Here is a 57671-nt window from a genome sequence, read left to right as displayed (position 1 = left end):
TCATTCGTGATGACGTTTTGGGATGTATACGGTAAAGCGACTGCCACATTCACCGGCGGGTTCTAGCGTAATTGTGCCATCCAGTTTTAGTAGTAGTGTGCGGACGAGGTGCAACCCGTAACCGTGTCCTTCTCCTTGTTTGCTAGATACGCCCTTGTTGAATATGTTTTCTTGTTGGTCTTCGGGGATACCAAGTCCTTCATCTTCAATCTCGAAAATCAAATCGTTTCCTAAGTCAGTCATTGAAAGACGGACTTCTTTTTGCCGGTTATTCAGCGTGGCTTCAAACGCATTGTCGATGAGGTTACCTATGATGCTGACAAGGTCTTCCCGTTGAATATTATCGGGAATCGCTTTCATGCTGCTTTCGGTATCTATTTCTAGCCTAAGTCCTAACTCTTTGGCGCGATTGTATTTACCGAGCAAGCACCCCGCGAGGATTGGGTCAGGAACGGCATCGACTAATAGCTGTATCAACGCTTGATGGCTTTGCGTTTCTTGTCCAATGAGTGTGAGGGCCTCTTCACTGGCCCCAATTTCAATTAAGCCGGCGATGGTGTGGAGTTTGTTTGAGTATTCATGAGACTGACTCCTGAGGGTATCGGCGTACTGCTGAATTTGCGTTAACTGCTTACTGATTGAATCAAGCTCGTCTTTACGACGAAAGCTGGAAACAACGCCAGTGATCTCGTTGTCTTGCCGCATCGGAAGGCGGTTGACGATGATATTTCTGTCTTGCAGCCAAATTTCCTTGTCGAACTGAGGATTACCTGTTTGCAAAACCTCCATCAATCGACTGTCAGGAAGTACTTCTTCAATGGGCTTTCCGGTTAACTGGGTGTTGGCGTCAAGCCCGAGCGTTTCAATGGCTGCACGATTAAATGTGGTGATGTTCCCTTCACCGTTTACGGCAATGATCCCTTCTCGAACAGACTCCAGCGTTGCATTTCTCTCTTGGAAAAGTCGGCCAATTTGTTCTGGTTCGAGACCAAAAATGGCTTTTTTGAAGTGGTTGGCGAACCACATTCCCGTAAATACGCTAAGCCCGAAACTCAACAAGATGACGATATAAAGCGTTGTCTTATAACGCTCTATAATGCCTTCTACCGAGGAGAGCATGAATCCGACACTAACGATGCCCACAACTTGTTCATTATTGCGGCCAAAAATAGGGGCTTTACCGCGGACAGATGCCCCCAAACTGCCAATGGCCTTTTGAATGTAGGGTTTGCCATAAAGCAACGCAGGTTCGTTGTAATCCCCTTCGTCATCGTACATCGGCTTACCAACTCGTTCCCATGAAGGGTGCGCAAGCCGAATCCCATTCCGGTCACCAATAACCACAAACCTCGCGTCATTCACGGAAGCAAGGTCCAGCGTTAACGGTTGAAGATATTCGCTGTCGCGGTTTTCCACTGCCTCTATGAGTTGAGGCATGGAAGCAATGGTTTTTGCAACGTGCAGAGCACGCTGGCCAATCTGTTCATCCAACGAGTGGCTGAGATAGGCGAGTGTGAAAAAACCGATTAACCCAGTTTGCAGTAAAGCCATCATGCCGAGAATCAGCATCATGCGGGTTTTCAGTTTGAATGATCGTAGAGAAAGCATTGTGAGATCTTAGCGTTACCTTCTGCCTACATCTCGTTGTCGAGTCACAATACGTCGTCTTCTGCTTGCGATAAAAAGTGAATATATGCGGTGCATCACGCAGATGAACAATATGAACAAAAAGGTTTTTAAGGTTTAAAAAAACAATAAAAACACAATCTTTCCAACGGTTAACTCTGCAAATAGGGTTGAAAGGGTAGGTCAACAACAAATACATCTCGTCCATGGGACGGAACGACACGAGGATATACCTATGATTTCAGCTCTTTTCGCAAAGAAACGCTCGCTTGTCGCCGCTTTGGCACTTTCGTCAGTGCTTGGCGCTGGCGTGGCGAGTGCGGCAGTAGAAGAAGTACACTTTCTGATCCCAGGTGGTGCTGGTGGTGGTTGGGACGGCACTGCTCGCGGTACTGGTGAAGCACTCTCAAAATCAGGTCTGGTTGATACCGTTTCTTACGAAAACATGTCTGGTGGTGGCGGTGGTAAAGCAATCGCCCATTTGATTGAAGTATCCGACCAAGCTGATAACACCCTAATGGTGAACTCTACGCCTATTGTCATTCGCTCTCTTTCTAAAGTGTTCCCACAGTCTTTTCGCGATTTGACGCCAATTGCAGCAACAATTGGTGATTATGCGGCCTTTGTTGTTCCAACAAACTCTAAATACACATCGTTTAGTGAAGTGGTCGAAGACTACAAAGCTAACCCGCGTTCTGTCTCTGTTGCTGGTGGTTCGTCACGCGGCGGTATGGACCATCTTGTCGCTGCAATGGCGTTCAAGGCGGCTGGCGGTGACCCGAAACGCGTGAAGTACGTGGCGTACGATGCGGGTGGTAAAGCGATGGCAGGCATGCTGTCGGGTGAAACCCAAGTCCTTTCTACGGGGTTCTCTGAAGCACTGGCTCTGAAAAATGCTGGCGAAGTTCGCATTCTCGCAATGACTGGCCCAGAGCGTTCAGCGGCGGCTCCAGATGTGCCAACACTGAAAGAGTTGGGTTATGACGCAGAGTTTACAAACTGGCGTGGATTCTTTGGTGCTCCGGGGTTGTCTGATGCGCAGGCCGATGAATACGCCGCAGTGCTCGAAAAGATGTACGGGACTGATGCATGGGTAGAAGTACGTGACCGCAATGGTTGGACTGAAATCTTCAAGCCACGCGCTGAGTTTGTGACCTTCCTTGAAGGTCAGGAACAAGAAGTTGGCGGGCTAATGAAAGAGCTTGGCTTCCTGCGCTAATCAATCCTCATCTAAATCTGCCGGGCTGAAGGAAAAAGCCCGGCTCTTATCAAAACAAGATGGGCCTCTCCATCTGCCGTTGTATTCAAGGAGCGTCTGATGATTGTCACTAAAGACCATATCGGTGGTCTCGTATTTCTCTGTCTTTCAGTGGCATACGGGTACTACGCCCGCACCATACCCATGTTTCCCGGTGATGAGTACGAACCATTTAATGCACAAACATTACCCATCGCGTTGTCTTGGATGGGCGGCATTCTCGCCGTCATGATGCTAGCAACCGCAAGGAAGGACGCAGGAAGTAAACTTTCGGTTTCAGGCTTAGATTTTGTACTTGTGGCTAAGCTTCTCGCGCTAATCGTGGCATTTGCGTTTGCACTTGAATGGGTTGGCTTCACCTTATCCACCATCTTTTTCTTGATTGTTGGTTACTGGGTCTTAGGTGAACGCAGGCCTAAGACGCTTTTGATTGCGTCTGTTCCTTTTGCGGTAGGTATTTGGTTTGTTCTTGCGAAATTGCTCGATATCTATCTTGCCCCTGGACGTTTCTTCACGCAGATTTTAGGAGGTTAAGGCCATGTGGGACGGAATAGCTACTGGATTAAGCACAGCGATCATGCCCTTCAACATTATGATGGTCGTTGTAGGGTGCTTTGCGGGCACATTTATCGGCATGTTGCCGGGCTTGGGGCCCATTTCTGCTGTCGCGCTTATGATCCCTATTACTTACGGGTTGGATCCAGCATCAGGCATTATTTTGATGGCGGGTGTTTACTATGGTGCGGTATTTGGCGGTTCAACCTCTTCGATTTTGATCAATGCTCCGGGTTGTGCGAGTACGGTTGTTACAGCGTTTGATGGCTATCCGATGGCGCAAAACCGTCAAGCGGGTAAGGCGTTGGCGTTGGCTGCCTATTCATCGTTCACGGGCGGCACCATTGGTGCGATCATCCTTCTGTTTGCGGCTCCTGCGCTGGCGTCGGTTTCACTCAGCTTCCAATCTTCTGACTACTTTGCGCTGATGATCCTTGGGCTGACGGCTGTTTCTGCGTTTGCAGGCAAAGGGCAAGTGCTCAAAGCCATGGCAATGACCGTTTTTGGTTTGATGATCGCCACTATCGGTACCGATGCAATCACTGGCGCACCACGCTTTACGTTTAACAATATCGATTTGGTCGATGGTATCAGTTTCCTCTTGCTGGCAATGGCAACGTTTGCGTTGGCTGAAGTTGTCACGACCGTGATGAAAGGTCAGCACAAAGAAAAAGAAGCGGACATGGACATGGCCGCGCTGGGCAGTATGAAATTGTCCAAGGATGAAGTAAAAGAAGTGGCACCGACCGTGGCTCGCTCTTCGCTGTTTGGCTTTATCGTAGGCGTATTGCCGGGTGCAGGGGCGACAATTGCATCTTTCCTTGCCTATGGTTTGGAGCGCAACATCGCGCCAAAACGTTTGAAAGAGAAGTTCGGTAAAGGTGCGTTGCGTGGTTTGGCTGCACCAGAGTCGGCGAATAACGCTGCGTCTACAGGTTCATTCGTGCCATTGTTAACCTTGGGTATACCGGGTTCAGGTACCACGGCAATCATGCTGGGTGCGTTGATTGCCTATGGCATCCAACCGGGACCACGTTTGTTCGTCGATAACCCTGATGTATTTTGGTCGGTCATCATCTCAATGTACTTCGGGAATATGGTTCTGCTTATCCTTAACTTGCCGCTGATCCCATACATTTCGCGCTTGTTGGCGATACCACGACCGATACTGATTCCGTTGATTCTGTTCTTCTCTATCACAGGTGTGTATCTGGTGAGTTTCAACACCTTTGATATCAACATGATGGTGATCATCACGATTGTCGCAATATTCCTGAGGCTGTTGGATTTCCCGATGGCACCCATGCTTCTCGGCTTCATTCTTGGTGGCATCATGGAAAACAACCTGAGTCGAGCATTGATCATTTCTGATGGCAGCCTGAGTTTCTTGTGGGAACGCCCACTGACACTAACCATCATGTCAATTTCTCTGTTTGTTCTTTTCCTCCCACTGATTCGACGAGGGCTGGACAAGCTGGGCATTCGCACCAGTATTCAGACATCAAGCGCGCAGGTAGACCGTGGTGATGGCTAAGGTGAAAATGGAGAGCAATAGCTTCATTTAAAGCTCTTAAACTGGAAATCTGTTGTCAGACTCATTTGTCTAAGACTAATTGATACACTTTGTTGCGAATGAAATTCGTATTGGCGTCCCCGGCAAACGGGGACGTTGCGCATTTGCTAAATGCAGCTTTCGCTTAAAGTAGAATTGCATTAATAGCGCATGTTTAGCCTAAACGTCTGTAATCATCCCATCACTGCTTTTCGAAAACTTAAGCCAGACCTATGTCGAAAAATCCACCAGATCTATTGGCGAATTAGGTATCGAAGTGACCATATTCCTACTTATTATGTCTATAATTGAACGGCGTTTTATTGAGGGTTGGCAGCGAATACCTTTACGGGTTAGCATGAGAGTTATAGAAGCTGACCAACGGTGAATGACGCGTTGAAACACTTCTTCACAATGTGTCGCCAAATTCGTTGCTACAGTGAAAGCGATCGTCGCAACACAAGGGAACCCCGTTGAGAAATGTGAGGACAGTCAGATGAAGAAATTCGTAATTTTATTGAGTGCGTTCCTAGCTATGCCTGTTTTAGCCAGCACTGAGAAAAGTGAAGATCCCAGCAGTTGGGACAAGGCCAAAGAAAGTGCCACTGAAGCATGGGATAAAGCTAAAGAGGCAGGTAACAATGCTTGGGACGCAACGAAAGAGAAAAGCGACAAGTTGTTAAAAGATGCCGAAGAAAACAGTGGCGACCTTTGGGACAGTGCCAAAGAAAAAGGTGCTGAACTGTGGGATAAAGGGAAAGAAAAGGGCTCAGAATTGCTCGATGAAGCTGAGAAGAAAGCGGAAGAGTATACTAAGCCAAAGGATGCGGAACCGGCTCCTGTTACCCCACTAGAGCCAGAACCGAGTACTGACAATCAGTTTAATCAGTCCGCTTAACATCCATCACTGTTTTCTTTATTGCGTTGATTTTAATCAAGGCGCACCACGCTTCGTAAAGCATTGCTTCTGACTGTGATTGCGATTTCCTTTATGGTCGGTTTAGCGCATGTCATGGTGCTTGATTTACCTATTGGGCTACTACAAGAAGCGGCTGACCTTCCTTGCCCTCTTGGCTGACTCTCATTGCCTATCGCTCCAAAATTGGGGCGGTAGACCTCTCTTCTTTCTTTTTCAATGACGCTGGATCTCGCTTTAAAAAGTGAGGTGCCTCGGTGCCGTTTGTTATAAAGACGAAAGCTGACGAGCGAAACGATATAGTGAGATGGAAAAGGGAGGGTGAACTTATGATTAAAACTGTGGGTAACACGCCGATATTGGAAAAGCACCGTTTAACCTGTCACTGTGGCGGTGTCGAAATTCAACTGAGTTTGCCAAATGGCATCGAAAAACCGCGTCGATGTGATTGTTCAATCTGCCGAAGAAAAGGGGCGGTAGTCGCTTCGGTGAAATTGGATGGAATCTCTATCCTTAAAGGTGCTGAACTGCTCAAGCTTTACCAATTTAATACGCAAACCGCTAAGCACTACTTTTGTTCTGAGTGTGGTATCTACACGCATCACCAAAGACGTTCAGACCCTACTGAGTATGGTTATAATGTAGGGTGTTTAGAGGGTGTAAACCCCTTTGATATCGATAATGTTGTAACCAATGATGGTGTTAACCATCCAGCAGACAGGAAATAACGAGCGGGGGATAAGGGATGCGAATTGCGCTGTTGTCAGACATTCACAGTAACGTTTATGCGCTTGACGCTGTGTTACATGACGTTTTCAAAGAAAACGTTGATGTGATCGTAAATCTAGGAGACATCCTTTATGGTCCCATCGAACCGCGTGCTACATTCAACCTGTTGATGGAAAATGAGATTGTTACGATTTGTGGCAATCAAGACAGGCAGATTTACGAAGCAACGCGGGAAGAGGTTGCCTCTAATCCTACTATGCAGTTTATCCTCGGTGATTTAGGCGATGAGCCTCTTGCGTGGATGAAAGGCTTGCTGCCTGTCCTGCAATACAATGACGATGTCTTTTTCTGTCACGGTACGCCTGACAATGATTTGGTTTATCTCTTAGAGGACGCATCAAGCGGAAAGCCTGAATTGCGTGCGGATGCTGAGATAATCAACCTGTTGTCAGGAAACCAGAGTCACCTTATTTGTTGTGGTCATACCCATTTAGCACGTTCAGTTTTGACCAGCAGCAATCAGTTAATTGTGAATCCGGGTAGCGTTGGCCTTCCAGCGTATCAAGATGATGAACCATGGATTCATGCGATGGAAAGTTATAGCTACCACGCCTCTTACGCCATTGTGGAAGGACAGGGCGATAAGTGGAACGTGAGTTTCAAGCGTGTAGATTATAACAAGCGTAAAGCGATTGATGCTGCGTTGAAGCGTAACAGAACCGATTGGGCAGAGTTCCTGAATACAGGACGTGCTGTTGTCTGAATGGTTTACCGTTATTTTTCAACCAATAAGGGACGTTATGGCCAGAAAATTTCAGTTTTTTACCTATCCAGATGGAAACCGTGAGAAATTCACCTTCCTAGACATGGCTTCGCCGATATACCACGCTGAAAAAGCAACCTTGTTGTCGCAAGGGTTGGTGGTGACAGATGACGTAATCTACGCGGAAAATGAAAAAGAGGCCGTTGAGAAATTTAAGTCTCACTTCATCTATGTCATGGAAGAATACAACTCATCGACCAATCCGTTCTACAGCATTCAATTCGCGCTCCAATGGTTGTGGCGAAAGGTAAAAAGAAGCTAATCCAGTAGAAGAGAAAAGAGCACCCTAAGGTGCTCTTTTTCGTTATGCGTTTTTGCCTGTACTTGGCGGCAATTGACCAGACTCCATATGTAAATGAACATCTTGTTGAGGGAAGGGAATGGAAATGCCTTCTTTATCAAAGCGCATTTTCACTTCACGTGTGATATCCCAGTAAACATCCCAATAATCGTCGGTTTTTACCCAAGGGCGAACAATGAAATCGACGGAAGAGCTGTTCAGCACATGCAGTTTGATCATGGTTTCTGGCGCGCGAAGTACCGCAGGGTGGCTTGAGACAATATCGTTCAATACGTTCTCAACGTGTTTAATGTCATCGCTATAGCTAACGCCAAAGACCATATCGACACGGCGTACACGCTCATGGGTTACGTTTTTAATTACATCTCCCCAAATTTTGCTGTTAGGTACGATGATGATTTGGTTATCAAACGTTTTGATGGTGGTGTTGACCAAGCTCATGTGACTAACTTTGCCCTCCACGCCACCAGCAGCCACAAAATCACCCACGTCGAAGGGACGGTAGATAAGCAGCATCATACCCGCAGCGAAGTTTGAGAGCGTATCTTGCAGTGCAAAACCCACGATAACACCGGCAATACCGAAACCGGTGAGGATTGGCGTTAGATTCAACCCAATTTGAGAGAGCGCGATGAGAATACCGATACACCAAACGGCTTTGCCTGACATCGAAATAAAGAACTCTTGCATGAGTTGCGAAAATTTCAGGTTTTTCGATGCGACCGCGCGTTTAACCACTTTGCGGGTAATGTTAGCGATCTGACGTGCAATCAATAAAATGATCAGAAAAACAAAGAATTGGAAGATATGCTGTGGCGCGTTTTCTGCTAACCAATCCCAAAGCTGGGTCGACCAGTTTTTAATGATGGATAGAATAACATCGGAGCTCAGTAAGTCCTGTGTCACACTGCCAGTGACTTCAAAGTAAAGCCTCTTGTATTCCGCGGTTTCAATGCCTTCATTGTCTGCAATATCAATCATCACTTTGAGGCTTGTCGTTGCGATTGCCATACGCCGTTGAGTGATCAACTGACTCAGCTGGATAGTCGCTTTTTCTGATTCAGGTGCAACTTTGATTTGCGCATCCATCACGCTGAGTTGCTGGCGCATGTATTCAACATTGGCGGCCAACTGTTCAGTTCGGCGGGTGATTTCTTGTTTGATTGTGTTCTCTGCTTGAGGGCTTAACGCATTGAGTTTTTTCAACCAACCTGCATTCTGAGCCTGCTCTTCATACATGCTGTCCAAGTATTTACGAGATTCTTCAAAGTCGCTAAGAATGGCAAATTTTTCGTCGTTCTTCGCAGCACTTAGTTCCTCGGAAAGCTTGGTGGCGCGCTGAGTCAGGTATTTAATACCCTGATCCGAATAGGTATTCTGCTGTTTGATTTGTTTAATGAGAAATGATGAATCTGCAGCATCACTTTTAACCAATGAACCGATGAGAGAGCGTAACTGCTGATTTTTGTGGAACATCTGCAATTGCATTGCCAACTTGTCTTCACCAGATGACTGTTTCTGCATCGTTACGAGTTGGGTCAACTCCTCATTCAACTGACGAATCTGGTCTTCGGGATTAGTGGATGAAGTAACCTGTTCAGTGGACGCAGTAGGCTCGGACTCAGCAAAAGAATTTGGTGAAAAGGTGAGTAGTAAGAGAGAAAAAATAATAGGTACTGTGGCAGGCAATCGCCAGTGAGTTTTCATCGAAACGTCTCCTTCATTTCACTATGGCGGATAACTCAATCTGTATACGGTGAAGTTACCGAAATAAAGTGCAAGTATGGCATCTTGGTTAGCGAACCCCAAGCAGCAAGACACGATACCCCTTGTCTTTTTCTGTAAATACTATGTGTCTCGGTGATTTATGTTTTTTGTTCTCGAGCGGGATGCATTATCTGTAAAGATGGTGTTGTAGATTGGTTCTAAATTTTTACGTTACTTTACATTCACATTGTTGTACGAAAACTGTTCAGGGAGCAGAATTACCACAAAATAATAAGGTTAAAAGGAAGTAAATTATTATGAGTAACGTGTCGCCCCTTTCAAAGCAAACCATCTTTCTCCACTGGCTTGTGGCTATCTCGTTTATTGCTGTTTTGGCTTTTGGTCTTTATGTGGAAGATCTTCCAAAAGGGCCGGAGAAAGGAGAAATGATCGGCTTGCACAAATCGTTTGGTTTTATCATTCTTGTGCTCGCCTCTTCGCGTATTTTGTGGCGCGTTAAGGAAGGTCCAATATCCAGCATTCCTGGTTCTCCCTCTTGGCAGGAAAAAGCGGCCAAAGGCGTGCATCACCTTTTATTGCTTGCGACGGTATTGATGCCGATCTCAGGCATTATGATGTCTGTCGGTGGGGGAAGAGGGCTGGATGTGTTTGGAATGACCTTGATTGCAGCTGGAGAGAAAAAAGAGTGGCTCGGTGCCGTCGGTCATACGACTCATGAGGTGTTGGCCAACATTGTGATTGCAGCTATCGTGCTGCATGTATTGGGTGCACTTAAACACCATCTTGTAGATAAAGATGCAACGCTTAAACGTATGACGGGACGAGATTGAACGTATTGATACCTTCTGAATTCTCGCACCTTTAGGTAGTTTGAATATAAAAGCTCGCGTTCCATTCGCGAGCTTTTTCTTTATTAATCAATCGTGCTAATCGAGACACACCTTCATTTTTCATCTGTGTTTGCCTGATAACATTGAATGAGTTTGCACAGTTCGTGGTCGTGCTTTTTACTTTTAAGGGATGACGACAACATGCGCAGAATCATATTTAATCAAAAGGGTGGTGTGGGTAAATCGAGCATCACCGTTAATCTTGCGGCGTTGAGTGCAGCAAGTGGCTACAAAACACTAGTTATTGATCTCGATATTCAAGGAAACAGCAGCCATTACTTGGGTGTTGATATCAATGGGAAGAATGACAGGAGCGTGGCGGAGCTACTTGATCAAACCGTTTCTTGGTTCTCTGTTTCTACTCCTATCAAAGATTTCCCTCAGGCAACGGCTTATGAAAACCTCGATATTATTCCTTCCAGCCCGCGTTTAGCGGCACTCGAACCCGAGCTTGAACGCAGGTACAAGATTTACAAGTTGCGGGATGCGCTAGATGAGCTCGAAAAGGGATACGATCGTATCTATATCGACACGCCACCAAATCTTAACTTCTATTCAAAAGCCGGCCTTATTGCGGCTCATCGGCTGCTCATCCCATTCGATTGCGACAGCTTTTCCCATCAAGCACTCCTCACTTTGATGGATAACTTGGCAGAGCTTAGGGAGGATCACAATAAGGGGTTGTCACTGGAAGGTATTGTGGTGAATATGTTTAATGCCCAAGCTAAATTCCCAAGTCAAATCATCGAGAACGTGAGGGAGCTTGGACTTCCTTTACTGGAACCCTTCCTTAGTCATTCGGTGAAAATGAAAGAATCCCATTATCATCAAATGCCACTTCTGCATTACGCACCAACCCACAAATTGAGCAAGCAGTTTTCAGAGCTGTTCAACACGATAGACTTAGAAACGACCAAAGCTGTGAGTGATGCGTCCGCGTAACCTTTGACACTGTTACATAAATGCGTAACACTTAGATATGTTACATTTTAGTGTAACCTAAAAGTGTGCAGAGGTAGATATGCAGTTTGCTGGTGTTATAACAGGCGATATCGTGGGCTCTACGACAATGGATGAAACGTCACGACGTGCGGCATTGGCCGTACTGGAAGATGTGTTTTCGTTGTTTGAAGAGAGTATCACTGGTGATATCTATCGGGGAGATGCGTTTCAAGTTTATACCGAACAACCGGAATTGCTGCTGCATATTGCCTTGGCTGTACGCATTCGCCTTCTTAGTTTGGATATGCCGTCGGATGTAAGGCTATCTTTGTCTGTTGCGTCAGCTACACCACGAGAACTCCCTGTAAGGTTAGCGAATAACAGTGAAGCGTTTTTGTTGTCTGGACGCCACCTTGATGGCATGACAAATGAAAGGTTGGTTTTCAGCGCGGATGAAGCAACGCTGACTGAAGACGTAAACCTCGTCCTTACGTTGATAGATGGGTATATTTCATCGTTGACGAGTAAAATGGCGTTAGCGTTGAGAGTGTGGCTTGAAAACCCAGGGCTATCTCATGCTGAACTTGCGGAAAAGCTCGGGATCAGCCGTAGTGCGTTCACAAGAATCATTAATAGAGCAAATTATGTGCGGATCGATGAAACCTGTCGATGGTACGCTAATCGCGTTGCACGCTATATAAGCGAGCATTGATCGGGTAGCAGTGTGTCGCTGCCAATCACACGCGGGAGGTGTTTTTTGATGGTTCAATCGTTGGCGATCGCATTGATAGCTGTGTATGTGCTCTTCGAATTCTATCTTTTTCCTATTGAACGACGCTTTGCCAAGCAGCTTTTTACATTGCCCATACTTCAAAGTGCCGCATGGCTGGTCGTGTTCATTCTCTTTTCTACACCTCTCATTACTTCTTTGGTCGCCGCTCTCGTTCTTGCTGGTATTTCTGTGGCGGGAAATATGTGGTCACTCAAGAATAAAGATAATCTTCGTACCTTATTTGCAAAGCAGGGGCTTGTGGTATGTGTTTTAGGTAGTGCCGCTTACATAATTGCGCCAGCAGCCGAAAAGCACGTAGCGATAAACGCGCTGGAAACCGCAGATTGGTGGACATTGGCTAGTTGGACAATGGCTTTTTTGCTGGCGATGAAACCGTCCTCGTTAGCGATATCCCTTCTTCTGAAAAATTGGACGGATGAACTGTTTCGCTCAGACAGCACACCTCAACAAAAGCCGCTCAAAGATGCAGGCGCATTTATTGGCTATTTCGAACGCGCATTGATAGTCATATTTGTTATCTGGGGACAATTGCCGGGTGTTGCGATCGTGCTTGCTGCGAAATCCGTGTTTCGGTTTGGGGATTTAAAAGATCATGGCAGCCGAATGTATACCGAGTATGTGTTGTTGGGAACGTTTGCCAGTGTACTGTTTGGAATTGGAAGTGGTTTAATTGGCATGTATGTGAGTGAGCTTTAACTGATCAAATTAATGCAAAAAAGGCACCTTTCGGTGCCTTTTTGCTATCTAGTGTGAAACAGCTTTTTCTAACTGTTTCTGCTTCCAGATTGAAGCCAAAATACCCACTGCAAGTGAGGTGACAATAACGCCCAAAGAGACGGCTGTCGGGATCGCAAATGGTGTATCAATAAGCAGCATTTTAGTACCGATAAAGCACAGCATAAATGCAAGTGTATGGTGCAAGTAAGCGAACTTGTTCAGCATACCGCCAAGTACAAAGTACAGCGAACGAAGGCCAAGCAAGGCAAACACGTTAGCAGCCAACACCAAATAAGGTTCTTGGGTGACGGCAAAGATTGCAGGAATTGAATCCAGTGCAAACATAATGTCTGTCATCGCAATCACCATAACAACCACCAACATTGGCGTAGCTAGCAAGCCAACGGCATCGCGAACGACAAGTTTATTGCCATGGTAATCATCACTTACACGTAAGAATCGTTTCACCAGCCTGACTGCAAAGCTATCAGAGAATGACTCATCTTCTTCGCCGTGCTGTTTCCACATTTTATAGCCTGTCCAGATAAGGAAGAAGCCAAACACGTAAAGTACGATATGGAATTTCGCGATGAGCGGAGCACCGACTGCAATCATAATTGCGCGCAGTACAAGAGCACCTACAATGCCCAGCATCAATACACGAGGGACGTTGCTTTCAGGTACCTTAAATTGGCTGAAAATCAGTGCGAAGACAAAGAGGTTGTCGACACTCAGAGATTTCTCAAGCAAGTAACCGGTAATAAATGCCGTTGCAGCCTGACCACTCGAATAGTGGCTGTCTGGGGACATTTGAGGCCAGAAATAGTAAATAGCGGCAGCGAATGCGAAAGCAAGCGCAAACCAAAAAATGCTCCACATTACTGCGCTACGAAAAGAAATTTTTCCGCGAGTAATGAGAAGATCGATACCTAACATACATAATGTGAGGATAAGTAGGCCGTCATAACCTGAAAATAGTTCGCTGAGGAACATTTATACCTCCGTGTGCGGAGGAAAGGCGAGATTAAGAAGCCGTACCAACCGCACATCTATAAGCAAATAAAAGCGAATAACTGGCGTTGGTCTTGTCAAAACACCAAACAGGTTGGTGTTCTCGCGGGCCGGATGCAAATGCAACGTAATGACGACTTCGCGACGTAGTGACTACTCCCCAATACGCGGCAATTTTAGTGCTTTTCCACTAATTTTGAAACTACTTTTTAATAGTGGTGGTCTATAAAGCCAAACTGCCTGAATTCAACTATCTCGAGGTAGTTTGGGTATAGTTGATAGAGCTAAATATTCGAAAGCGAAGTGAGGGTTAAAGCTGCGATGAAACGACGGGTATTTATACAAAGTATCGGGCTGGTGGCGATATCGTTTCCAGTGTGGTCTTCGACTTGGAAAACACCAGAACAAGCAGAAGGGCCATTCTATCCACTTTCGAAGATTCCATTAAGACAGAGTCTGATTTTACGTCCAGATCAGGTGGTTGGAAGCCCTCTAATGCTGACGGGGGAGGTACGTGATGTCCAAGGAAATCCAGTTAGCGACGCTCGGATCGAGTTCTGGCAATGTGATGGGCAAGGGATCTACGACCATCCATTGCAATCGGACTATGAGCATTTTGATCCCGCCTTTTCGGGATCAGGTGCCGTTATCACTGATGAGAAGGGACGGTATGGTATTCAGGTGCTTTATCCCGTCCCCTATCCTGGTCGTCCACCGCATATTCATGCCAAGTTATGGAAGGGCAATCAACACATACTGACGACGCAGCTCTATTTGCGCGGGAACACGGGGAGTCACTGGGCAAGTAGGGAGCGAGAAAACCTACAGATTGATCCCGTTAAGACCAAGGAAGGGCTAGAAGCAGCGTTCGTTTTTGTTGTATAGAAAAGAGGTGGCTCATAGCCTAATGCGCCTAGATAATTTGCGTTAAAAAAGCCTGCTCGAAAGCAGGCTCTAAACATAAACGGTCAGCAACCAAAGGTACAGGTATGCTCAATACTAGTTCGTTGCTTTAAGCGTACTGTCGAGATCTGCCTCTGCACGTTCAGCCAAAAACTCTTGGTACATTGCATCGCGATCGTCAGGAGAGATATTTTGGCTCTCTTCAGTCAGTTCGTTAAAAATTTCTTTAGTTTCTTGGCTAGGCATTGTCATCAGAAGACATACTTGGTCTTTGCCAAAAATAGAGACAAGCGCAGAGTCTTCAATAAATGCACTTTTTAGTTTGCCATTCACAACGTTTTTCGCTGCATCTTCGAATTGAGCAGTGTTAACGACACCTGCTTCTTGTCTGCTTTGAGACTTAAGTGTTTTTTGCAGGTTACTTACACGCGATTCAAATGAACGCATCAGGCGGGTTCGACCTTCCATCTCTGCGTAATTGTAATCGGCATTATATGAACCTGAGTACTCAACACAGCTTGCTACTGCTACACCTTTGCTTGATAGCGGCTTGTGTATCCAAGAAGGTACGCCATTGTCTTGCGGTGCAGATGATGATGAAGAAGAGTTTGAAGCACAGCCAGCAACTGCCGTTACCGCGATTAAAGCAGCAAGGATATTTTTTTTCATTTTTGGTTTCTCAATTAGATTGATGAGTAAGTTTGGTAACTGTCGTATTGTTTGATTTTCGTCGTAACTTTTTTGAGGTAGTTACGCGTTTCCTCATAGGGCAGCGAGGTCACTAAACGTTGATAAAACTCGTCTGGCGTCAGTTCATTGATCTTTGCGATTGCTTCTTTTACTGAACGTGTTCCCATCGCCTTTGCCACATTTCCGTGTCCCGTGTTGTAAGCGGCAATCACAGCATATGTCGCGCTAGTCGGGTTTTTTATTCCACGCAGGTAGCGATCACGAAGAATATCGATATACGCAACGCCCGTTTCAACGTTAATGCCTGGAATGAAAAGATCTTTTGCTTTCATTGGCTTGTTAAGCCCTCTAACCAGATTATTAACGTCATGACCCGCTGTCGTCGGGACAATTTGCATCAAGCCGTATGCAGGAACGTGCGATTTCGCTTTTGGGTTGAAATGAGATTCAGTGTGCATAATGGCGAGGATCAACGACACATCAATGTTGTGTTTTTGGCTCTCGCGATTAACGTACGTCATGTACGTTTGAGCGCGCTGCACGATGGCGTCTTTTGGAAGTACCATTTGATAGGCCGAAGAAGACGTTCTTGAAAAGGAAACGCCGTTAGTGAACGGTTTTGCTTCGGTTGGTTGAACCTGAGTGGCTTTAGCTACTTTGGCTTCTACTTCTGCCAGACGCGCTTTTTCCAATGCTCGGATCTTCGCTTTTTCCGCTTCCAGCAATTTTTCTTTCAGTGCAGCATTCTCAATAGGAGACGCCTCGACAAACTTATCTAGCTGGCTCATTTGTCGGTCAGTTTGCTCACGAATCTCTTGCTTTATTGAGGTTTCAATCTCAACAGGAGCAGGAGGGGCTACGGGAGCCAGCGTTTTGCCTTCAGCAAGGTTTGTTGATTCGTCGATGCCCAGTTCGCGAAACAACGCTCGGTTGCTTTCGACTGCATCGGTTACGTTCGCAAGCGCATCTTGACCATCTGTGACTTTTTGAGTGATGGTGACAACACCCGCTTCTAAGTCAATAACGGTGCGCGTTTGTGTCTTTTCATCATTAAGAACTATTTTGGAGCTAGACTCGACTTCACTGTCTCCCCATTGCTGGAGTGATGCGTCAGCTTCTTTGTCCCACTTTTTTAGGTACGCGAGTTGCCATTCATTGAACTCTGTTAATCGATTGGCATACCACAGTTCAAATTCTGCTTGGAGAGAATCATTAGAAACGCTGAGCTCAGCGTCTAATTCATCCAATAAGCTGTTTGCATTGGCTGGCAACGAAGTTGCGCCAAACGCAAGGAAGACAGCAAGGGTTAATGACGTTACTTTCATTTGTATTCACTAAGTGTGTAATGAGGTGATTAGTTTAAAAAGCTATTGAGGTCGAAAACGTCAGCACTGTTTTGTTCGGCCTGTATCAGTGCGACGGAATCTCGAATGTCGAGACACAATTTAGAATCGCAATCTGATGCCCACTCTACTGCGTCATCCAGCCTTTCTGCGTCATAGTGCCATTTCGCTAACATCTCTCTTATGGTCACGGAAGTCACCGTGCCAACGTCAACATATTTACGTTGGTAAGAGAGCGCATTGTCAGGTGACACATCAGCAAGCATTAACGTTGTCATTGCTGCTGCCTCATTAGCGACGCTTCTATCTTTCAACAGATGCGACAGCAATGGCTTGAGTGACGACCAGTCTTTTTGTGATGTATAAAGGCCGGCGTAGCGAAGAAGATTTTGAGACAGCAGTTCTGGTGACAGGGGGGCAGGCTCAATTTTTGCGCGGCACACAGCGTCGAGTGTTGAGACTTCTTCTAAACGGACTTGCTGACTTTTGAAATTCACGCTCGACAACGGCCAGTTATCATCATGCACTTTGGTGATAAAACCTTGGGTTATCAGTTCATTTTCAGCTTGTTGACGAAAGGGTAGACTCAGTGCAGCAATGCATTGATCGCCCACTACCTTTTTGTGTTGAGCGTGCTCGCGCTTTAGAACAACCTGCACTGCATCACCATCAGTGATGACGTTGTAGGTTGTTCCTGCAAATTGCCAGATTTGACCGGAAGCAGTGGCACTAAAAAGTGCCACTGCTAAGCCCAATCTCTTACAGATCGTTAGCATTACTCACCTGCCCAGAAGGGCCTCGGCCAGCATTGTCTTTGTCACTCAGACCATCAGAGCTGATCTTGTGTCGATTGCCTTGTGTTTGACCTTCGCGCACACGGATTTCATTTTCTTTTGCTGCGTCAGAGGCAGTTTTCTCAAGAGAAGGTGAGTAAACCGCAATCGCCATCATCCAGTTGCCATCTGCAGACGCAAAGTTTTTCACGTTTACACCTGGAGGAAGCTGGCCTGATGCCACTGACTTGTATGAATCAGACATTTTGAATTGATTCATAAAGGTGTGCTTGTTGTCTTCCAGCACGGTGACTTGGCTTGGGTCCAGTGTTTCTGGGTGGTAATCAAATTGCTGGTTCTTCTCAGTCTGGCTCTCGTCGAAGCCACCTTCCCAGTAAACTTTTTCACCTTGCATCACAGAGAGCAGTGCGTTTCGAGCCAGAGACTGAGATTGCTTCACTGATGCTTGTTTTAGTTTGCGCTCAACCGCTGGCGTTTTGTTTTTACGAATGATCGAAGAACCAAAACCAATGACATACGCTTCGCCGCTTTCCGGATTCGTCAGTACTTTCGCGCCGACCGGAGGCAGAATACCCTTGCTAAGGTCTTGAATGATGTGTTTGAAGATCGAGTTAGGATCCGTCGTTTGAGTCAGCGCACCTACTTGACGTTTGGTTTGTTCACGTGTTTTCGGTGTAGAGATAAGGCTCACGGTAACCATTTTTGACTCAGGATCATCGTACACATCGAAAGTTACGTAGCCTGCCAGCGCGCCACTTACAGACTCTTTACAGTTCTGCTCTAGATCTGCGGTCGTATTCGCAACACTTTCTGTGCCTGAATCGATGGCATCAATGGTTTCTGACGCAGCGGTAGTACACGCGTTCTGTACGCCTTCAAAGTTTTCTACAAGTTGTTTTTTCGCCACTTGGAACGCGCGAGTGTAAGCCCCACGTTTAGACAGCAAAGAGGCATTCGGATTGTCATAGTTGTTATATGACGCAGTACCGGTAGACAGGATGCCGATACCAGAACCAACCGCAATCATCTTCACACCGTCGCCAACTTCTTCAATCAAGCTTTGGTGTGCTGCAACGACCGCTGCTTTTGGGTCTTCGGCGATCACAACGCCATCGACTTCTTTCGTTGCTGAAGTATCAACAGTTGCCGCCGTGTCAGCCGTCGCAGGGACAAGGTCGTTCAAATCAAAATCCACTGCGTAGGCAGGAGACATTGCAGTAGCCAAGGTGATGGCTAGAAGGGTTTTCTTAAACATAAATAACCGATATTAATTCACAGTTAAGCGGAAGTCGTTTTCAATGACTACGCGAGACGTTTTGTTAGGGCGGTGAACCTTCATCGCTGAAGACAGCAAATGCGCGACATCACCAATAGGTGTGACAGAACGGAAAGTCACCAGAGTTTGCTTACCTTTTTTGGAAACCTGAACGTCAGACACGCTGTGCAAGCGACTGATGAGCATGTTTAGGTTCGCATGATCGCCAGCCGCGCTATTCGACATAAGAATTTCGCGAACTGGGCCGCCCATTTGAGCGAGAGCATTGGCGGAAGACTCAAGCATCGATTGGATGGCTTTCTGATTTTTCTTGCTACGCAGGGTTACTTTTGCCAGCGTGTCAGTTACACCGTCACGAGTGGGGAGTGCCATGAAAGAGGGGTCGTTTTCCCAACTTCCATAATGATTTCCTGCGAGGTCTCTAACGGAAATACTCATCTCTAAGCGACTTTCATTGTTGATTTCAAACGCTTTGGTGTTGATATCAAGCCATAACGCGGCGTTGCTTACACGAGATGTTGTGGTATAGCCGAGACCACGAAGTGCATCACTTAACTGGCGGACAATACTTGCGTTGTCGCCATCCACAAACACTTTTGGATTGCCGATCTGCGCCATCATTTGAGAGAACTTCTCTTGCGCTGTTGCTTTAGTCACATTGACATTAAGCGTGACGCTATGACGGCCGTTTGCGAGAGCCTGAGAGCTGATTTCACTCCAGCTATCTACGACACCGCTAGAGCTGATAGAAAGCGCAGAAATTGAAATGTCTTCGAATGAAGCCGAATCATTCGACTCGGTGGTCGAAGTGCGACTGCTGCTCGAGATACTCGTACCCGACTTAACACTAACGCCAAGCACTTGGCTAATAGCACGGCGGAACGCATCCATCTCGGCTGCTTGTCGAGCAGAAAGCCCCAACTTTTTATTTGCAACCCCTTCACCGGTCACAATGACCGATACGATAGGGGAGTCGTCCCAAGACACATCACCAAAGTCTTCTTCGGAAGAGACGTCTCCTGCAGCAAGCGTGGCGGTGACGCATGTATCATCACCCATTAGCATCGGTGAGCTATACGTCAGTGCTAATCTGCCCTGTGAGAGAGCTGTCGCGAGAACGGATTTGGATGAAGATGAAAAAGCGGTATCAACAAGCGTTTCATCGTATTTTTCTGAAGAGAATTGATATTCGCCATTCAAGAAAGTCTGAAGACTTTTCGCTGCTTCAGCTTTTGCAGATTCTACGGCAAGGCTTCCGCGCCCATACGAACAGCCTTCAACTGATACTTTCGGGTTTGTCATGTCGTTCAGGTCAAACTCGAAAGCCAGCGACGGTGCGCTGGCGATCAATGTGGCGGTAATCAGCGTGTATTGTGTTAGTTTGCTGACCATGTACTGCGTTCCATGAGAAATTCAGCGGGTACACCAACACTAACGGCGAACAAACGTGCGTCACGCGTTGGAATGTATCGGCCTTCTTCAGCTTGGTCACGAATGTTGTCAGCAATTTTGCTGTCTTTCCAACGAACGATTTTACCTTGAGCACCGATTGCACTAGGAGAGAAACGAGCGACACCCACTGGGTCTACAAAACCTGCGCTGTATTCGAAAATCACCATGGTTTCATTTGGCAGAACACCGGCATTCTGACCACGGTCAAGAACAACACGGTCACCGCGAATACCAGAAACTTGGCCTGTTGCAGGCATTTCTGTCAGTAGACGGCTTAACATAATGTCAAAACCACGCGTTGCCATTGAGTTGTAAACCGCAGTGACATCTGATGCGCTTGCGTAGTTAAAACCACGGTAGTAATCACCGTTCACGATGACTGAGGTAAACTTTTCTTTTTCGCGAACATCAAAGTTGTTTACCTTGATACGACCAATGTTTGGATAGCTAAGCTTTTCCTTGGTGTAAGGGTCGAGTACAGACGTTGAGTAGTCGATTGATGACGAGTAAAGCGAGTGCTTTGCCCCATACATCATGTCTGCTGTCTTCAGTACATCAACATTGATCAAGTAGTCCGTGGTGAGCTTCTGGCTGTTGTCACGCTTGTCCGCAACGACGTCCAAACCTTCTTCGTTGATAATCTCTTCCATTGCTTTATTTACAATGCGGTTATCACGAGTAAGGATGCGGAAGCGGTTTACGCCCGCAAATTGGTTTTCTAATGCGTTTTCAAGCGCTTTGATGTCGTATGCGTTGATGCTCGCACTAATATCTTTGAAAACCGTACCGGTTGCGTCGCCTGCCACTTCATTCTTTACATCACTGAAGTAAATACGAACGGTTTTCTTCGCGAGAGGGCAGCGAGAGTCTGTTTCTGCGCTACCTTGTTCAAAATGACAGAATTCCAGTCCTTGGGTACTGAAGTATGCTGGCACTTCGATGTCTGCATCAGTAAAGTCTTCAGCTGCTTTGCCAATGATGACGGATGAAGCATTAGTTTGACTGGCAGCACTGTAGGTTTGAGAGCCTTTTGTTTGTTGGCAACCCGCAAGGGTTGCCAAAGCAATAAGGCCGGCAATACGGCTTATTTTCATTACGATGCTACGCTCTCAGAAATGATGTTGTCGATATCTTCGATGCGTTCAATCAGTGCTTTACCTTCGTTGATCAGGAACTGTGCATCTTTGATCAGCAGCGCACGGTCTTCCATTTCGTAGTAAGCTTCGATAACTGGCAAGGTTTCTGTTTCAGAAGAGAACTGGCTCAAAACGGTGTGTTGCAGAATAGCCATGCTGTTTTCTGAAGCAATCATTGTGATCTCATAAGATTGAAGAGCTAAATCAGCAGCTAGCTGAATGTTCTCCATGAAGATTTCGTCTTGTGCTTCTTCATACGCTTTGATTTGAGGACCGATTTTTTTGTTCGCAGGCTTGCTTGCATCGAATTCTGCGATAGCAGCTTTCAGACCTTCTTCATCTAGGTCTTCGTTAGCAGCCATAAAGCCAGTGATCTCAGCGTGCTTCTTAGAAATTGTTTGATAGCTGTTAATCACGCCACACTGGCGCTCAGTTAGGCTAATGATAGCTTGAGAAACTTTATCCACTGCATAACCAGCTTGAGTGAAATCTTTGCCAACTTCAGTGCAGCGAGTGTTGATGTCGTTTGCCCACGCGTTACGGTCTGCGTGTGCTGCATCATTTGCGCCCATGGTTGAACAGCCCGCAAGGGTTGAAACTAGGAAGGCTGCGATTAGGGACTTTTTCATTGGTTTACTCCAGTATATCTACTAATTTAATGGACCTAACGTGATCCATCAGTTTTTCATTTGCTTTGTCCAGCGCGACAGAGTGGCTCTTGTCTGAACTGGCTTGAGTGGTAAATAAGTGTTGTTTTACAAGTTGTGCACCGCCTGAACTTTCAAGAAATTTAAGGCTAACTTGTTGCTTCGCGATATAACCTCGCGAAGATTTTCCAAATTTAGGTTTGGCTTCAGCCACAACAATTAAATTCCCCTGGGTGCTTCGGGCTGTTACCGGAATAAGTTCCTCAAGCACTTTTTGAGCTCCAGAGTCATTACTGCTATGAAGTTTAATTTTCAACTCACTCACATATTTTTTGCTAAGACCTAGAGATTCTCGGTACTCAACACTGGTGCTTATTTCGCTACCTTTAGTGAGCGTATCAAGGGTGTTCGCTGCAGAGTAGTGAGTGAGTAATTGCTGTTCTCTGGATATTATTTCAGCAGCACCTTTCCACGTTGAATTGGAATTAATGGATATCCGTTTTGCTGAAATTACCGCATTGTTTAGTTCGGTTTTAAGTGTTGAAATCCATGCGTCTTTCAATATTTTGAACTCAAACGTGCAGCCAGTATTAGGGCATATTTTCTTAACGACAGAGACATGTCTGAGGGCAAGCGGAGTAGCTTCAACATGGTTTGTCTGACTGAATGTGTAACTGTTATTGCCATTGACGCGCGTTAGCGTGCTAGTTTGATCAGACGTCACCGTACTATTAATACTTCTAGCTAGCCTTGCAGCCCCATCTTTTAATGCTTCATCTTGCGTTTCGCCGATTCCGGAAAAAAACACATACCTACTGTCATGAACAGGACTAGTCTGAGAAAAGCTAATGTTGGGATTAAATACTAGAAATGCCGCCAATAGTTTTGGAAAGAGAGTTTCTTTTATTTTCATTGTTTGCTTAATTATTGGTTTATTGCTTGTCTTATTGGCAGTTGATGTTGTTTTTTTGGAATTATTATCTCATTTTTAATGAATGACAATAGTATTAATGACTTTCTCATGACAAATGAAGAATAGTTTCACGGCATAAAATCACTAATGAGACATCTATCACTAAACGATTTTATATTTTGAATTTCTTTGTGTGAGAGTGTTGGGGTGTGAATTTTTCTCAATGGTAATTTGGTTATTAATTGAATATTTATCATCTTGCATTTAATTAAAGTAATAAATTGAATTGACTCATTTTCCTTATTAGGTGGGAATGTTTCTGCTATCCTAAATATATCGACTTACAAACAACCGATATAATTGCTATAACGTTATTTAGTTGAAGAGATGACTCTGAATGTTTGACGACATTGCAGAGCCAAATAGGGTAGTTAGGTGTCGCAGTACTAAATCTGAAACTTCGCAATTGCAGAAGTGAGTTGCTGATTAGATGTCGCCAACTTCTGGACGTTTGCAAGGGTCGTTTCACCACTTGCATTCAGCGAAGAGACCATCTCTCGGATGGAATTAATGCTATTGCTGATGTCACTTGATGCCTGACTTTGTGAGTTGGTAATGTCTGTTATATCACTGTTTAGCGTGTTTATTTCTTCTACAGATGCAGCCATTACATCAAGATTTACATCGACCAAATCTGTTTGCTCTACAGCTTGTTGGCAACTCTTTTTGGTGTGCTCAATCGATTTCACTGCGTTGTCGGTGCCTGCGTTAAGATTCGCAAGCATATCGTTTATCTCAGACGTACTTTGCTGGGTTCGACTAGCAAGTGCTCGAACTTCATCTGCAACGACAGCGAAACCTCGACCTTGTTCTCCAGCCCTGGCAGCCTCGATCGCAGCATTAAGTGCGAGTAAGTTGGTTTGTTCCGCGATATCTCCAATGACACCCAATACAGAGGCAATCTTTTCTGAATTTTCGCTCATGATTTGAATGTCGTTCTCCATATTGGAGATCTCTTTGAGAAGACCATTAACGCTAGTGACTGATTGTTTTACCTTGTCTTTAGATTCATTGGTTTGTTGTGTGGTTTTCTGCGTACATCTTAGAGCCTCTCCCGCACTATTGGCCACTGAGTCTACCGTTGCATTCATGCTTTCTACTTTAGTCACCATATGCTCTGTTACCTGACTGTGATGACCCAGCACACCATGGTTTTCCTCAGTTATTTGTTTAACGTGGTTAACTTCTGAAGAGATTTGACGAGTTGCTTCGGAGATGCCTGTGACGATCTCTTGAAGGTTGTGAGCGACGTCATTGATGCCTTTTGCAATCACACTAATTTCATCATTGGTTTTTACTTGAACACGAGCCGTCAAATCGCCATTTGCCAAGCGTTTCATCGCGCGCATGATGTCAGAAAGGGGAGACAATAATTTATTGACCAGAAATAGCGTGATAAGTGCTACCAAGACCACTTGAGCTATGGCGAAAGTCAGTGAGTCTATTCGACTTGCTGCCACCGATTCGAACGCATAATCCTTATCTAATGCGATCACGAGATACCAAGGAGCTCCTTGAATAGCTTGGATATCAAATAAGTACTCAGAGTCTCCGAGTTGGAGATCGTTAATCGTATTGCCATTAGCCAGCGTCGCTAAACTGTCAGCGGATAATTGCTGTGAAGCATCGGTAGCAGGCTTTAATGACAATGATGAGTCCATACTGGCGAGGATCGTACCTTTGTCGTCGAGCAGTAGGGCTTGTATGTTTGAGGTGCTAATGCTGTTCACGTAGCTTATCAACTGGTCGATTTTTATGTCGCCGGCGATAACAGCCGTGTCGCCATTACTAAGCGTGAACTTTTCAGCAATGGTGACGACTGGTTCTCCTGTAGCGGAATCTTTATATGGTGCTGTGATGATAGGTGACGACGATTTACTTGCCTGAATATACCAAGGTCTAAGTCGAGGGTCGTAGCCTGCTTTGGAGGGTTTTGCATTGTATCGCACCATCTCACCGGAAGATGTCCCCATATACACGGACAAGAAGCTACCAGATACTCGAGCTTGGTTAAGCAGACTATAAATAGAGCCGCTTTCTTGCTCAATAATACTCTCCTTAGCACCTTGAATGATCTCAACTCTTGGGTTGACCCAATTTTGAATACCCTTTGTGCTGGCAGATCCAACCGATTCTATAAACCGCGTCACTGAGTCGGTTGTGTATTTGATCAGTTGTTGGTCTTGCCTCATGTATTGAACGGCAGCCATCACAATGATGATGGCCGCTATGGCAAGAGAGATTTTGTGCTTGATTGAACGAGGAAGGATCATCTTTATGTCTCTTGTTCGATATCTATGAATTTAAAACGAAGCAATAGATTCAGAATAGAACAGGGCAAGTAAATGAGCCTGATAGATGTGGGAAATGGGATAGAGGGACATTAAGGGAGCAACAAAAACAAAAAAGCCTGCTCGAAAGCAGGCTTTTTGTTTCTTACGAAAGTGGTGGGCGATACCGGGCTCGAACCAGTGACCCCCTCCTTGTAAGGGAGGTGCTCTCCCAACTGAGCTAATCGCCCGAATAAACGCTTGGGAGACCCAAAAGGGTAGTGCGTTTATTGGAATTTGGTGGGTCTAGGCAGACTCGAACTGCCGACCCCTACCATGTCAAGGTAGTACTCTAACCAACTGAGCTATAGACCCAAATTCTTTCCATCCTGGTTAGGGAAGGAATGGTGCGTCTGGGCAGACTCGAACTGCCGACCCCCGCCATGTCAAGGCGATACTCTAACCAACTGAGCTACAGACGCAATACTTTTTTGCTTTCGAATTCAATGGTGCGTCCGGGCAGACTCGAACTGCCGACCCCTGCCATGTCAAGGCAGTACTCTAACCAACTGAGCTACGGACGCATTGTTTGTTTTCTTAGGGAAGCATGGTGCGTCTGGGCAGACTCGAACTGCCGACCCCCGCCATGTCAAGGCGATACTCTAACCAACTGAGCTACAGACGCATATCTAACTGATATACAGTGAAGCTTCCCTGAAAGCGAGACGAATATTAGCGAGTAGGGCGGCGGCACGCAAGCGTAAAACCTGACTTTTTTGCGCTTCCGCGTTTGTTTGATGCTTTGGTGCGCAAATTGGTGTCACTTCAGCCGTTTAAAGGGAGAAATCTTGGTTTGCGAATGCAATGATTTGATTTACCGACCAATCTTAACGCCGCAACGTTTAAACAAGGTTTGCCAATATGCGACATGGTTTTTAACCGCGTCTTGGAATTCGTCGTAATGTTCGCCTGAAAAATAGGCGGCACTGTAGTCAGTAAATGGCGGCATTTCGCCAAAACGTTGGTGGAGTCTGACAAGTGAGGGCTGAGCATCAAGGTATAGCCCGTTTATTTTTGACAAGTAGGGCTGTACGCCATCAATAAAAAATGTGCTGAATACATTCTGTAGGTACGTAAATCGCGTCGTATTTCTGTTTTTCCCGCAAAGTACGCGTGCATCGTCTCGCTCAAGCTGCTCTGTTGCTGCGTTCAGCCAACGTGTGCTTTCGTCCATTGAATAGAAAAGGGCACCTAAATATCGCTGTTTCTCAATGGGTTCCTGTAATTCCAGGACGTTACGAGAAGATGGGTTAGCCAGTAATGAGGAATAACTCTCAATGGCGAGTAACGCTTCACTATGCGCGAAAGGGGTATCTGGTGAAATCATGGATATCGAAGGCGGCGTCAATTGGCTTCGCCACGCGTCGCTAGATGCAAAGGTGTTCCAATAGACAAGATGGATTTGATTGCGTTTTACAACCTGAATCCGTTTTAGTTCACTGGATAACGGCTCGCTAGTGACGTCTTCAAGGCACTGATTAAGGGTTCGAAGTAACGCTAATTCGTAGTTGAGTTGCCTGAACGCGTCTTGAACTTTCCCCAGAATTGAATTCCGATCAGCAATCAATTGAAACAACCCGCATTGCCTTAACTCGTAAGCATCTAGCAATCCCATACGAGTATCTTCGATAGGTACGACGAGATCTCTTTTGCGCGGCAACTTAATAGCTCTGGACTCGCTTGGGGGAATGGGAGACGTTTCGACCACATTAGCAAGACGTTCTGAATAATCGACAAAGAGGCCCTTGGCTTTGTCATCATCAAAGCAGCCTTGAAGCATTCCAATCAATGTTATGACAATCACAGTGCGTTTCAGTCGCAATTTGTGTCTCTCGAATTTGCCAAAGGTGTAGGTTGTTACGAAGTATACGAAATGGAAGATCGAAAAGAAAAATCCCGCCGAGGCGGGATTATTTGAAGATTATCTCTCAGCCATGGCGAGCTGAAATTCAACCGGTTGTTTACGAATCCAGTAGAGGCGCATACCCAGCATGATGGCCGCAGATGTTAATCCGATGATTATACCCACCCAGAAACCGTAAGCGCCCATAGGTTCTACAATCCAGTCGGTCATGCCCAGGATGTAGCCCATAGGAACACCTAGGATCCAATAGGCAACGAAGGTACGTGAAAAGATTGCGCGCATGTCTTTATATCCACGCAATGCACCTGCTGCGACGACCTGAATGGAATCGGTGCACTGATAAACTGCAGCCAATAACATTAAGTTAGCGGCAATCCCCACAACTTCAGGGTTCTTGTTGTACAGGTGAATAATAGGCTCACGGAAAATGACGGTCAGCGTTGCGGTGACAAATGCTGACAGTAAACCGATGATGATGCCAAGTTTTGCAGCACGGGCTGCGCCTTCAGTAGACTTCTCACCCAACTGGTGGCTAACACGGATACTCACTGCTGTCGCTAGACTCATTGGCAGCATGAAAATCATCGACGAAAAGTTAATGGCGATTTGGTGTGCGGCGACCACAATGGAGCCCAGCGGTGCAATTAGCAGTGCGATGACTGCGAACAAGGTGACTTCGAAAAACAGTGCTGCTGCGACAGGGAAGCCCATTTTAAACAGGCGAATCAACGCTTTTACGTCAGGTTTGGAGAATTGAGAAAAAGCATTAACACGTTTTAGTCGTTTGTTAACCATGACGTAGATGAACATTGCTACCAGCATCAGCCAATAAACGATTGCAGTAGCAACACCACAGCCCACACCGCCTAGTGCAGGTGCGCCGAATTTACCGTAAACAAAAATCCAGTTAAGCGGTACGTTTGCGGCAAGGCCAATGAATCCGATGATCATTGCGGGTGTCGTCAGAGACATACCTTCAGATAGGTTTCGTAAAACTTGGAAGAGAAGGTAGGCAGGGACAGCCCAAAGCACAGCGTGCAAATAGCCAATGGTTTTTTCAGCCAAGGCGGGTTCTACGTCCATGTGATAGACGATGTAGCCTGCGTTATACAACACAAGGCAAATGGGTACAGAAAGCAGCAGGGCCATGTAAGCGCCTTGCTGAAACTGGAAAGGTATCTTGTGTTGACGGCCAGAACCATTGAGCTGCGCGACAATAGGTACCATAGCGATAAGAATACCGATACCAAACAAAATAGAGGGTAGCCAGATACTTGAAGCAACAGCGACGGCTGCCATATCGGTTGCGCTGACCCCACCAGCCATAACCGTATCGACGAATCCCATCGATGTCTGAGCTAATTGAGCAATGAAAACTGGAATACCCAGCTTAATAATGGATTTGGCTTCTAGGCGATAGTTTTGCACCTATGTGACTCCAACAGCAAAATGAGGCAAAAAAAGGACAGCGCATTATACGCCCAATGGATAGATGAACAATCTATGTTCTCCAGAAAATACAAGATCCTGGAATTAGTGACTGACTCAGATGCGTAACTAAGTAAATTAATTTTACCCAAACAACCTGAAGATGCTCGCATTCAGAGGTCATCAATGCGTTCAAATCGAGGCGAATTTCATGAGGAATAGCCACCCTATTTCCGTGGAATTTAACGATGATGTGAGCGCATTGAAGGCCTCCCTTCGGGCGAGTTGACAGGTGTCCTGCTCTTTGTTGTCCCTTTTTGATGGAGGTGACTACACCTGCACAGGAACGCCGTGATCAGAACACCCGTCAAACTCGCTGAATGCTGCATCTTCAGGTTGTTTGGCTATATAGGTGAATGAAACAATGGACGTTTTTTTACCAGTCATTAAACTGAAGCTAACTGATTTTGTAATAGCAGGGATTTCAATGTTCACCGGAATTGTACAAGGCACGGCAACTGTCACGGAGATAGTCGTCAAAACTGACTTTCAGAGCCATGCGGTGTTGTTTCCAGACCATATGTTGAGTGGATTAGCCCTCGGGGCTTCTGTCGCCCATAACGGCTGTTGCCTCACCGTCACCAAGGTGGAAGGGAATACGGTTTGGTTTGATCTTATGCAGGCTACGCTCAAACTGACAAATCTGGGTTTGCTTCAGGAAGGCGACAAAGTGAATTTGGAGCGCGCGGCTCGGTTTGGTGATGAAATTGGTGGGCATTCTATGTCTGGTCATATCATGTGTGTGGCGAGCGTGGTAGATGTGATCACGACGGAAAACAACTGCCAAGTGTGGATTGAAGTGCCCGACACCGTTGCTAAATACCTCTTTGATAAAGGCTACGTTGGCATTGATGGGATCAGCTTGACCATTGGTGAAATGAGAAACAATCGATTTTGCGTAAACCTCATTCCTGAAACCCTTCAAAGAACGAACATGGGTTGGCGTAAGGTCGGCGACAAGGTCAATATTGAAGTTGACCCTCAAACGCAGGCTGTTGTTGATACGGTTGAACGCGTTTTAGCGGCTAAACAGCTGTAATATCAAGCCTCAAAGAAAAATGAACGTTGACAAAAAAGCCAGCAATTGCTGGCTTTTTTCTCCTGGTTCCGGTCAGTTAAAAGATTTGTTCGTCGTCCGCATCCACAAACAGATTTATGGTTTTATGTAGAGAGTCGATTTTCAGGTTTAGATGAATAGCGTTACAACACGCTGGGCAATCATCATAAAACTCTTGATCGCCACCGCTTGTATCCAAAGTAATGCGAATCCTGTGTCCACAATGAGGACAGTCGATCCCTCTCTCGGTAAAGTTTTGCATGTTCTACTCCCTTTCTGAACTGCGAGCCAGCAACATGACGGTGCAAAGATAGCTGTTTCCTCAACCATTCATGTGTATTCATTGTAAGAACTCAAGAAGGTTCGCTCAGTGAAATAAGAGAAAAACTTGAGTTCCGACATAAAAAACAGATGAAATATTCCCGTCGCTAATGACTTGAGGGAATACCATTTGTTCAGTAACGTTTGATACGTAACAAATGATTTCAATAGGTTAGAAAATATACAATTAACGTGATGTTACTTCAGAATGTGGAGCGGCGGAGTTCGAAATATCCGTAAAACTGCACAAAATTGCTTGTTTAACGTACAAGATCCTCGGTACTTAATTCGTTTAGCGTTCTAAGTTTAACGTCACTAATTACCCATTGGTCTTTCTCGGCAACCTTGTGTTCAGGAACAATTACCGTTTTCATTTGTGCGGATTTTGCTGACAACAAACCAGCAAATGAATCTTCAAATGCGATGCATTCTTTTGGGTCGACGTTTAACCCTTCGGCTGCATTCAAGTACACCTCTGGATGTGGTTTCCCATATTTAAGGTGTTCGGCGGAGTAGCGTTGCTCGAACCATTGTTCAATGTCTAACGCTTTAAGCGTGGCATTAATGAGTCGCAAAGGAGAAGATGATGCTAGCGCAATTTTCAGGTTGGCGTCTTTGCATAGGTTTAGTGCATGTAATACACCGGGCATCATGGGTTTATTGATGCCAACAAGTTCAATGACTTTGTCCAAAATCAAGTCACAAACTTCATCACAGTTTGGGCCTTGCCAAGGTTGCGTTTTGTAGTAGTGCTTGATGATTTGATCGATGCGTATGCCAGTGGTGTTTATGGTGTCTTGACGCGTGATGTTTACGCCAAGGTCATGAAGGACGAGAAGTTGTGCATCTTGCCAAAATGGCTCTGAATCGACGAGTAAACCGTCCATATCGAAAATAGCAGCTTTGATCATGAAATTGCGTCCTTACATATGCAGACAAAAAAGGGGGTGCCTTTGCACCCCCGATATTTTGATTGTTTTGTTAGCAGACAGCAATTTACTTTGACTAGATAAGCTCGAGTTTATTGATCACAGTGGCGGTTTGCTCGATGTAATGTCCGCCAAAGAGGTTGCTGTGATTCAGCAGATGATAAAGGTTATAAAGATCTTTTCGTTCTTCGAAACCTTCATCTAAAGGCCATACTTCGTTGTAACCTTTATAAAAATCTTCTGGGAAGCCGCCAAATAGCTCTGTCATTGCTACGTCAACTTCACGATCCCCCCAATAACTTGCTGGGTCGTATACCATGGGGCCGTTGATTGTCATTGAAGCATTGCCTTTCCATAAATCACCGTGAACAAGGCTAGCTTTGGGTTGGTGTCCATGAAGTTTATCTTTGACGTTTTCGACAATCGTTTCGACGTCACCAAATGACATCCCTTTTTCTTCAGCAAGTTTTAACTGCCAACCAATGCGGTGGTCTGCGAAAAAAGACGCCCATTTGCGATGCCAGCTATTGCGTTGCTCACTCGCACCAATGTAATTGTCTATGTCGAAACCATATTCAAGCTGTTCACCCCACTGGTGAAGGCGCGCAAGCTCCTTACCTAGGATATAGGCGTTCTCAGCATTGAGTGGTTTCATGGGAATGTAATCAAGAACGAGTACCGCTTTTTCTTTTATAATGCCGATATAAATAACTTGAGGAACAGAGACTTCACTGCTGTTTGCAAGATGCCTCAAGCTCTCAGCTTCTGCTTCATAGATTGGCAGCGTTTCTTTCGAGTTTACTTTTACGAAAAAGCGAATATCCCCGCTGCTAATAGCATAGCATTCGTTAATATCACCACCTTCGACTGGCATTTTTTCTTCAACTTCGAACTGTTGTCCAAGTGCAAGAGAAAGTTGCACAGAGAGGGAATGCCACATAGGTATACCTCGGCAATCTGATCAGCAAAATTGGCGTTATAACAGAATAGTAGCGTAATCTGACGAATCTGAGATGTGTCATATGCCACATTCCAAGAAGGTACGTAAAATATTCTGTTAATTGTGCCGCGTTGTTTAACGGGTACGGCGTACTATTTCGTTTAAATACTGGGCAATAGCTGCGCTGGCATAAATTTGTTGTGGCTTGCCGTGAGAAGGTGACTTACCGCCTTTTCAATGTCCGGCGCAAAGTATCTGTCTTTGTCATAGAAGGGGACATGCCCCCGAAGTTCTGCTTTTACTTGTTCCAGCGTGTTGGTGGTTTTCAGTGGCGCGCGGAAGTCTAAACCCTGGCATGCTGCGAGCATTTCTACCGCCAGTATTCCTCGCGTGTTTTCTGCCATTTCAGCCAGTCTTCGCCCTGCAAATGTTGCCATTGATACGTGGTCTTCTTGGTTAGCCGAGGTCGGCAGGCTGTCTACGCTAGCTGGGTGCGCTAACGTTTTATTTTCGCTCGCCAAAGCTGCTGCCGTGACTTGAGCAATCATAAATCCACTGTTTACGCCGCCATTATCGACGAGGAATGGGGGCAATTTGCTCAGGGAGCTATCAATCAGCAATGCCATTCTGCGTTCGGACAGACTGCCAATCTCCGCAATGGCCAGAGCCAAGTTATCTGCGGCCATAGCGACAGGCTCAGCATGGAAATTACCGCCTGACAGAATGTCGTTGTCTTCATGCAGCACGATTGGGTTGTCAGAGACGGCGTTTGCTTCAACTTCAAGAACGCTAGCTGCGGCGCGAATCTGTTGGAGGCAGGCTCCCATCACTTGGGGCTGGCAGCGCAAAGAGTAAGGGTCTTGCACTTTTTCGCAGGTCTGGTGGCTATCGCCTATCTCGCTTTGCTCTTTAAGTAAATGACGGAAAGCAGCAGCTGCATCTATTTGCGCAGTGTGTCCTCGAAGTACATGGAGGCGGTCATCAAAAGGTTTGCGACTGCCCAGAGCCGCTTCAACAGAAAGTGCCCCTGTCGCAATTGCAGACGCGAACAGGTCTTCAGCGTGAAAGAGGCCTTCCAATGCGAATGCGGTAGACGCTTGCGTGCCGTTTAACAGAGCCAGTCCTTCTTTCGGACCCAGTGGGGTTGGGTCAAGTCCGGCAATCTTTAATGCCATTGCGCCAGATATCACTTCGTTTTTATGTCGAGCTAACCCTTCTCCTAACAGCAATGCGCTCATGTGTGCGAGCGGGGCGAGATCGCCAGATGCGCCGACAGAGCCTTTTTTGGGAATACAGGGGTAGACCTCTGCGTTAAGCAAGGTCACAAGCGCGTCAACAACGCTGTAGCGAATGCCGGAATAGCCACGAGCAAGACTGTTAATTTTAAGCACCATCATTAAACGGACAGTATTGTCTGTCATGAATTCGCCAATGCCTGCCGCATGAGATAGCACGATTGAACGCTGTAAAATCTCCAAATCAGAAAGTTCTATCCGCGTATTTGCTAATAACCCAAACCCGGTGTTGATACCGTAAACAACGCGTCCTTGAGAAAGTATGTCTTCCACGGTTTTAACGCTTTTGTTCATGGTGGCCTCTGTACCTGTTGCCAATGCGATCTGCACAGAGCCTTCATTGATTTGACGGAGTGTTTTGAGCGTTAACGCGCCAGGGTTGAATGTTATGTTTTGCATCTATCCACCTCACTTCTTAACAGGCATGTTGGGAAGGTCGAGTAACGGAAGGTCGAGGTTCTGCTCCTTCGCACAATTGATGGCGATGCCATAACCTGCATCAGCATGGCGCATTACACCCGTGGCGGGGTCATTGTGCAGAACGCGCGCTATTCGCTTATCCGCATCTTCTGAACCGTCACAGACAATAACAACCCCCGAATGTTGGGAGAATCCCATGCCTACGCCTCCGCCATGATGGAGCGAAACCCAAGTTGCACCTGAGGCGGTATTGAGAAGTGCGTTGAGTAGTGGCCAGTCTGATACCGCATCTGAGCCGTCCATCATGCCTTCTGTTTCTCTATTTGGGCTAGCGACAGAGCCTGAGTCGAGATGATCACGCCCAATCACGATGGGCGTTTTCAATTCGCCATTTCGGACCATTTCATTAAAGGCTAACCCTAAACGCGCTCGGTCTTTTAGCCCGACCCAACAGATACGTGCGGGTAATCCCTGAAACTGGATGCGTTCTCTGGCCATGTCTAACCAGTGGTGTAGATGGGGGTTGTCAGGAATCAGTTCTTTTACTTTTTGGTCGGTTTTGTAAATATCTTCCGGGTCGCCCGAAAGTGCAGCCCAACGGAAAGGACCAACTCCCTGACAAAATAGCGGGCGAATATAAGCGGGGACAAAACCCGGGAAATCGAACGCATTTTCCACGCCTTTTTCTAAGGCCATTTGGCGGATGTTATTTCCGTAGTCTAAGGTTGCTGCGCCTCGTGCTTGCAGCGTGAGCATGGCTTTGACCTGTTCCGCCATCGAGCATTTCGCCGCATCGACAACACCTGCCTCATCGATTTTTCGCCTTTCGGATGCTTCTTCCATTGTCCATCCTTTTGGCAAATACCCATTTAACGGGTCGTGCGCGGAGGTTTGGTCGGTCACAACGTCAGGGGTAATACCATACGTGACAATGTCACTAAAAATGTCGGCCGCGTTTCCAAGAAGCCCAATGGAGATTGGCGTATTTTGCTCCAAAGCGTGGTGAAGGAGCGCAAGGGCGTCATCTAAGTTAGTGGCTTTTTTGTCGAGATATCCGGTTCTCAGTCGGTAATCAATTCGGCTCTCGTCGCATTCAACGGCAATCATAGAAAACCCAGCCATGGTCGCTGCCAGCGGTTGTGCACCTCCCATTCCGCCTAGTCCCCCGGTCAGTACCCATCGTCCTCTAGCGTCACCACCAAAGTGCTTTTTCGCGACAGCGACGAAGGTTTCGTAGGTGCCCTGAACGATGCCTTGTGAGCCAATGTATATCCAGCTTCCTGCAGTCATTTGGCCGTACATCATCAACCCTTGGCGATCTAACTCATTAAAGTGCGCCCAAGTTGCCCAGTGAGGCACTAAATTGGAGTTCGCAATCAAGACTCTCGGGGCATCTTTATGTGTATTGAATACGCCAACGGGTTTTCCTGATTGAACGAGAAGGGTTTGGTCGTCTTCTAAGCGTGTTAGTACGTCAACGATTTTGTCGAAACATTGCCAGTTTCGAGCAGCGCGGCCGATCCCGCCATAGACAACAAGGGCATGAGGGTGTTCGGCAACATCAGGATGTAAGTTGTTCATTAGCATCCTGAGAGGGGCTTCTGTTAGCCAGGATTTCGCGGTCAGCTCTGAACCTGTAGGAGCGATTACTGTTCGGTCGAAATCCGTTCTTGGATCGGTCATGGTTATACTCCTTGTTCACTTGGCGAGGTGTTCGGCTTTTTCCATTAGCGTCCAGACCAAACGTGCCGCTATACGCGCAGTTTGGTCGTCTATGTCGAAGCGAGGGTTTAGTTCAGCGATGTCAGCGATCCTCAATTTGTGGGTTCCGTCTTCGCATCTGGCTTTCAAAATGTCTCGCACGAGCCACTCTATGGTGGGGTAGTCAACGCCGTGTGCGGCGGGAGCACTTACGCCAGGTGCCGCAGAAGCAGGAAGGACATCTAGGTCAATTGTTAGGTATATGACGTCGACTTGATTGATGAACGAGCGAAGCTTATCTCTGACTACAGTGCGGCCTTCGGTAATCATTTCAACGTCTTCGATGGCGAGAACAGACAGCGCGCTAGCTCTATTAAATAGGGCTTGTGTATTGCTGCTTCTGCTAACGCCTAAACAGGCATAGTGGAATGGCCATTGGCGGCTTTTGCAGAACTCAGCAATTTGGCTGAAAGGGGTGCCAGAGCTGCCGTGAAGGCTTTCATTGTAGGGCGTACGCAAATCAAAATGCGCATCAAAATTGATGACGCCGATCGACGGAGTGCCGCAGTTTTTCTGGATGTAGTGATTAGCCAATCCTTGAAAGGAGCCCCAGGCAACTTCATGACCGCCACCCAGAATAATGGGAGTGTGCTTTTGCCTCATTGCCTCGCTAATGGTGTCAGCGAGTTGCTTTTGTGCCTTCGCTAAATCGTGGTCATCACAACAAATATTGCCATAATCGTAAACGGGCATGTGTTCTTGCCAAGGTAGATTGGCTAATGCCTTTCGAATCTTGTCAGGACCGGCATACGCTCCCACTCGCCCTTTGTTTCTCGACACGCCTTCATCACATGCAAAGCCAATCAGCATAATACCGGGCTCTTTTGCATTATCTGCATCTTGCACAGCTTGGTGGAGTCGACGACCTGCATCGCCATCTTCTTCGTCGATTCTGCCTTCCCAAGCTTTATCAAGCGTCATTAGCAAGCTCTCCTTTTAAGTAACGGGAATGAAGCGGAGAGAGGCCAATTAAGTAACTCAGTTGAGAGGGGGCGGTCAGATCCCACACCGAAAAGTCAGCATCGAAGCCGACTTTAATTTGGCCTTTTTGCTTTAAGCCGAGCGCTTTCGCTGCATGGTTAGTGACGCCGTAAAGTGTTTCTTTTGTCGTAAGGCCAAATAATGTCGATGCCATGTTCATCATCAGTGTCAGGCTGGCAAAAGGTGACGTGCCAGGGTTGAGGTCGGTTGCAATTGCCATCGGTATACAATGCTTTCGAAGAAGGTTGACGGGAGGCTTTTGGGACTCTTTCAGGAAATAGAAAGCACCCGGGAGCAAAGTGGCGATAGTGCCATTCGCCGCAAGGGCTTCAATGCTTTTTAAATTGATGTATTCGATATGGTCTACTGACAACGCGCCCATGTTGGCAGCACATTCGCTTCCTCCCAAGTCGGATAATTGCTCGGTGTGACCTTTTATTGCTAAGCCATGGGATAGGGCTGCATCAAATACGCGCTCCATCTGTGTTCTTGAGAATCCAACGTGTTCGCAGAATACATCGACAGCATCAGCAAGGCCGAGCTCTGACACTTCTGGAATTATCTCGTTGCATATTAAATCTATGTAGTCTTCGGGAGCGTGTTTGAATTCAGCAGGGAGAGTATGGGCGGCAAGCAATGTGGTTATGATGTTTATTGGAAGCCGTTCTTGGAGAGATTTAGCGACCCGCAGCATTTTTATTTCATCTTTTAGCGTTAATCCATAGCCACTTTTTATTTCGAGAGTGGTTACGCCGTCACGTATGAGGGCCTTAGCTCTGGGTATGGCCAACGCGAGTAGCTCAGCCTCACTCGCCTGTCTGGTTGATTGCACTGTGGAGAGAATTCCGCCGCCGCTTTCAAGGATATGTTGATATGACACACCATTGAGTCGTTGCTCCACTTCTTTGGCGCGGTCGCCAGCAAAGATTAAGTGGGTGTGGCTGTCAATGAGCCCGGGAGTGAGGAGTCGATTCTCTAACGAGACAGTCTCAAACCCTTCAGTCGGTAGGTTTTTGCCAATGGCAGATATAATGCCGTTTTCAACTGCAACCATCATGTTGTGTTGAACGTCATAGCCGCTGTCTTGAGACACGCTACCTTCCGCTGTCACTAATTGGCAGTCTTTGAATATCCGTTTCATCGATCACCCCCAAAATCAAATGTCTATACAAATGTATAGACAAATAAGGTGTGAGATGCAAAAAAGTAACGCTTAATAATTAAACACAAAAGTGTAAATTATGACGGACAAAGGCCTGAAGGGCAGATATTTAAAGGTGTGCGGTAGCGCTTAGTTTGTATCTATTTCCGGGATGATAGAGTAAAGCAGTACTGACGAGTTGATCATTACTCCATGTTCTTCGGTGGAGCAATAAACAAGGTTGAGCCGTGTCTATTTGCAATAAATTGGCGATAGCGCGCGGAGGCAATATGGCTTCAACCGTATGCTCTATGGTGCTTAGTGGACAGGTTTCAACGAGATATTGATTAGGGGTTATTTGAGAAAAATCCTGCTCTTCATAGTTAGGCGCATGTTTCGGGCTAACCCATCGGCATTCTACTTGGACGGGCAGGCTATCGGCATAATGGACAATTTCACTCCAGAATACCTCACTGCCAAGCATGATACCTAGCCGCATCGCTACATCCTCAGACGCAGTGATACGCGATAAGTTGATAATTTCACTGTGGTAGGTTTGCCCGCGAGACCGAATTTCATCTGCGATGTTTCGGATATCCATAAGAGGGCTTTCCGCTTTTCGTTGGCACACAAACGTGCCAAGACGCGGCGTTCGCTCTAGCCAGCCATCATTCACGAGATCTCGAACCGCTTTATTCACCGTCATTCGGCTAACGGAAAACTGCTCACACAATTCTGCTTCTGTCGGTATGCGGGTGCCAACGGACCATTCACCCGACGAGATGTTTTGCTCGAGGAACTGCTTAATTTGCTTGAAACGAGGCGCACTAGACATGGATAGCCAACATAGTCATTTAATTGTGTATACAATTACTATGAGATAACGGAGAGGATTAATCAAGTGTTCGCAACGCTTAAAGGCGAAGAGAGGAATACCCGCAACGTACTTCGATAGAAGGCGAGGTTTACGTGAGTGGCTTGTTATGTAGCCTTATAACGCAATAGTGAGAACACCTGCTTTGTCAGAACTACTACTCGCAAGGTCTCCTAAAATAGAAGCTAGCTATGAAAAGATCAGGATTTCAAAGGAATGAAACGCGTTCCTACATCGATTCTTTGAACGGTTTAAAGGAACTTAAAATGAAACCACCCCTTATTAGCATCGTATTACCCGTTTTTTTCGTCTCGGACGTAACCGCTCTTGAAGCCGAGGTCTCTTTAGGTCCGAGGCCAGCTTTTCTTGTCGCCGACATGAATGAGAGTCCTTTAAAGGAAAAGCTTGAAACCTGCCTGAACAATAAGCCTGAGAAAAGCAATTTCTCCATCGGTCATCGTGGCGCGGCTTTGATGTTCCCAGAACACACCAAAGAGTCATACATGGCTGCAGTACAAATGGGAGCCGGGATTGTTGAGTGCGATGTCACCTTCACAAAAGATAAAGTACTGGTGTGCCGTCATTCTCAAAATGACCTACATACAACAACGGATGTGCTGGCTCATCCTGAACTAGCTAAAAAGTGCTCGGTTCCATTCACGCCCGCCAATCCACAAAAAGGCGAGAAAGCGAAGGTTGAGTGTCGGACAAGTGACTTTACACTGGCTGAATTTAAGCAGCTTAGCGGAAAAATGGACGGTGCAAATGCAATGGCAACAACGCCAGAAGCATACATGAAAGGCACACCGGATTGGCGCACAGAGTTATATGGCTCTAAAGGGACGTTGATGACACACGCTGAGAGCATTCAACTTTTTAAATCGCTGGGTGTGAAAATGACGCCCGAGCTTAAAGCTCCCAAAGTCGACATGCCATTTGATGGTTATAGCCAGCAAGACTATGCGCAAGCACTTATCGATGAATACAAAAAGGCTGGCGTAAAGGGCGATGATGTATATCTGCAATCTTTCAATATTGATGATGTGAAGTATTGGATAGACGCAGAGCCTGACTTTGGCAAACAAGCCGTGTATTTGGATTCAAGGATGTACAAGAACAAGACATGGCGTGCGTCGTTAGAAGACATGCAGGCGTTGAAGGCGTTGGGCGTTGGATTTATTGCGCCTCCGATGTTTGCACTCGTGACCTTAAATCAAGACGACCAAATTGTACCTTCGGAATATGCGACATTCGCGAAAGAGGCGGGTTTGGAAGTCATTACTTGGACATTTGAACGTTCTGGGCCGCTAAGTGGCGGCGGTGGGTGGTATTATCAATCTGTAAATAAAGCAATAAATAATGATGGTGATGCGTTCGTTTTGCTTGATGTGTTGGCGAGAAATGTCGGCGTTGTTGGAGTGTTTTCAGATTGGCCTGCTACTACAACGTTTTACGCCAACTGCATGGGTCTTAAGTGATTTAACAGTGTAAAAAAAGAGGCCTCGTTGGGACACGCCAGAGGCCTCAAGCTACAGCATTGCAACATCGAAATATCACTACGTGCAATGCTTCTATTTGGTTTACTTTTTTTCAGATTACTTATTTTCTATCTCTGATAACTTCATTGCATATTGGATATAGGTGCGTCGTTCTACGCTTGGGATCTGCCTATTAACACCCAGAAACGCGAGAATGCCATCCATAACGTCTTCAAGTGGGGACGCGTCAACACGGTCACAATCGATAAAGCGCGGCAGCATCTTTTGCATCTGTTCGAGCAAACCTTTCTCCAGTTTTATGTCCTTATCCATTTTTTCGGCTTGCGCGAGAGCTTCAGCCACTTTGTTAATCGTGTTGTTTGATAGCGACGGAGAAGACTCAGAAAGAGAGCAATGTGAAACAACGAGCTGCTCGTAGAATGCTTTGTGCGACGCGAGCGTTTTGTCTGAAAACAGGGAATTGGCCAGGACAGGCTGAGCCAAAAATAATAAGGGAATTAATATAGCTAGAATAAAGCGTGGCATGCAAACATCTCAATGTGACTAAGTGCGTATTGGTACGACTGCCATCTAACGTGGCTGTGAACGAATAATGACGATTAACAATAAAAATACCAACACTTTAGCGGCGAAGTGTGGTGTAAGTAGTTTGTAACCTCACTGGTTGATGGCATGTTAAGCAAATTCGGTGTGTACTCATCTATTTAAAATACTAATAGTCGCTATATCTCTTTCTGATAAGCCTTTTATTTACAATTTCTCTGTCTTTATCTCGGAGAAGTTGAATGAGAAGTCCTGATAAGTTTGTAAAAAGCGCACTCGCACTGTCCATTGCGACATCGACGGTGTTGGCGACGTCATCGGCGAATGCAGATGAACCCAATATTGTCACCATCATGCTAGATGACGTTGCACCGATGGATATTTCTGCATATCACCGTGGATTAGGTGCAATTAAAACGCCGAATATCGACCGAATAGCTCAGCAGGGCGTGATGGTTAGCGATTATTACGCGCAGAGCAGTTCTACGGCGGGGCGTGCAGCGTTTATAACGGGGCAATATCCTTTCCGCTCCGGGTTAACATCAGTGGGGCAGCCCGGGTCGAAACTGGGTTTAAAAAAGGAAACCCCGACGCTTGCTGAGCTATTAAAACAAAAAGGCTATGCAACGGTACATGTTGGCAAATCTCACCTTGGTGATAACAACAGTCATTTGCCGACGGTCCATGGTTTTGATGAGTATTACGGGTTTCTCTATCACCTCAATGTAATGGAAATGCCTGAGCAGCCCGAGTTTCCTAAAGACCCCAATTTTGTAGGCATTCCCCGAAACGTGATTCATTCTGTTGCTCAGGAGCAGCATGACGATACTGTTGACCCTCGATTTGGCGTGGTGGGTAAACAACAAATCACCGATAAAGGTGCGTTAGGCAAAGAACGCATGAAGGTGATTGATGAGGAGTTTTTGGATTTTGCACTTGAGTGGTTAGATGACCATGAAGCAAGGAATGATGACCAGCCTTACTTTATGTGGTTTAACCCTTCAAGAATGCACACTATCACGCATGTACGTAAGGAATACGAAGGAGCGAGCCAAACGTCGACGTATTACGATGCGCTCACTGAGTTAGATGACCAAGTTGGTGTCTTGCTGGATAAGCTGGAGCAACTCGGCGAGTTAGACAACACCATCGTTTTGTTTACGTCTGACAATGGCGTAAACACAGATCATTGGCCAGATGCGGGAGCGGCATCTTTCCGTGGACAAAAGGGCACCACGTGGGATGGCGGTTTCCGGGTGCCGATGCTTGTAAGTTGGCCCCAGACGCTTCCTAAAGGCACCTATGTGGACGGTTTAATGACCGCGGAAGATTGGCTTCCTACATTGATGGCCGCAACGGGTGAACCGAACATTAAACAAGATCTCCTTAATGGCGTTGAAATAGAAGGAACGAAACGGGTTGCACACCTTGATGGTTACAACCAATTAGACATGTTGGAAAAGGGGGCAGAGAGCAATCGGCATGCGTTTTTCTTTTACAACGAGAGAGATCTGAATGCAGTGCGTGTTGATGAATGGAAAGTGCATTTACGTACAAAAACGACGTGGACTGAGCCTGCAAAAACGTGGCCTTTTGGTGTGCTCGTCAATATCAAGGCAGACCCGTATGAACGCTCGCCAGATACGACGGGTTGGTATCACTGGATGAAGCAAAAATCGTGGGTGCTTCCCTATTTCTATCGCGAGATAAACACGTATCAGCAGTCATTGAAGAAATATCCTCCTGCACAAAAAGGGACGGGAGTGGGAATGGGTAACGACACCATCGAATAACCCCAAACGTGGATCGCGCTGCTAACGTAGCGCGATGTTTTGCCTCTTTCCTTCTTGTATTCCGGAACCGTGAACCATGCTTACATCTGTGCCTTATAGCTTGTCGATAAAACCTGTCAGCGCGACCTGCAACCTAAATTGCAGTTACTGTTATTACCTTGAAAATACAGCCGGTTGTTCGACAGCGATGGATCTCGAAATTTTAGATACAGCAATCGCAAACCATATGGCTTCCCAACCTGCAAGCGCACGCTATATCGACTTTATTTGGCATGGAGGAGAACCTTTATTAAGAGGTCGAGCCTTCTATCTTCATGCTTTTGAACAACAGAGGCGGTTAGCGGGCGGACGGCAAGTCATCAATACCTTCCAAACCAACGGTACCTTAATCAATCACCAGTGGGCGTCCTTATTTAAAGAACATGATGTGATGGTCGGAGTGAGTATTGATGGTCCCCAGTTGCTTAATGACATAGCGCGGATTGATCGGAAGGGTCGTTCTAGTTTCGAAAAAACGTTGCGCGGCATTGCGCTTTTAAACGCGCATCATGTTGAATTTAATACTTTGACTGTCATTAACAACAGAACATATCGCCATGGCGCAAAAATCTACCGTTTCTTAAAAGAGCACGGCAGTGGCTATATGCAGTTCCAACCTTGTATTGACCATGAGTTAGATAGACGCTCAGACTACGATTGGTCTTTGACCGGCAAACAATGGGGTCTGTTTCTTTGTGACGTGTTTGATGCATGGTGCGAAAAGGACGTGGGTAGCGTTTATATCCAGTTTTTTGAAAACTGTTTGATGGTATTGATGGGGCACGCCAGTCAGATGTGTCACCACAGTGAACAATGTGGTCAACAGTTGATGATGGAAGCGGATGGTCACGTTTTCAGTTGCGACCATTTTGGGTATGAAAATCATTGTTTGGGGAACGTACATGAATCGCCAATCGCTCAATTGGTATCAAGTGAACAACAACGTGCATTTGGCGAGAGCAAAAAGACCCTTCCCGACTGTTGTTCGCAATGTGACTTTCTTCCTCTGTGTCATGGCGGTTGCCCCAAGAATCGGACGGATAAGACATCAAGCGGCGAAGCCTTAAATGCGCTTTGTGATGGGTACAAGCAGTTTTTCACTTACGCATTACCCCGCTTACTAAAAATGGTGGATGCAATGCAGAATGGCTATTCCCCTAAGTATCATGTGCTTTTTTAAGATAAAGTGACCTTATGTCAGCCATTTACACGCTATTATGAGCAAAGATTACAATCTACTTCGTCTCTTGCTGGTGCTATTTGAAACCCGACAAACGGTAGCGGCAGCAAAAAAGCTAAAGATTAGCCAGCCAACAGTTAGTTTGATGTTGAAGAAGTTACGCGAACAGTTTTCCGATGAACTGTTTGTGCGCAACAAAACCATGCTGGAGCCGACACCTAAGTGCTTAGCAATCGCTGAAAAGTTACCTGCGATTTTAAATAAATTGGATCAACTCTATTTTGACGCTGACAACTGGGAAATTGAACAAATGGAAGGGGAGGCAATGGTGTTTTTCCCTCCTACATTAATGGCACCGATTGCAGCACCTCTTTTAGCGAAGCTTTCACACCGTTCTCCAAAGCTCACTGTCACCTGTCACCCTTGGGACACAAACAGTCTTTTGAGTTTAGAGCTGAATAAACAGAGTTTAGGCATTGGTTATTTGCCGATGAAAACCAACAAAAACCTTTCTCAAAAAACACTCCCTTCAGACAAGTTTATGTTGGTAACAAGAGAAGGGCACCCGATGCGTGAGTTATCACTTCAGGAGATATTGAAGTACCCCCTGTGTGTCAGTGTGATACCGGGGTATGTAGAAGCATCAAAAGTCGAAATGCTAATAAAGAAATATAAGCTGGAAAAGAACGTCAACGTGCGCTCAAGTGACATGAGCATGATGTTAGAGCTGATTCGCTTGAGTGATACCATTGGCGTGATGTCCGTAAAGAACAAAGCTAACCTTGCAGAGCAGTTCACGATGTACCCGCTTCCCGCTGAGTTTGAACAAGACACGTTTCACAGAGAGTGCGCGTTGTTTTGCCATCAGCGTGACCGAAACGCACCTTTTACTCAGTGGGTTTACCAAGAAGTGACACAGTTAATGCTTAGGGGCGTTGAAGGCGAGAGTCATCATTGAAGGTGACAGCTACCGCTGTAGCAAACGTAAAGTGTTCAATAATAAGCGCACCACATGCGAGAAACAGCGCATGCTGCGCACCTTTATTTGGTTGCGTTATTCTCTTATCTCGCTACAATCAATGGCCCGATTCGGCTGCATGCATTTTGATTTGTACCAAAAGCATGCGCCTTTTGAATCGATGAATACTCTCGAACTTAGATAACCAATTGTTATCTTAGTGAAATTTTGACAAGTGTTACTGCGTGTGTAACACCACTGTAAAGTAGGACGAAATAATGCCTGTAATTACCCTTCCTGACGGTAGTCAACGTTCTTTTGACAACCCAGTTTCAACTCTTGATGTAGCCCTAGATATCGGCCCTGGTCTTGCGAAAGCATGTATCGCTGGTCGTGTTGACGGTAAACGCGTTGATGCGTGCGATCTGATCGAACAAGATGCGAACTTGGAAATCATCACAGCGAAAGACGAAGACGGTCTTGAAATCATTCGCCACTCATGTGCTCACCTGCTAGGTCATGCGATCAAGCAACTGTTCCCTGACGTGAAAATGGCGATCGGTCCAACCATCGATAGTGGTTTCTACTACGACGTTGATTTAGACCGTTCTATTACGCAAGAAGATCTGGATGCGATTGAAAAGCGCATGAAAGACCTTGCTAAGACCAAATACCAGGTCATTAAGAAGAACGTAAGCTGGCAAGAAGCGCGTGACACATTTGAGTCACGTGGTGAAACTTACAAGATTGAAATCTTGGATGAGAACGTATCTCGCGATGATCGTCCAGGTTTGTACCATCACGAAGAATACATCGACATGTGTCGTGGTCCTCACGTACCAAACATGAGCTTCTGTCAGAATTTTAAAATTCTGAACGTAGCAGGTGCATACTGGCGTGGTAACAGCGATAACAAGATGCTGCAACGCATCTACGGCACAGCGTTCTACGACAAGAAAGAGCTGAAAGCTCACCTTGTTCGTTTAGAAGAAGCTGCGAAGCGTGACCACCGTAAACTGGGTAAGCAACTTGATCTGTACCACATGCAGCAAGAAGCACCGGGTATGGTGTTCTGGCACCACAACGGCTGGACTGTGTTCCGTGAACTAGAAGTGTTTATCCGTTCTAAGCTGAACGAATATGACTACCAAGAAGTAAAAGGTCCGTTGATTATGGACCGCGTACTGTGGGAACGCTCTGGTCACTGGGAAAAATACGCAGATTACATGTTCACGACCCAATCAGAGAGCCGTGAATATGCACTGAAGCCGATGAACTGTCCTGGTCACGTTCAGATCTTTAACCAAGGCCTGAAGTCATACCGCGACCTGCCATTGCGTATGGCAGAGTTTGGTAGCTGTCACCGTAACGAGCCATCAGGTGCATTGCACGGTCTGATGCGTGTTCGTGGCTTTACTCAGGATGATGCACACATCTTCTGTACCCCAGAACAGGTTCAGAAAGAAGTAACATCATGTATTGAGATGGTTTACGACACATACAAAACCTTTGGTTTTGATGAGATTGTTGTAAAACTGTCTACACGCCCAGAAATGCGTGTAGGTTCTGATGAAATGTGGGATCGCGCAGAGAAAGCACTGGCCGAAGCTCTGGATTCAATGAACATCAAGTTCGAGATTCTGGAAGGCGAGGGTGCATTCTACGGTCCTAAGATTGAATTTACATTACATGATTGTTTGGATCGTGCGTGGCAGTGTGGTACTGTTCAGCTCGATTTCGCTCTACCTGAACGTCTTGGCGCAACTTATGTTGGCGAAGACAACGAGCGTCATACACCAGTAATGATTCACCGTGCAATTCTAGGTTCACTAGAACGCTTCATCGGTATTTTGATTGAAGAATATGCTGGTCATTTCCCAACCTGGTTGGCTCCGCAACAAGCGGTTGTGATGAATATCACCGACAATCAGGCGGAATATGTTCAGGAAGTAGCGAAAAAACTGCAAAAAGCAGGATTTAGAGCGTCAGCGGACTTGAGAAACGAGAAGATTGGCTTTAAAATCCGCGAACATACTTTGAAGCGCGTACCGTATATGCTTGTTTGTGGCGACCAAGAAATGGAAGCTGGTGAAATTGCAGTACGTACTCGCAAAGGTAAAGATTTGGGTAAATTCAAGATTGAAGATTTCGTTTCTCTGCTCGAGAAAGAAGTTCGTACCCGAACGCTCAATATTTTGGAGGAATAAGGTATTAAAGGCGCAAGAAAAGCCCCGGTTAAACAAAATGCTCATCGTTTGAACGACGAAATTCGCGGTATCAGTGAAGTTCGTTTGACTGGTCTTGACGGTGAGGCTATTGGCATTGTTTCAATCCAAGAAGCTCTAAAAACCGCTGAAGATGCGGGAGTAGATTTGGTCGAAATCAGCCCTAATGCCGAGCCGCCAGTTTGTCGAGTTATGGACTACGGCAAATTCCTCTATGAAAAGAGCAAGGCTACGAAAGAGCAGAAGAAAAAACAAAAGGTTATTCAGGTTAAGGAAATCAAATTCCGTCCTGGTACCGATATTGGCGACTATCAGGTAAAACTACGCAACCTGATTCGCTTTATTGAAGAGGGTAACAAGGTCAAGGTCACTATCCGTTTCCGCGGGCGCGAAATGGCGCACCAGGATATCGGTGTTGACGTTTTGAATCGTTTGAAGGAAGACACTGCTGAACTTTGTTTGGTAGAAAGCTTCCCGACTCGAATCGAAGGTCGTCAAATGATCATGGTTCTTGCCCCTAAAAAGAAGTAATTTCGGCATACAAGTAACCTAGAGGCTTAGCACTGTCTCATTGGGGCAGGGCTAGGTCTCTTTGTTCGCCAAATTACACTGTTATTAATGCATACAATGCGGAGTTATTCATCATGCCTAAGATGAAAGCAAACAAAGGTGCTGCTAAGCGTTTCAAGAAAACTGCTGGTGGTTTCAAGTTTAAGCGTGCTACTAAGCGTCACATCCTGACTAAGCGTTCTACTAAGAACAAACGTCAACTGCGTCCAAACTCACTTCTGCCTAAGTGCGAAGTGGCTGCAGTTGCTCGTATGCTTCCATACGCATAATTATTCTTAGTATTTTTAACAAATTAGTTTAGGAGAGACATAATGCCTCGCGTAAAACGTGGTGTACAAGCTCGTGCACGTCATAAGAAAGTTCTAAAACAAGCTAAAGGTTACTACGGTGCACGTTCACGTGTTTACCGCGTAGCTTTCCAAGCAGTTACTAAAGCTGGTCAATACGCTTACCGTGACCGTCGTCAGAAAAAACGTCAATTCCGTCAACTGTGGATTGCACGTATCAATGCTGCGGCTCGTCAAAATGGTATGTCTTACAGCCGTTTCATCAACGGTCTGAAAAAAGCGTCTATCGAAATCGATCGTAAGATCCTGGCTGATATCGCAGTATTCGACAAAGCAACATTTGCTGTACTTGTTGAGAAAGCGAAAGCTGCTCTGTAATTAATTACAGATTAGAATTTGCAAGGAAAGGGGAGCTTCGGCTCCCCTTTTTTTATACTAATTTTCAGGGGTATCAGTGCAAACTGACACTTCTTCCCACGGCGAGTTTTCATACAGTGCCGGAATTTGCTGGGTCGTCCACCACTTAGCTATGTAGTTTTTACCCTGATGAATGACCGTATCCCCTTTTGTATAGGTTTTATATACGTTCCATTCTTCAATAGGGCATAACGTCAACGGCTCTGGAGATATCATCCAGTCAATCAATTCGAGATGGCTTACAAACCTGACGTCTGGCTTAGACAACGCGTATTCAATAAAGCGTTTTAGCGCACGTCGGCGTGTTTCTACCGTGGAGCCGGGCATACCAAAATGCTCTTGTCCATTTACGTAACCATAAAACGCCGAATGTAAACCCAATGCCAATGGGGCTTTGTTGCCTTTCCTACGTAAATCCAGGTTGTATGCATAGATAGCAAATACATCATCACCACTTAAGCCTGCTGCTCCCCAAGCGGGCTCTGCGTAGAGGTTCCAATCGAAGTTATCGCCTTTACCTGATGCATGATCGAACCAAGGGACATTCTGAGCAATCTTGTCGCGCAGTGAATACGCAATGCCATAATTGGCCATCTCTTCATCAGGCGGCACGATAAGTGTGTGAACCGGGATTTCCCAAAGTCCAGGATAAGCGGAAATTGCAGGTTTCCATCCCTCATTGGCGGCAATATCGTGTTCTGGACTGCCATGGTCTAGCGTGTAAGGCCAGAAGTTGTTTGTTCCGTCATGAGAAGGGGTTGTCCCGGCAGGAAAACTCGCGTCATAACGTATTCCGCTTTTCACCAGTGCTTGCAACGTGTCATCGTCATACGTTAAAAACGGCGCACGAAAGCCACTGATATTACTGATACCAATACCTCCGTCATCCTCGGATGCACTGAGTAATGCATTACATTTCGTGACTTCCTCTTCCCATTGTTCGGCCGTCATCCAGCTTTCTAAGGGGTTCCAGTTTACCTTGTCATCAGGGTGCGTTTCGGTGTGGTTGCTTATGTCATGGCCATTTACGGCGGCTTGTCGCCATAGTGTCAGTATTTCGGGATTCTCTCTCGATAAACCGCAGAGCATGAAAAAAGACGCCGAAAGTGCTTCATTGGCAAATTTGTCGTTACCTTTTGGGTTTTGATACTGCGCAAGCGTCTCCAATACCCAGCGCATGCCATCTGCGTCGTTATTATCGTCAAAGCCAAGGCTGACAAACATGGGTGTTTCAATCGTATCCAAGGGGGACGTTTGGAGTGGGGGGCGAGACATGTTGTCAGCGAGAGCAGGGGAAGAGAGGAGTAGCGGAATTATGCTCATGGTTTTTCTAAGTTCTCTGTTCGTTAGGCATCCGAATTGCCAATCAAATATTCTCATTTTTATACCCTGAGTTATGTTGTTTGTGATAAATGCGTGCACTGGCACGCCTTTATCACAGTAGACACGCGTGACTAGTAAACCATGCATGCACATTTGTGCATTTTTTGAAATTAGATCGGCTGCAAATCGTGCGATGAAAATTTCAGTGTTCTGACTTCAGCTATTGGCTAATCCTCTCATTTCTCAGGATGATCATGCTGGAAAGAAAGGGATTGGTTTGAAGAAAAAATGGTTCGGAAGGCTTTGAATCATCCAAAACTTCGACATCGACAAATATGTGCATAAAAAATGGTGAGGAATTAGGCATGACGGGCACTTAGGTGATTTTTCAGTTTGGCTTTACGCCTCGCTTTATTTACTATGTACCGTTACGTCTTTATGCCAATTTTTGTGATGTGTTTTGTTCAGGCTACCTCGTAGCAAAGTGAATAGAATGTGTGACGAGAAAGGATAGATACCCAAACAACCTCAAGATGTAGTGTGATTGTTACCTGCATCTTTAGGTAGTTTGGGTATATTAATTTACTCCCGTAGGACACTGCCCAAATGGGTAGATGAGGAAACGATGCAACAACTAGAAGAGATTCTATCCAACGCAACGTCAGCCATCGAAGCAGCTGACTCTGTTGCGACATTGGATGAGGTACGAGTTAAGTACCTGGGTAAGAAAGGTGAGCTGACGCTTCAACTTCAGCAACTGGGCAAACTTCCACCGGAAGAGCGTCGTGAAGCTGGTGCGAGCATCAACAAAGCGAAGCAAGCAGTTCAACAAGCGTTGGCAGAGCGTAAAAACGCACTGGAAAGCGCAGAGCTGGAAGCGAAGCTGTCTGCAGAAACCATTGATGTGACCCTACCTGGCCGTCGCATTGAGAACGGTGGTATTCACCCAGTAACGCGTACCATCGAGCGCATTGAAACCTTCTTTGGTGAGCTTGGTTTTGAAGTGAAGACGGGTCCAGAAATCGAAGATGCATTCCATAACTTCGATGCACTGAATATCGCGGAAGATCACCCAGCGCGTACGGATCACGATACCTTCTTCTTCAACCCTGATTTGATGCTGCGTACGCACACCTCTGGTGTTCAGATCCGCACCATGGAACAAAATCAGCCACCACTGCGCTTTATCGCACCTGGCCGTGTTTACCGTAACGATTACGACCAAACGCATACCCCAATGTTCCATCAGGTTGAAGGCATGCTGGTTGACGAGAACGTTAACTTCGCACAGCTGAAAGGCATTCTGCACGACTTCCTGTGTAACTTCTTCGAAGAAGATCTGGAAGTGCGTTTCCGTCCTTCTTACTTCCCGTTCACTGAGCCTTCAGCGGAAGTTGACGTTCGTCGTAAAGACGGCAAATGGCTGGAAATCCTGGGCTGCGGTATGGTTCACCCGAACGTACTGCGCGCTGTAGGCATCGACCCTGAGAAATACTCTGGTTTCGCCTTCGGTATGGGTGTTGAACGTCTGACCATGTTGCGTTATGGCGTGAACGACCTGCGTGCGTTCTTCGAGAACGATCTGCGTTTCCTGAAACAATTCAAGTAAGCATTGGGGTAATTGATAAATGAAATTCAGTGAATCCTGGCTTCGCGAGTGGGTTAACCCTGCTGTAAACAGCGAAGAACTGGCACACCAAATCACCATGGCAGGTCTGGAAGTAGACGACGTTGAAGCCGTTGCAGGTGAGTTTACCGGCGTTGTTGTTGGTGAAGTGGTTGAGTGTGGTCAACACCCTGATGCTGACAAATTGCGTGTAACCAAAGTAAACGTAGGTGGCGAAGAGCTGCTGGACATCGTTTGTGGTGCGTCAAACTGCCGTCTGGGCCTGAAAGTAGCGGTAGCAACTGTTGGCGCAGTGCTGCCTGGCGACTTCAAAATCAAAAAAGCGAAACTGCGCGGCCAGCCTTCACACGGCATGCTGTGTTCGTTCTCTGAGCTGGGTATTGATGTTGAATCAAACGGCATCATGGAACTACCAGAAGACGCAGTGATCGGTACTGACTTCCGCGAGTTCCTGAAACTGAACGACGTGACCATCGATGTTGATTTGACTGCAAACCGTGCAGACTGTCTGAGCATCAAAGGTCTGGCGCGTGAAGTTGGCGTCCTGAACCGTGCTGAAGTTTGTCAGCCAGTCATCACGTCTGTAGCTGCAACAATCGAAGACAAAATCTCTGTTGCTATCGAAGCACCAGCAGCATGTCCTCGCTACTTGGGCCGTGTTGTTCGCAACGTTAACGTTAAAGCGGCAACCCCACTGTGGATGCAAGAAAAACTGCGTCGCAGCGGTATTCGTTCTATCGACCCAATCGTAGACATCACTAACTACGTGATGCTGGAGCAAGGTCAGCCAATGCACGCATTTGATCTGGCGAAGATCGAAGGCGGTATCGTTGCACGTATGGCGAAACAAGGCGAAAAACTTGTTCTGCTGGACGGCAACGAAGCTGAACTGAATGAAAACACTCTGGTTATCGCTGACCACAACAAAGCACTGGCTATCGCAGGTATCTTCGGTGGTCAGGACTCTGGCGTAAGCATTGAAAGCACTACTGACGTATTGCTGGAAGCTGCATTCTTTGCACCTGATGCAATCCGCGGTCGCGCACGTAGCTACGGTCTGCACACTGATTCTTCACATCGCTTTGAGCGCGGTGTCGATTCATCTCTGCAAACTCAGGCTATGGAACGTGCTACTGAGCTTCTGCTGTCTATCTGTGGTGGTGAGGCGGGTGAAATCGTTGGTCAGGAATCAGAAGAGCACCTGCCAAAAGCGAAAACCATTACTCTGCGTCGCACCAAGCTGGACAAACTGCTGGGTCACGCGATTCCAGAGGCAGACGTTGTTGAGATTCTGACACGTCTGGGTTGTGACGTTGAAGCAAACGATGCAGGCTGGACAGCGAAAGCACCAGCATGGCGTTTCGACATGGCTATCGAGGAAGATTTGGTTGAAGAAGTTGGCCGTATTTTCGGTTACAACAACATTCCAAACCAAGCACCTGCAGCGTCGCTGACCATGAACGAGTACAAAGAAGCAAATCTGCCTCTTAAACGCGTTCGTGACCTTCTGGTTGACCGTGGTTACCACGAAGCGATCACCTACAGTTTTGTCGAGCCAAACCAACAGAAACTGATTGTGCCAGATGTAGAGCCACTGATTCTGCCTAACCCAATCTCTGCAGACATGTCGGCAATGCGCCTGAGTCTGTGGACGGGTCTGCTGAACACGGTTGCTTACAACCAAAAACGTCAACAGCCACGCGTTCGTCTGTTCGAAGCAGGTCTGCGTTTCATCCCTGAGCAAACTGCTGAAAACGGCATGCGTCAGGAAATGATGCTAGCAGGTGTGATTGCAGGTCCTCGTTCAGAAGAGCATTGGGATATTGCAACCAACACGGTTGACTTCTTCGACCTGAAAGGTGACTTGGAAGCGATCCTGGAACTGACTGCGAATGAACTGTCATACAGCTTCACAGCAGCTAAGCACCCAGCTCTGCACCCAGGCCAATCTGCTGCGATTGAAGTAGAGGGCAAGGTAGTTGGTCACATTGGTACTGTGCACCCTGAACTTGAGCGTAAGTTTGGCTTAAATGGCCGTACTATCGTGTTTGAAATCGAGTGGGATGCAATCAACCAGCGTGTGATTCCAGAAGCCGTTGTGATTTCTAAGTTCCCAGCGAACCGTCGTGACATCGCTGTGATTGTTGCTGATGACGTGGCTTCTGAAGATGTGGTTCGTGCGTGTCTGGATACTGACAACGCGCTGATCACGGGCTCTAAGTTGTTTGACCTTTACAAAGGTAAGGGTGTTGAAGACGGCAAGAAGAGCTTAGCAATTGCGATGACCCTTCAGTCGACTGAGCGTACACTCGAAGAAAGTGATATCTCTGAAGCAGTTGCGTCAGTTGTAGCACTTTTAGGTGAGAAATTCGGCGCGTCGCTACGCGACTAAGCAGAATTCTTTAAGAAAAAAGCAGCCTTAAGGCTGCTTTTTTTATGTCTAAAAGTTCTAACACCTAGTGCTCTGATAAACCTACGTTTTATCGAGAGGGCATTAGAAACTCATTAGTGTTCGCATAAAAAATGAGTAAAAACATCACTTAAAGATAGTTTTGTAATGAGCGTGTCTCATTTTTTATGCACGTCTTAAACATGAAAAACTCATAAACAGTGCATTGTTCCAAATAATGATAAGGAAAAAAGTTGGCGCAAATCAGCCAGTTGGCTTACACTGTTCGTAAGTTGCTGATAGGAAATATGCTGCCCGACGAAGGAGCATGTGAATATTTCCAATGCAACGCATATTCGTGATGTAGATACGAGGTATCACATTTGTGTTAAACATTTCTTTGAGGGAATGACCTATGGCGCTCACCAAGGCCGATTTGGCTGAGAACCTGTTTGAAAACGTCGGGATGAGCAAGCGGGACGCCAAGGAGACTGTCGAAGCGTTTTTCGAAGAAGTTCGAAAAGCACTAGAAAGTGGCGAACAAGTTAAATTGTCAGGTTTCGGTAACTTTGATCTTCGTGAGAAAAATGAACGTCCTGGCCGTAACCCAAAAACCGGTGAAGATATTCCAATCACTGCTCGTAGAGTTGTTACGTTCCGACCGGGACAAAAACTAAAAGCTCGCGTTGAAAACGCAAAAGTCGACAAATAATTTTGTTCGCAATGACTAGAGAACCGTGGCCTATGCTGCGGTTTTTTATTACCGATATTTAAAGAGGCAGCTGTCAAACCGAGCAATTAACGTCCCTTCTTGTCGGTTAAGTCACTCTTTCTCGTTTGGAAATGTTCAGCACTTTGGTCTTTTTGTAGTATCTAGTTAGAACGAAAACAAAGAATACGATCACTACAATACAAAGGATTGTTAGAAGTGCAAAAACACCTTTTCGAGAGTTTTCTAAAACACACCCTGTATCCACCAAAAAACTTTAAACCACAAAGCATCACACTATCAAATGGCATTTTGGTCAATCATAAAGACATTGGTGTGCTTGAAGTGTCACCCAGTAATGCAAATAGCCATGTGGTGATTTCTTCTGGTATTCATGGCGATGAAACGGCTCCGATCGAACTCGTTGATGATTTAGTTAACGAGATCCTTAGTGAACGGGTGACACCCAGAGAGCGTGTGCTGTTTATTATTGGACACCCAGACGCCATCCATGCCCATACGCGCTTTATTGAGGAAAACCTTAATCGTCTGTTTGCTAATGAAAACCCAGAGCGAAACAAAGAATGTCTTTTAGCGAATCGTCTTCAGGCACATGTATCTGCATTCTTCCGTTCAGCAAAAGAAGGGGACGGTAAATGGCATTTTGATCTGCACAGTGCCATTCGCGATTCTAAACACTATATGTTTGGCGTTGTTCCCGCTTCGACGCCTGCAACGGACATTCGCCCTTTGGTGTCCTTTATTCAGGCCGCCAAGATGGATGCGGTCATGCTAAGCAGAACTCCGTCATCGACGTTCAGTTGGTGGAGTGCAGAAAACTTCGGTGCGTTAGCCGCAACCTTTGAAATGGGCAAAGTGGCGAGGCTGTATGAAAATGACATGACGGAGTTTGACGCGCTCAAATCCGCATTTGTGGCATTACTCTCCGGAACTCCCTTGCCGGAGAGTGACGATAAGCATCCGTTCTTAATGTACAAAGTTACCCGTACAATCACCAAAACGGACGCTAGTTTTAGCCTGACGTTTAGTAATGATGCGGCCAATTTCACCTACTTCACATCGGGTGAAAAGTTAGCGAGTGAGAATGACGTTTCTTACTGGGCGATTGAGGGTGGGGAAGCTGTAGTGTTCCCTAATGCTAATGTCGCCATTGGTCAAAGAGCGTGCTTATTGGTGCAACCTTATACACCTGATTTGTCTCTTCCTCTTTTTGTGAACGTTGACGCCGAACCGGGGTCAGTTGCGGCGAGTTAGTGCTTTTCATTTTTTATCGTTCTCTGTATGGTTGGCGGCTATTGCGTTTAGATCTTATAAAACCATGCATTTACTTCAACTTGTCCAGCGTCGGACACGACGTTGGAACTCTGCTCTAGGCATAGCGATCGGGCTACTCATCGCCTGTGTGATGCTGTCACTTTCTGCAGGAGAAATCTGGATTTCTCCGTTTTCGGCTTTTTCGCCATTAGAGCAAACACTTCTTATGGAATTGCGTGTCCCACGTGTCATTGCTGCCATTTTAATTGGCGCGTCTTTGGCGGTGTCCGGAGGCGTGCTTCAAGTGCTTCTAGGCAATCCCTTAGCTGAGCCCGGCGTCCTAGGTATTTCAGGCGGGTCTAGTCTTGCACTTGTTATTGTGATGTTTATTTTCCCGTCGCTCGCAAGCCCTTACGGGTTGATGGCCGCAGCCATGACGGGTGCACTTATCTTTACTGGGATATTAGTTTGGCTTGCAAGAAAACACACCATGTCGACTGCAAGGTTACTACTTATCGGTGTCGCCTTGGGCATATTGTCAGGCGCAGTGGTGACATGGGCGTTCTATTTCAGCTCTGATTTAAACCTTCGCCAGTTGATGTATTGGTTGATGGGGAGTCTCTCTGGCGTTCATTGGACTCAGTTATCCCTGTCTGTTGTCGTCATTCCTGCACTGCTTTGGTTGTGTACGCAAGGCAAGAAGCTGGATTTGATGATGCTAGGTGAGACTCAAGCACGACAGTTAGGCTTAAATATTCAAAGCCTGCGGTGGCAACTGATTTTGATGGTGAGCATTCTCGTGGGAGCATCGGTCGCGATGGCGGGGGTAATTGGATTTGTGGGGTTAGTTGTTCCGCATTTCTTGCGATTGTGGTTAGGAACAGAAAACAAGTTCTTACTTCCTCTTTCAGCACTAGCGGGCGCGTCATTGATGTTACTGGCTGATACTGTAGGGCGAATGGCTATCGCGGAAGCAGAATTGCCAGTGGGTGCGGTTACTACAACTATCGGTGCACCATTATTTATTTGGATGTTGATGAGGCGCGTATGATCACTGCGAATAACATCGCGTTGGGTACGCGCTTATTACCCTTAAGTCTAGATGTTAAAAAGGGCGAGATTGTCCATCTGCTCGGTGCTAATGGCAGTGGGAAAAGCACCATGCTAGAGCTTCTCTCTGGGCTTACTCTCGGGCAAGGGTCTATTGCGTTAGATGGCGAAGATATCGCCTCAATGACCAGTGGCGACTTGGCCCGACAACGCGCTTACCTCAGTCAACAGCAAAAACCTGCCTTTGCAATTGGCGTATATCAGTATTTAAGCCTTAGCCTTTTCCCGTTGTCGGATACGAATAGTGAGCTGTTAGAACGTGCAGTTTTAGATATCTGCAAATTGTTAGGGATTGAAGACAAACTTAATCGCAATACTGAGCAGTTGTCAGGTGGTGAGTGGCAACGTGTGCGCTTAGCGGGGGTTTGCTTGCAGATTTGGCCTGACATCAATCCTGAAGGCAAGCTGTTGCTGCTCGATGAGCCAGCAACTGCTCTTGATATCGCGCAGCAAAGTGCCATGTACAAAATGATTCGCTGCCTTGCACAAAAGGGGATTACGGTCGTAATGTCGAATCATGACATAAACCGAACGTTGACAGATGCAGACCGAGTCGTATTACTTAAAAACGGTCACATTGTGGCGCAAGGTAATCCAGTCGATGTCATGGACGTAGAAACGTTGGAGAAAGCGTTTGAAACCCAATTAAAACGCATTGATGTGGAAGGTCAGCCTCTCATTTTTGCGTTGTAATAAAAGAGGTATCGCAATGAGTGTCAGGATTGACCTGACACTTCAATTTTTGCTTTGATAAACAGCGCGTGATCGACGTATAACAGTTCCGCTGTTTTACGAATAACAGACTCTTCCAACGGATCAATTTTGCCATCCGCGTAAGCAACTTCCCACATCGCTTTAATCAATTCGAAACGCTGTGACTGCTCAAGCTGGCGCAGTTTATCTGTGTAGTCATACAAAGAGACAGATTGTTTCGAGCTGATCTGCGCATCTTGCACAAGCTTGGTTGCGTGTGCATTGTCTATGTCTAACAGGGCGCCCAGCATTTTGATCTTGGCTGCTTCTTCTCGTTCATCAAGGTCATGATCTGCACTTGCTACTTCGCAAAGCAGTCCTGCCATTGCATTTTGATATAGAGCACCATTTGAAGCAGCACTTCCGCCTTCTTCGTTAAATACTTCTCTTAGAATCGAAGAGAGTTTTGAAAACATCGTTAAACCTAATTTTTGCTTTTCCTGTTTCCCCAAGTTTAACGTGTGTGCGTCACATTTAAAGGGAAGTTTTGAAAACCAAGTTTCCAATAGAAAAAAAGA

The 57671-nt window shown here is 46.2% G+C and carries 52 protein-coding genes and 5 tRNA genes; 27 read left to right on the top strand and 30 right to left on the bottom strand.

Annotated elements, in window-relative coordinates; genetic code table 11:
* Window positions 1-1608, bottom strand: a complete 1608-nt coding sequence (locus LRP49_RS06450; protein ID WP_274141036.1) for a sensor histidine kinase — start codon at window positions 1606-1608, stop codon at window positions 1-3.
* Window positions 1609-1861: 253 nt separating this feature from the next.
* Here LRP49_RS06450 and LRP49_RS06445 point away from each other — a divergent pair, with 253 nt between their 5' ends.
* From LRP49_RS06445 to LRP49_RS06415, 7 genes are all read left to right on the top strand, one after another.
* Complete coding sequence (locus LRP49_RS06445) at window positions 1862-2845, top strand: tripartite tricarboxylate transporter substrate binding protein (protein ID WP_274141034.1); 984 nt, start codon at window positions 1862-1864, stop codon at window positions 2843-2845.
* A gap of 99 nt (window positions 2846-2944) precedes the next feature.
* Entirely contained in the window at window positions 2945-3418 is a 474-nt protein-coding gene (locus tag LRP49_RS06440; RefSeq protein ID WP_274141032.1) for a tripartite tricarboxylate transporter TctB family protein, read from the top strand.
* Window positions 3419-3422: 4 nt separating this feature from the next.
* On the top strand, window positions 3423-4973 hold the full coding sequence (locus LRP49_RS06435; RefSeq protein WP_274141031.1) for a tripartite tricarboxylate transporter permease: 1551 nt from the start codon (window positions 3423-3425) through the stop codon (window positions 4971-4973).
* Window positions 4974-5487: 514 nt separating this feature from the next.
* Window positions 5488-5889, top strand: a complete 402-nt coding sequence (locus LRP49_RS06430; RefSeq protein ID WP_274141030.1) for a hypothetical protein — start codon at window positions 5488-5490, stop codon at window positions 5887-5889.
* A 350-nt stretch (window positions 5890-6239) separates the two neighbouring features.
* Window positions 6240-6635 (top strand): GFA family protein, encoded by a 396-nt coding sequence (locus LRP49_RS06425; protein WP_274141200.1) that lies wholly within the window; start codon window positions 6240-6242, stop codon window positions 6633-6635.
* A gap of 17 nt (window positions 6636-6652) precedes the next feature.
* Window positions 6653-7399 (top strand): metallophosphoesterase family protein, encoded by a 747-nt coding sequence (locus tag LRP49_RS06420; RefSeq protein WP_274141028.1) that lies wholly within the window; start codon window positions 6653-6655, stop codon window positions 7397-7399.
* A gap of 37 nt (window positions 7400-7436) precedes the next feature.
* On the top strand, window positions 7437-7721 hold the full coding sequence (locus LRP49_RS06415) for a hypothetical protein (RefSeq protein WP_274141026.1): 285 nt from the start codon (window positions 7437-7439) through the stop codon (window positions 7719-7721).
* Window positions 7722-7763: 42 nt separating this feature from the next.
* On the opposite strand, the gene LRP49_RS06410 is transcribed toward LRP49_RS06415, so the two are convergent.
* The gene (locus LRP49_RS06410; protein WP_274141024.1) at window positions 7764-9467 is read right to left on the bottom strand and encodes a mechanosensitive ion channel family protein; all 1704 of its coding nucleotides are present in this window, start codon (window positions 9465-9467) and stop codon (window positions 7764-7766) included.
* 317 nt (window positions 9468-9784) lie between these two features.
* Here LRP49_RS06410 and LRP49_RS06405 point away from each other — a divergent pair, with 317 nt between their 5' ends.
* The 4 genes from LRP49_RS06405 to LRP49_RS06390 all read left to right on the top strand — a co-directional run bounded on the left by LRP49_RS06405 (window position 9785) and on the right by LRP49_RS06390 (window position 12809).
* On the top strand, window positions 9785-10318 hold the full coding sequence (locus LRP49_RS06405; RefSeq protein ID WP_274141023.1) for a cytochrome b: 534 nt from the start codon (window positions 9785-9787) through the stop codon (window positions 10316-10318).
* 201 nt (window positions 10319-10519) lie between these two features.
* Window positions 10520-11320 carry a ParA family protein gene (locus LRP49_RS06400; RefSeq protein WP_274141022.1) on the top strand — a complete coding sequence of 267 codons (801 nt, stop codon included), beginning with the start codon at window positions 10520-10522 and terminating at the stop codon, window positions 11318-11320.
* 79 nt (window positions 11321-11399) lie between these two features.
* On the top strand, window positions 11400-12032 hold the full coding sequence (locus LRP49_RS06395) for a winged helix-turn-helix domain-containing protein (protein ID WP_274141021.1): 633 nt from the start codon (window positions 11400-11402) through the stop codon (window positions 12030-12032).
* Between the two features lie 48 nt (window positions 12033-12080).
* Window positions 12081-12809 (top strand): DUF3307 domain-containing protein, encoded by a 729-nt coding sequence (locus tag LRP49_RS06390; RefSeq protein WP_274141019.1) that lies wholly within the window; start codon window positions 12081-12083, stop codon window positions 12807-12809.
* 48 nt (window positions 12810-12857) lie between these two features.
* Here LRP49_RS06390 and LRP49_RS06385 read toward each other — a convergent pair whose 3' ends face one another.
* Window positions 12858-13823, bottom strand: coding sequence for a TerC/Alx family metal homeostasis membrane protein (locus LRP49_RS06385; protein ID WP_274141017.1), 966 nt, complete (start codon window positions 13821-13823; stop codon window positions 12858-12860).
* Between the two features lie 339 nt (window positions 13824-14162).
* On the opposite strand from LRP49_RS06385, the gene LRP49_RS06380 reads away from it, so the two are divergent.
* A complete protein-coding gene (locus LRP49_RS06380; protein WP_420791524.1) occupies window positions 14163-14726 on the top strand; it encodes a dioxygenase family protein in 564 nt (187 codons plus the stop codon).
* 114 nt (window positions 14727-14840) lie between these two features.
* On the opposite strand, the gene LRP49_RS06375 is transcribed toward LRP49_RS06380, so the two are convergent.
* From LRP49_RS06375 to LRP49_RS06300, 16 genes are all read right to left on the bottom strand, one after another.
* On the bottom strand, window positions 14841-15413 hold the full coding sequence (locus tag LRP49_RS06375; protein ID WP_274141014.1) for a hypothetical protein: 573 nt from the start codon (window positions 15411-15413) through the stop codon (window positions 14841-14843).
* A 14-nt stretch (window positions 15414-15427) separates the two neighbouring features.
* Window positions 15428-16759 (bottom strand): transglycosylase SLT domain-containing protein, encoded by a 1332-nt coding sequence (locus LRP49_RS06370; RefSeq protein ID WP_274141012.1) that lies wholly within the window; start codon window positions 16757-16759, stop codon window positions 15428-15430.
* A 29-nt stretch (window positions 16760-16788) separates the two neighbouring features.
* Window positions 16789-17553 (bottom strand): hypothetical protein, encoded by a 765-nt coding sequence (locus LRP49_RS06365; protein WP_274141010.1) that lies wholly within the window; start codon window positions 17551-17553, stop codon window positions 16789-16791.
* Window positions 17537-18826 (bottom strand): hypothetical protein, encoded by a 1290-nt coding sequence (locus LRP49_RS06360; RefSeq protein WP_274141008.1) that lies wholly within the window; start codon window positions 18824-18826, stop codon window positions 17537-17539. The genes LRP49_RS06365 and LRP49_RS06360 overlap by 17 nt, the downstream gene beginning before the upstream one ends.
* A 12-nt stretch (window positions 18827-18838) precedes the next feature.
* On the bottom strand, window positions 18839-20239 hold the full coding sequence (locus tag LRP49_RS06355; RefSeq protein WP_274141007.1) for a hypothetical protein: 1401 nt from the start codon (window positions 20237-20239) through the stop codon (window positions 18839-18841).
* The gene (locus LRP49_RS06350) at window positions 20224-21393 is read right to left on the bottom strand and encodes a hypothetical protein (protein ID WP_274141004.1); all 1170 of its coding nucleotides are present in this window, start codon (window positions 21391-21393) and stop codon (window positions 20224-20226) included. The genes LRP49_RS06355 and LRP49_RS06350 overlap by 16 nt, the downstream gene beginning before the upstream one ends.
* Window positions 21393-22064 carry a hypothetical protein gene (locus LRP49_RS06345; protein ID WP_274141002.1) on the bottom strand — a complete coding sequence of 224 codons (672 nt, stop codon included), beginning with the start codon at window positions 22062-22064 and terminating at the stop codon, window positions 21393-21395. Before LRP49_RS06345 ends, LRP49_RS06350 begins: the two co-directional genes overlap by 1 nt.
* Window positions 22065-22068: 4 nt before the next feature.
* The gene (locus LRP49_RS06340) at window positions 22069-22995 is read right to left on the bottom strand and encodes a hypothetical protein (protein WP_274141000.1); all 927 of its coding nucleotides are present in this window, start codon (window positions 22993-22995) and stop codon (window positions 22069-22071) included.
* Window positions 22996-23441: 446 nt separating this feature from the next.
* Window positions 23442-25328, bottom strand: coding sequence for a methyl-accepting chemotaxis protein (locus tag LRP49_RS06335; RefSeq protein WP_274140998.1), 1887 nt, complete (start codon window positions 25326-25328; stop codon window positions 23442-23444).
* 172 nt (window positions 25329-25500) lie between these two features.
* Window positions 25501-25576 (bottom strand) — tRNA-Val (locus LRP49_RS06330).
* A gap of 47 nt (window positions 25577-25623) precedes the next feature.
* Window positions 25624-25700, bottom strand: a tRNA-Val gene (locus LRP49_RS06325).
* A 30-nt stretch (window positions 25701-25730) separates the two neighbouring features.
* Window positions 25731-25807, bottom strand: a tRNA-Val gene (locus tag LRP49_RS06320).
* Between the two features lie 25 nt (window positions 25808-25832).
* Window positions 25833-25909, bottom strand: a tRNA-Val gene (locus tag LRP49_RS06315).
* Window positions 25910-25933: 24 nt separating this feature from the next.
* Window positions 25934-26010 (bottom strand) — tRNA-Val (locus tag LRP49_RS06310).
* Between the two features lie 189 nt (window positions 26011-26199).
* Window positions 26200-27207: a DUF3080 domain-containing protein gene (locus tag LRP49_RS06305; protein WP_274140996.1), complete on the bottom strand. Its 1008-nt coding sequence runs from the start codon at window positions 27205-27207 to the stop codon at window positions 26200-26202.
* A gap of 99 nt (window positions 27208-27306) precedes the next feature.
* Window positions 27307-28677: an MATE family efflux transporter gene (locus LRP49_RS06300; protein ID WP_274140994.1), complete on the bottom strand. Its 1371-nt coding sequence runs from the start codon at window positions 28675-28677 to the stop codon at window positions 27307-27309.
* Window positions 28678-29164: 487 nt separating this feature from the next.
* On the opposite strand from LRP49_RS06300, the gene LRP49_RS06295 reads away from it, so the two are divergent.
* Window positions 29165-29776: a riboflavin synthase subunit alpha gene (locus LRP49_RS06295; RefSeq protein ID WP_274140992.1), complete on the top strand. Its 612-nt coding sequence runs from the start codon at window positions 29165-29167 to the stop codon at window positions 29774-29776.
* Window positions 29777-29852: 76 nt separating this feature from the next.
* Here the strand turns inward: LRP49_RS06295 and LRP49_RS06290 are convergent, their stop codons facing one another.
* From LRP49_RS06290 to hutC, 8 genes are all read right to left on the bottom strand, one after another.
* Window positions 29853-30056 carry a CPXCG motif-containing cysteine-rich protein gene (locus LRP49_RS06290; RefSeq protein ID WP_067418948.1) on the bottom strand — a complete coding sequence of 68 codons (204 nt, stop codon included), beginning with the start codon at window positions 30054-30056 and terminating at the stop codon, window positions 29853-29855.
* 319 nt (window positions 30057-30375) lie between these two features.
* Entirely contained in the window at window positions 30376-31026 is a 651-nt protein-coding gene (gene hxpB, locus LRP49_RS06285) for a hexitol phosphatase HxpB (protein WP_274140991.1), read from the bottom strand.
* Between the two features lie 94 nt (window positions 31027-31120).
* Window positions 31121-31984, bottom strand: coding sequence for a fructosamine kinase family protein (locus tag LRP49_RS06280; RefSeq protein WP_274140989.1), 864 nt, complete (start codon window positions 31982-31984; stop codon window positions 31121-31123).
* Window positions 31985-32145: 161 nt separating this feature from the next.
* Entirely contained in the window at window positions 32146-33678 is a 1533-nt protein-coding gene (gene hutH / locus LRP49_RS06275) for a histidine ammonia-lyase (protein ID WP_274140987.1), read from the bottom strand.
* Between the two features lie 9 nt (window positions 33679-33687).
* Window positions 33688-35382, bottom strand: coding sequence for a urocanate hydratase (gene hutU / locus LRP49_RS06270; protein ID WP_274140986.1), 1695 nt, complete (start codon window positions 35380-35382; stop codon window positions 33688-33690).
* A 15-nt stretch (window positions 35383-35397) separates the two neighbouring features.
* Window positions 35398-36381 (bottom strand): formimidoylglutamase, encoded by a 984-nt coding sequence (hutG, locus tag LRP49_RS06265; protein ID WP_274140984.1) that lies wholly within the window; start codon window positions 36379-36381, stop codon window positions 35398-35400.
* Complete coding sequence (hutI, locus tag LRP49_RS06260) at window positions 36371-37582, bottom strand: imidazolonepropionase (RefSeq protein ID WP_274140983.1); 1212 nt, start codon at window positions 37580-37582, stop codon at window positions 36371-36373. Before hutI ends, hutG begins: the two co-directional genes overlap by 11 nt.
* 130 nt (window positions 37583-37712) lie before the next feature.
* Window positions 37713-38417 carry a histidine utilization repressor gene (gene hutC / locus LRP49_RS06255; protein ID WP_274140982.1) on the bottom strand — a complete coding sequence of 235 codons (705 nt, stop codon included), beginning with the start codon at window positions 38415-38417 and terminating at the stop codon, window positions 37713-37715.
* Between the two features lie 305 nt (window positions 38418-38722).
* Between hutC and LRP49_RS06250 the strand changes: the two genes are divergently transcribed.
* Window positions 38723-39934 carry a glycerophosphodiester phosphodiesterase family protein gene (locus tag LRP49_RS06250; RefSeq protein ID WP_274140980.1) on the top strand — a complete coding sequence of 404 codons (1212 nt, stop codon included), beginning with the start codon at window positions 38723-38725 and terminating at the stop codon, window positions 39932-39934.
* Between the two features lie 117 nt (window positions 39935-40051).
* Here the strand turns inward: LRP49_RS06250 and LRP49_RS06245 are convergent, their stop codons facing one another.
* Window positions 40052-40480: a hypothetical protein gene (locus LRP49_RS06245; protein WP_274140979.1), complete on the bottom strand. Its 429-nt coding sequence runs from the start codon at window positions 40478-40480 to the stop codon at window positions 40052-40054.
* 260 nt (window positions 40481-40740) lie between these two features.
* Between LRP49_RS06245 and LRP49_RS06240 the strand changes: the two genes are divergently transcribed.
* The 7 genes from LRP49_RS06240 (at window position 40741) to rplT (ending at window position 47928) form a co-directional block, all read left to right on the top strand.
* Window positions 40741-42291, top strand: a complete 1551-nt coding sequence (locus LRP49_RS06240; RefSeq protein WP_274140978.1) for a sulfatase-like hydrolase/transferase — start codon at window positions 40741-40743, stop codon at window positions 42289-42291.
* Window positions 42292-42367: 76 nt separating this feature from the next.
* Window positions 42368-43510: an anaerobic sulfatase maturase gene (locus LRP49_RS06235; RefSeq protein ID WP_274140977.1), complete on the top strand. Its 1143-nt coding sequence runs from the start codon at window positions 42368-42370 to the stop codon at window positions 43508-43510.
* Window positions 43511-43547: 37 nt separating this feature from the next.
* Entirely contained in the window at window positions 43548-44468 is a 921-nt protein-coding gene (locus LRP49_RS06230) for a LysR family transcriptional regulator (RefSeq protein ID WP_274140976.1), read from the top strand.
* Between the two features lie 278 nt (window positions 44469-44746).
* Complete coding sequence (gene thrS, locus LRP49_RS06225) at window positions 44747-46675, top strand: threonine--tRNA ligase (RefSeq protein WP_274140974.1); 1929 nt, start codon at window positions 44747-44749, stop codon at window positions 46673-46675.
* Window positions 46676-46678: 3 nt separating this feature from the next.
* Window positions 46679-47224, top strand: coding sequence for a translation initiation factor IF-3 (infC, locus tag LRP49_RS06220; protein WP_274141198.1), 546 nt, complete (start codon window positions 46679-46681; stop codon window positions 47222-47224).
* Window positions 47225-47337: 113 nt separating this feature from the next.
* Complete coding sequence (gene rpmI, locus LRP49_RS06215) at window positions 47338-47532, top strand: 50S ribosomal protein L35 (protein ID WP_067418980.1); 195 nt, start codon at window positions 47338-47340, stop codon at window positions 47530-47532.
* Between the two features lie 42 nt (window positions 47533-47574).
* Window positions 47575-47928, top strand: coding sequence for a 50S ribosomal protein L20 (rplT, locus tag LRP49_RS06210; RefSeq protein WP_067418982.1), 354 nt, complete (start codon window positions 47575-47577; stop codon window positions 47926-47928).
* Between the two features lie 57 nt (window positions 47929-47985).
* Here the strand turns inward: rplT and LRP49_RS06205 are convergent, their stop codons facing one another.
* Window positions 47986-49290: a polysaccharide deacetylase family protein gene (locus LRP49_RS06205; protein ID WP_274140973.1), complete on the bottom strand. Its 1305-nt coding sequence runs from the start codon at window positions 49288-49290 to the stop codon at window positions 47986-47988.
* A gap of 625 nt (window positions 49291-49915) precedes the next feature.
* Here LRP49_RS06205 and pheS point away from each other — a divergent pair.
* The 6 genes from pheS to btuD all read left to right on the top strand — a co-directional run bounded on the left by pheS (window position 49916) and on the right by btuD (window position 57093).
* Window positions 49916-50899 carry a phenylalanine--tRNA ligase subunit alpha gene (gene pheS, locus LRP49_RS06200; RefSeq protein WP_274140971.1) on the top strand — a complete coding sequence of 328 codons (984 nt, stop codon included), beginning with the start codon at window positions 49916-49918 and terminating at the stop codon, window positions 50897-50899.
* Window positions 50900-50918: 19 nt separating this feature from the next.
* The gene (pheT, locus tag LRP49_RS06195; protein ID WP_274140969.1) at window positions 50919-53309 is read left to right on the top strand and encodes a phenylalanine--tRNA ligase subunit beta; all 2391 of its coding nucleotides are present in this window, start codon (window positions 50919-50921) and stop codon (window positions 53307-53309) included.
* 412 nt (window positions 53310-53721) lie between these two features.
* Entirely contained in the window at window positions 53722-54018 is a 297-nt protein-coding gene (gene ihfA / locus LRP49_RS06190) for an integration host factor subunit alpha (RefSeq protein ID WP_067418991.1), read from the top strand.
* Between the two features lie 216 nt (window positions 54019-54234).
* Window positions 54235-55290 (top strand): succinylglutamate desuccinylase, encoded by a 1056-nt coding sequence (locus LRP49_RS06185; protein ID WP_274140965.1) that lies wholly within the window; start codon window positions 54235-54237, stop codon window positions 55288-55290.
* Window positions 55291-55354: 64 nt separating this feature from the next.
* Window positions 55355-56341, top strand: a complete 987-nt coding sequence (gene btuC, locus LRP49_RS06180; protein ID WP_274140963.1) for a vitamin B12 ABC transporter permease BtuC — start codon at window positions 55355-55357, stop codon at window positions 56339-56341.
* Window positions 56338-57093 carry a vitamin B12 ABC transporter ATP-binding protein BtuD gene (gene btuD, locus LRP49_RS06175; protein WP_274140961.1) on the top strand — a complete coding sequence of 252 codons (756 nt, stop codon included), beginning with the start codon at window positions 56338-56340 and terminating at the stop codon, window positions 57091-57093. Before btuC ends, btuD begins: the two co-directional genes overlap by 4 nt.
* A gap of 23 nt (window positions 57094-57116) precedes the next feature.
* On the opposite strand, the gene LRP49_RS06170 is transcribed toward btuD, so the two are convergent.
* The gene (locus LRP49_RS06170) at window positions 57117-57569 is read right to left on the bottom strand and encodes a tellurite resistance TerB family protein (RefSeq protein ID WP_274140959.1); all 453 of its coding nucleotides are present in this window, start codon (window positions 57567-57569) and stop codon (window positions 57117-57119) included.
* Between the last annotated feature and the right edge of the window lie 102 nt (window positions 57570-57671).

The organism is Enterovibrio qingdaonensis (assembly GCF_028683135.1).
Taxonomy (GTDB): domain Bacteria; phylum Pseudomonadota; class Gammaproteobacteria; order Enterobacterales; family Vibrionaceae; genus Enterovibrio; species Enterovibrio qingdaonensis.
Note: the sequence above shows the minus strand (reverse complement) of the source record. Positions and strands in the feature narration are given on the sequence as shown.

Coding starts and splice junctions, on each gene's coding strand:
- LRP49_RS06450 (WP_274141036.1), bottom strand. CDS start 1,608: ATGCTTTCTCTACGATCATTCAAACTGAAAACCCGCATGATGCTGATT.
- pheT (WP_274140969.1), top strand. CDS start 50,919: ATGAAATTCAGTGAATCCTGGCTTCGCGAGTGGGTTAACCCTGCTGTA.
- LRP49_RS06240 (WP_274140978.1), top strand. CDS start 40,741: ATGAGAAGTCCTGATAAGTTTGTAAAAAGCGCACTCGCACTGTCCATT.
- hutC (WP_274140982.1), bottom strand. CDS start 38,417: ATGTCTAGTGCGCCTCGTTTCAAGCAAATTAAGCAGTTCCTCGAGCAA.
- LRP49_RS06205 (WP_274140973.1), bottom strand. CDS start 49,290: ATGAGCATAATTCCGCTACTCCTCTCTTCCCCTGCTCTCGCTGACAAC.
- LRP49_RS06405 (WP_274141023.1), top strand. CDS start 9,785: ATGAGTAACGTGTCGCCCCTTTCAAAGCAAACCATCTTTCTCCACTGG.
- LRP49_RS06380 (WP_420791524.1), top strand. CDS start 14,163: ATGAAACGACGGGTATTTATACAAAGTATCGGGCTGGTGGCGATATCG.
- LRP49_RS06345 (WP_274141002.1), bottom strand. CDS start 22,064: ATGAAAAAGTCCCTAATCGCAGCCTTCCTAGTTTCAACCCTTGCGGGC.
- LRP49_RS06365 (WP_274141010.1), bottom strand. CDS start 17,553: ATGCTAACGATCTGTAAGAGATTGGGCTTAGCAGTGGCACTTTTTAGT.
- LRP49_RS06235 (WP_274140977.1), top strand. CDS start 42,368: ATGCTTACATCTGTGCCTTATAGCTTGTCGATAAAACCTGTCAGCGCG.
- LRP49_RS06370 (WP_274141012.1), bottom strand. CDS start 16,759: ATGAAAGTAACGTCATTAACCCTTGCTGTCTTCCTTGCGTTTGGCGCA.
- LRP49_RS06390 (WP_274141019.1), top strand. CDS start 12,081: ATGGTTCAATCGTTGGCGATCGCATTGATAGCTGTGTATGTGCTCTTC.
- LRP49_RS06400 (WP_274141022.1), top strand. CDS start 10,520: ATGCGCAGAATCATATTTAATCAAAAGGGTGGTGTGGGTAAATCGAGC.
- LRP49_RS06170 (WP_274140959.1), bottom strand. CDS start 57,569: ATGTTTTCAAAACTCTCTTCGATTCTAAGAGAAGTATTTAACGAAGAA.
- LRP49_RS06250 (WP_274140980.1), top strand. CDS start 38,723: ATGAAACCACCCCTTATTAGCATCGTATTACCCGTTTTTTTCGTCTCG.
- thrS (WP_274140974.1), top strand. CDS start 44,747: ATGCCTGTAATTACCCTTCCTGACGGTAGTCAACGTTCTTTTGACAAC.
- hutH (WP_274140987.1), bottom strand. CDS start 33,678: ATGCAAAACATAACATTCAACCCTGGCGCGTTAACGCTCAAAACACTC.
- pheS (WP_274140971.1), top strand. CDS start 49,916: ATGCAACAACTAGAAGAGATTCTATCCAACGCAACGTCAGCCATCGAA.
- LRP49_RS06340 (WP_274141000.1), bottom strand. CDS start 22,995: ATGAAAATAAAAGAAACTCTCTTTCCAAAACTATTGGCGGCATTTCTA.
- btuC (WP_274140963.1), top strand. CDS start 55,355: ATGCATTTACTTCAACTTGTCCAGCGTCGGACACGACGTTGGAACTCT.
- LRP49_RS06355 (WP_274141007.1), bottom strand. CDS start 20,239: ATGGTCAGCAAACTAACACAATACACGCTGATTACCGCCACATTGATC.
- LRP49_RS06420 (WP_274141028.1), top strand. CDS start 6,653: ATGCGAATTGCGCTGTTGTCAGACATTCACAGTAACGTTTATGCGCTT.
- LRP49_RS06435 (WP_274141031.1), top strand. CDS start 3,423: ATGTGGGACGGAATAGCTACTGGATTAAGCACAGCGATCATGCCCTTC.
- LRP49_RS06395 (WP_274141021.1), top strand. CDS start 11,400: ATGCAGTTTGCTGGTGTTATAACAGGCGATATCGTGGGCTCTACGACA.
- hutU (WP_274140986.1), bottom strand. CDS start 35,382: ATGACCGATCCAAGAACGGATTTCGACCGAACAGTAATCGCTCCTACA.
- LRP49_RS06335 (WP_274140998.1), bottom strand. CDS start 25,328: ATGATCCTTCCTCGTTCAATCAAGCACAAAATCTCTCTTGCCATAGCG.
- btuD (WP_274140961.1), top strand. CDS start 56,338: ATGATCACTGCGAATAACATCGCGTTGGGTACGCGCTTATTACCCTTA.
- LRP49_RS06360 (WP_274141008.1), bottom strand. CDS start 18,826: ATGTTTAAGAAAACCCTTCTAGCCATCACCTTGGCTACTGCAATGTCT.
- rplT (WP_067418982.1), top strand. CDS start 47,575: ATGCCTCGCGTAAAACGTGGTGTACAAGCTCGTGCACGTCATAAGAAA.
- LRP49_RS06295 (WP_274140992.1), top strand. CDS start 29,165: ATGTTCACCGGAATTGTACAAGGCACGGCAACTGTCACGGAGATAGTC.
- LRP49_RS06415 (WP_274141026.1), top strand. CDS start 7,437: ATGGCCAGAAAATTTCAGTTTTTTACCTATCCAGATGGAAACCGTGAG.
- LRP49_RS06445 (WP_274141034.1), top strand. CDS start 1,862: ATGATTTCAGCTCTTTTCGCAAAGAAACGCTCGCTTGTCGCCGCTTTG.
- rpmI (WP_067418980.1), top strand. CDS start 47,338: ATGCCTAAGATGAAAGCAAACAAAGGTGCTGCTAAGCGTTTCAAGAAA.
- LRP49_RS06230 (WP_274140976.1), top strand. CDS start 43,548: ATGAGCAAAGATTACAATCTACTTCGTCTCTTGCTGGTGCTATTTGAA.
- LRP49_RS06410 (WP_274141024.1), bottom strand. CDS start 9,467: ATGAAAACTCACTGGCGATTGCCTGCCACAGTACCTATTATTTTTTCT.
- hutG (WP_274140984.1), bottom strand. CDS start 36,381: ATGACGCTTGATAAAGCTTGGGAAGGCAGAATCGACGAAGAAGATGGC.
- LRP49_RS06245 (WP_274140979.1), bottom strand. CDS start 40,480: ATGCCACGCTTTATTCTAGCTATATTAATTCCCTTATTATTTTTGGCT.
- ihfA (WP_067418991.1), top strand. CDS start 53,722: ATGGCGCTCACCAAGGCCGATTTGGCTGAGAACCTGTTTGAAAACGTC.
- LRP49_RS06290 (WP_067418948.1), bottom strand. CDS start 30,056: ATGCAAAACTTTACCGAGAGAGGGATCGACTGTCCTCATTGTGGACAC.
- hxpB (WP_274140991.1), bottom strand. CDS start 31,026: ATGATCAAAGCTGCTATTTTCGATATGGACGGTTTACTCGTCGATTCA.
- LRP49_RS06430 (WP_274141030.1), top strand. CDS start 5,488: ATGAAGAAATTCGTAATTTTATTGAGTGCGTTCCTAGCTATGCCTGTT.
- LRP49_RS06350 (WP_274141004.1), bottom strand. CDS start 21,393: ATGAAAATAAGCCGTATTGCCGGCCTTATTGCTTTGGCAACCCTTGCG.
- LRP49_RS06440 (WP_274141032.1), top strand. CDS start 2,945: ATGATTGTCACTAAAGACCATATCGGTGGTCTCGTATTTCTCTGTCTT.
- LRP49_RS06280 (WP_274140989.1), bottom strand. CDS start 31,984: ATGTGGCATTCCCTCTCTGTGCAACTTTCTCTTGCACTTGGACAACAG.
- LRP49_RS06375 (WP_274141014.1), bottom strand. CDS start 15,413: ATGAAAAAAAATATCCTTGCTGCTTTAATCGCGGTAACGGCAGTTGCT.
- LRP49_RS06385 (WP_274141017.1), bottom strand. CDS start 13,823: ATGTTCCTCAGCGAACTATTTTCAGGTTATGACGGCCTACTTATCCTC.
- hutI (WP_274140983.1), bottom strand. CDS start 37,582: ATGAAACGGATATTCAAAGACTGCCAATTAGTGACAGCGGAAGGTAGC.